This is a genomic window from Nocardioides mangrovi (genome assembly GCF_020073815.1).
GTDB lineage: Bacteria > Actinomycetota > Actinomycetes > Propionibacteriales > Nocardioidaceae > Nocardioides > Nocardioides mangrovi.
Map to the genome: position 1 here is coordinate 55,198 of NZ_JAIQZJ010000009.1, position 54,094 is coordinate 109,291.

Annotated in this window: 63 protein-coding genes (2 of these 63 running past the window's edge); 38 read left to right on the forward strand and 25 right to left on the reverse strand. The window is 71.3% G+C overall.

Features of this window, described 5'->3' with window-relative positions:
• From rplE to rplQ, 20 genes are all read left to right on the forward strand, one after another.
• Positions 1 to 384: the 3' portion of a 50S ribosomal protein L5 gene (rplE, locus tag K8U61_RS15785; protein ID WP_224124002.1), read on the forward strand. The gene continues 195 nt to the left of window position 1, outside the view; only the last 384 of its 579 coding nucleotides appear in the window; its start codon lies beyond the left edge, outside the window; the stop codon is at positions 382 to 384.
• 1 nt (position 385) lies between these two features.
• Positions 386 to 571 (forward strand): type Z 30S ribosomal protein S14, encoded by a 186-nt coding sequence (locus tag K8U61_RS15790; protein ID WP_011757321.1) that lies wholly within the window; start codon positions 386 to 388, stop codon positions 569 to 571.
• A 71-nt stretch (positions 572 to 642) separates the two neighbouring features.
• Positions 643 to 1,050, forward strand: a complete 408-nt coding sequence (gene rpsH, locus K8U61_RS15795; RefSeq protein WP_224124003.1) for a 30S ribosomal protein S8 — start codon at positions 643 to 645, stop codon at positions 1,048 to 1,050.
• A gap of 29 nt (positions 1,051 to 1,079) precedes the next feature.
• Complete coding sequence (gene rplF / locus K8U61_RS15800; protein WP_224124004.1) at positions 1,080 to 1,619, forward strand: 50S ribosomal protein L6; 540 nt, start codon at positions 1,080 to 1,082, stop codon at positions 1,617 to 1,619.
• Positions 1,620 to 1,621: 2 nt separating this feature from the next.
• Complete coding sequence (gene rplR / locus K8U61_RS15805; protein WP_224124005.1) at positions 1,622 to 2,005, forward strand: 50S ribosomal protein L18; 384 nt, start codon at positions 1,622 to 1,624, stop codon at positions 2,003 to 2,005.
• 34 nt (positions 2,006 to 2,039) lie between these two features.
• A complete protein-coding gene (gene rpsE, locus K8U61_RS15810; protein WP_224124006.1) occupies positions 2,040 to 2,657 on the forward strand; it encodes a 30S ribosomal protein S5 in 618 nt (205 codons plus the stop codon).
• Positions 2,657 to 2,839 (forward strand): 50S ribosomal protein L30, encoded by a 183-nt coding sequence (gene rpmD / locus K8U61_RS15815; protein ID WP_028636394.1) that lies wholly within the window; start codon positions 2,657 to 2,659, stop codon positions 2,837 to 2,839. The genes rpsE and rpmD overlap by 1 nt, the downstream gene beginning before the upstream one ends.
• Before the next feature lies 1 nt (position 2,840).
• Entirely contained in the window at positions 2,841 to 3,281 is a 441-nt protein-coding gene (gene rplO, locus K8U61_RS15820) for a 50S ribosomal protein L15 (protein WP_224124007.1), read from the forward strand.
• Between the two features lie 166 nt (positions 3,282 to 3,447).
• Positions 3,448 to 4,752, forward strand: coding sequence for a preprotein translocase subunit SecY (gene secY, locus K8U61_RS15825; RefSeq protein WP_224124008.1), 1,305 nt, complete (start codon positions 3,448 to 3,450; stop codon positions 4,750 to 4,752).
• 4 nt (positions 4,753 to 4,756) lie between these two features.
• Positions 4,757 to 5,332, forward strand: a complete 576-nt coding sequence (locus tag K8U61_RS15830) for an adenylate kinase (protein ID WP_224124009.1) — start codon at positions 4,757 to 4,759, stop codon at positions 5,330 to 5,332.
• Positions 5,333 to 5,445: 113 nt separating this feature from the next.
• The gene (gene map, locus K8U61_RS15835) at positions 5,446 to 6,264 is read left to right on the forward strand and encodes a type I methionyl aminopeptidase (RefSeq protein ID WP_224124010.1); all 819 of its coding nucleotides are present in this window, start codon (positions 5,446 to 5,448) and stop codon (positions 6,262 to 6,264) included.
• Between the two features lie 167 nt (positions 6,265 to 6,431).
• Entirely contained in the window at positions 6,432 to 7,430 is a 999-nt protein-coding gene (locus K8U61_RS15840) for a TerC family protein (RefSeq protein WP_224124011.1), read from the forward strand.
• A gap of 69 nt (positions 7,431 to 7,499) precedes the next feature.
• Complete coding sequence (locus tag K8U61_RS15845; RefSeq protein ID WP_224124012.1) at positions 7,500 to 8,546, forward strand: LLM class flavin-dependent oxidoreductase; 1,047 nt, start codon at positions 7,500 to 7,502, stop codon at positions 8,544 to 8,546.
• A 260-nt stretch (positions 8,547 to 8,806) separates the two neighbouring features.
• Positions 8,807 to 9,028, forward strand: coding sequence for a translation initiation factor IF-1 (gene infA, locus K8U61_RS15850; protein ID WP_011757309.1), 222 nt, complete (start codon positions 8,807 to 8,809; stop codon positions 9,026 to 9,028).
• A 61-nt stretch (positions 9,029 to 9,089) separates the two neighbouring features.
• The gene (gene rpmJ, locus K8U61_RS15855; protein ID WP_011757308.1) at positions 9,090 to 9,203 is read left to right on the forward strand and encodes a 50S ribosomal protein L36; all 114 of its coding nucleotides are present in this window, start codon (positions 9,090 to 9,092) and stop codon (positions 9,201 to 9,203) included.
• Between the two features lie 157 nt (positions 9,204 to 9,360).
• Entirely contained in the window at positions 9,361 to 9,735 is a 375-nt protein-coding gene (gene rpsM / locus K8U61_RS15860) for a 30S ribosomal protein S13 (protein WP_157341721.1), read from the forward strand.
• A gap of 68 nt (positions 9,736 to 9,803) precedes the next feature.
• A complete protein-coding gene (rpsK, locus tag K8U61_RS15865) occupies positions 9,804 to 10,211 on the forward strand; it encodes a 30S ribosomal protein S11 (RefSeq protein ID WP_028644819.1) in 408 nt (135 codons plus the stop codon).
• A gap of 32 nt (positions 10,212 to 10,243) precedes the next feature.
• A complete protein-coding gene (gene rpsD, locus K8U61_RS15870) occupies positions 10,244 to 10,852 on the forward strand; it encodes a 30S ribosomal protein S4 (protein ID WP_224124013.1) in 609 nt (202 codons plus the stop codon).
• Positions 10,853 to 10,959: 107 nt separating this feature from the next.
• Positions 10,960 to 11,976, forward strand: coding sequence for a DNA-directed RNA polymerase subunit alpha (locus K8U61_RS15875; protein WP_224124014.1), 1,017 nt, complete (start codon positions 10,960 to 10,962; stop codon positions 11,974 to 11,976).
• 260 nt (positions 11,977 to 12,236) lie between these two features.
• Positions 12,237 to 12,809, forward strand: a complete 573-nt coding sequence (gene rplQ, locus K8U61_RS15880) for a 50S ribosomal protein L17 (RefSeq protein ID WP_224124015.1) — start codon at positions 12,237 to 12,239, stop codon at positions 12,807 to 12,809.
• Positions 12,810 to 12,861: 52 nt separating this feature from the next.
• Here rplQ and K8U61_RS15885 read toward each other — a convergent pair whose 3' ends face one another.
• The gene (locus K8U61_RS15885) at positions 12,862 to 13,755 is read right to left on the reverse strand and encodes a ketopantoate reductase family protein (protein ID WP_224124016.1); all 894 of its coding nucleotides are present in this window, start codon (positions 13,753 to 13,755) and stop codon (positions 12,862 to 12,864) included.
• Entirely contained in the window at positions 13,752 to 14,099 is a 348-nt protein-coding gene (locus tag K8U61_RS15890) for a GntR family transcriptional regulator (protein WP_224124017.1), read from the reverse strand. The genes K8U61_RS15885 and K8U61_RS15890 overlap by 4 nt, the downstream gene beginning before the upstream one ends.
• 18 nt (positions 14,100 to 14,117) lie before the next feature.
• Between K8U61_RS15890 and K8U61_RS15895 the strand changes: the two genes are divergently transcribed.
• Positions 14,118 to 15,008 (forward strand): PfkB family carbohydrate kinase, encoded by an 891-nt coding sequence (locus K8U61_RS15895; protein ID WP_224124018.1) that lies wholly within the window; start codon positions 14,118 to 14,120, stop codon positions 15,006 to 15,008.
• Here K8U61_RS15895 and K8U61_RS15900 read toward each other — a convergent pair.
• Positions 15,005 to 16,684 carry an NAD(P)/FAD-dependent oxidoreductase gene (locus K8U61_RS15900; RefSeq protein WP_224124019.1) on the reverse strand — a complete coding sequence of 560 codons (1,680 nt, stop codon included), beginning with the start codon at positions 16,682 to 16,684 and terminating at the stop codon, positions 15,005 to 15,007. The genes K8U61_RS15895 and K8U61_RS15900 overlap by 4 nt on opposite strands.
• A gap of 39 nt (positions 16,685 to 16,723) precedes the next feature.
• Between K8U61_RS15900 and truA the strand changes: the two genes are divergently transcribed.
• Complete coding sequence (truA, locus tag K8U61_RS15905) at positions 16,724 to 17,533, forward strand: tRNA pseudouridine(38-40) synthase TruA (protein ID WP_224124020.1); 810 nt, start codon at positions 16,724 to 16,726, stop codon at positions 17,531 to 17,533.
• Positions 17,530 to 18,132, forward strand: coding sequence for a class I SAM-dependent methyltransferase (locus K8U61_RS15910; RefSeq protein ID WP_224124021.1), 603 nt, complete (start codon positions 17,530 to 17,532; stop codon positions 18,130 to 18,132). The genes truA and K8U61_RS15910 overlap by 4 nt, the downstream gene beginning before the upstream one ends.
• A 141-nt stretch (positions 18,133 to 18,273) precedes the next feature.
• On the opposite strand, the gene K8U61_RS15915 is transcribed toward K8U61_RS15910, so the two are convergent.
• Entirely contained in the window at positions 18,274 to 18,954 is a 681-nt protein-coding gene (locus K8U61_RS15915; RefSeq protein WP_224124022.1) for a maleylpyruvate isomerase family mycothiol-dependent enzyme, read from the reverse strand.
• Positions 18,955 to 19,025: 71 nt separating this feature from the next.
• Here K8U61_RS15915 and K8U61_RS15920 point away from each other — a divergent pair, with 71 nt between their 5' ends.
• Positions 19,026 to 19,586 (forward strand): TOPRIM nucleotidyl transferase/hydrolase domain-containing protein, encoded by a 561-nt coding sequence (locus tag K8U61_RS15920; RefSeq protein WP_224124023.1) that lies wholly within the window; start codon positions 19,026 to 19,028, stop codon positions 19,584 to 19,586.
• A 16-nt stretch (positions 19,587 to 19,602) separates the two neighbouring features.
• Here K8U61_RS15920 and K8U61_RS15925 read toward each other — a convergent pair whose 3' ends face one another.
• Complete coding sequence (locus K8U61_RS15925) at positions 19,603 to 20,181, reverse strand: TetR/AcrR family transcriptional regulator (RefSeq protein ID WP_224124024.1); 579 nt, start codon at positions 20,179 to 20,181, stop codon at positions 19,603 to 19,605.
• 83 nt (positions 20,182 to 20,264) lie between these two features.
• Between K8U61_RS15925 and K8U61_RS15930 the strand changes: the two genes are divergently transcribed.
• Complete coding sequence (locus tag K8U61_RS15930; RefSeq protein ID WP_224124025.1) at positions 20,265 to 21,146, forward strand: NAD-dependent epimerase/dehydratase family protein; 882 nt, start codon at positions 20,265 to 20,267, stop codon at positions 21,144 to 21,146.
• Between the two features lie 6 nt (positions 21,147 to 21,152).
• Here the strand turns inward: K8U61_RS15930 and K8U61_RS15935 are convergent, their stop codons facing one another.
• Together K8U61_RS15935 and K8U61_RS15940 are read right to left on the reverse strand one after the other, a co-directional pair.
• Complete coding sequence (locus K8U61_RS15935) at positions 21,153 to 22,286, reverse strand: RNA polymerase sigma factor (protein WP_224124157.1); 1,134 nt, start codon at positions 22,284 to 22,286, stop codon at positions 21,153 to 21,155.
• 5 nt (positions 22,287 to 22,291) lie between these two features.
• On the reverse strand, positions 22,292 to 22,696 hold the full coding sequence (locus K8U61_RS15940) for a YciI family protein (RefSeq protein WP_224124026.1): 405 nt from the start codon (positions 22,694 to 22,696) through the stop codon (positions 22,292 to 22,294).
• 121 nt (positions 22,697 to 22,817) lie between these two features.
• Here K8U61_RS15940 and K8U61_RS15945 point away from each other — a divergent pair, with 121 nt between their 5' ends.
• Complete coding sequence (locus K8U61_RS15945; RefSeq protein ID WP_224124027.1) at positions 22,818 to 22,955, forward strand: hypothetical protein; 138 nt, start codon at positions 22,818 to 22,820, stop codon at positions 22,953 to 22,955.
• A gap of 19 nt (positions 22,956 to 22,974) precedes the next feature.
• On the opposite strand, the gene K8U61_RS15950 is transcribed toward K8U61_RS15945, so the two are convergent.
• The 7 genes from K8U61_RS15950 to K8U61_RS15980 are packed head-to-tail and all read right to left on the reverse strand — an operon-like array spanning position 22,975 to position 30,198.
• On the reverse strand, positions 22,975 to 24,126 hold the full coding sequence (locus K8U61_RS15950; RefSeq protein ID WP_224124028.1) for an acyl-CoA dehydrogenase family protein: 1,152 nt from the start codon (positions 24,124 to 24,126) through the stop codon (positions 22,975 to 22,977).
• A gap of 3 nt (positions 24,127 to 24,129) precedes the next feature.
• Positions 24,130 to 25,182 (reverse strand): acyl-CoA dehydrogenase family protein, encoded by a 1,053-nt coding sequence (locus tag K8U61_RS15955; protein ID WP_224124029.1) that lies wholly within the window; start codon positions 25,180 to 25,182, stop codon positions 24,130 to 24,132.
• A complete protein-coding gene (locus K8U61_RS15960; protein WP_224124030.1) occupies positions 25,179 to 26,366 on the reverse strand; it encodes an acyl-CoA dehydrogenase family protein in 1,188 nt (395 codons plus the stop codon). Before K8U61_RS15960 ends, K8U61_RS15955 begins: the two co-directional genes overlap by 4 nt.
• Positions 26,359 to 27,588: an acyl-CoA dehydrogenase family protein gene (locus K8U61_RS15965; protein WP_224124031.1), complete on the reverse strand. Its 1,230-nt coding sequence runs from the start codon at positions 27,586 to 27,588 to the stop codon at positions 26,359 to 26,361. The genes K8U61_RS15960 and K8U61_RS15965 overlap by 8 nt, the downstream gene beginning before the upstream one ends.
• A gap of 8 nt (positions 27,589 to 27,596) precedes the next feature.
• Positions 27,597 to 28,643 (reverse strand): phosphotransferase family protein, encoded by a 1,047-nt coding sequence (locus K8U61_RS15970; protein WP_224124032.1) that lies wholly within the window; start codon positions 28,641 to 28,643, stop codon positions 27,597 to 27,599.
• A complete protein-coding gene (locus K8U61_RS15975; protein WP_224124033.1) occupies positions 28,640 to 29,449 on the reverse strand; it encodes an SDR family oxidoreductase in 810 nt (269 codons plus the stop codon). Before K8U61_RS15975 ends, K8U61_RS15970 begins: the two co-directional genes overlap by 4 nt.
• On the reverse strand, positions 29,449 to 30,198 hold the full coding sequence (locus K8U61_RS15980) for an SDR family oxidoreductase (protein WP_224124034.1): 750 nt from the start codon (positions 30,196 to 30,198) through the stop codon (positions 29,449 to 29,451). Before K8U61_RS15980 ends, K8U61_RS15975 begins: the two co-directional genes overlap by 1 nt.
• 58 nt (positions 30,199 to 30,256) lie before the next feature.
• Here K8U61_RS15980 and K8U61_RS15985 point away from each other — a divergent pair, with 58 nt between their 5' ends.
• Positions 30,257 to 30,844: a TetR/AcrR family transcriptional regulator gene (locus tag K8U61_RS15985; protein WP_224124035.1), complete on the forward strand. Its 588-nt coding sequence runs from the start codon at positions 30,257 to 30,259 to the stop codon at positions 30,842 to 30,844.
• A gap of 14 nt (positions 30,845 to 30,858) precedes the next feature.
• On the opposite strand, the gene K8U61_RS15990 is transcribed toward K8U61_RS15985, so the two are convergent.
• Genes K8U61_RS15990 through K8U61_RS16000 form a run of 3 tightly spaced genes read right to left on the reverse strand, consistent with a single transcriptional unit; the run spans position 30,859 to position 32,371 of the window.
• On the reverse strand, positions 30,859 to 31,143 hold the full coding sequence (locus tag K8U61_RS15990) for a hypothetical protein (RefSeq protein WP_224124036.1): 285 nt from the start codon (positions 31,141 to 31,143) through the stop codon (positions 30,859 to 30,861).
• 26 nt (positions 31,144 to 31,169) lie between these two features.
• Positions 31,170 to 31,670 carry an HNH endonuclease signature motif containing protein gene (locus K8U61_RS15995; protein WP_224124037.1) on the reverse strand — a complete coding sequence of 167 codons (501 nt, stop codon included), beginning with the start codon at positions 31,668 to 31,670 and terminating at the stop codon, positions 31,170 to 31,172.
• Positions 31,646 to 32,371, reverse strand: coding sequence for a DUF222 domain-containing protein (locus tag K8U61_RS16000; RefSeq protein ID WP_224124038.1), 726 nt, complete (start codon positions 32,369 to 32,371; stop codon positions 31,646 to 31,648). The genes K8U61_RS15995 and K8U61_RS16000 overlap by 25 nt, the downstream gene beginning before the upstream one ends.
• A 406-nt stretch (positions 32,372 to 32,777) precedes the next feature.
• Between K8U61_RS16000 and mgrA the strand changes: the two genes are divergently transcribed.
• The gene (gene mgrA, locus K8U61_RS16005; protein ID WP_224124039.1) at positions 32,778 to 33,836 is read left to right on the forward strand and encodes an L-glyceraldehyde 3-phosphate reductase; all 1,059 of its coding nucleotides are present in this window, start codon (positions 32,778 to 32,780) and stop codon (positions 33,834 to 33,836) included.
• Here the strand turns inward: mgrA and K8U61_RS16010 are convergent.
• From K8U61_RS16010 to K8U61_RS16020, 3 genes are all read right to left on the reverse strand, one after another.
• Positions 33,805 to 34,818, reverse strand: coding sequence for a phosphatase PAP2 family protein (locus K8U61_RS16010; protein WP_224124040.1), 1,014 nt, complete (start codon positions 34,816 to 34,818; stop codon positions 33,805 to 33,807). The genes mgrA and K8U61_RS16010 overlap by 32 nt on opposite strands.
• 38 nt (positions 34,819 to 34,856) lie before the next feature.
• On the reverse strand, positions 34,857 to 35,981 hold the full coding sequence (locus tag K8U61_RS16015) for an alpha/beta hydrolase family protein (protein WP_224124041.1): 1,125 nt from the start codon (positions 35,979 to 35,981) through the stop codon (positions 34,857 to 34,859).
• Between the two features lie 142 nt (positions 35,982 to 36,123).
• On the reverse strand, positions 36,124 to 36,552 hold the full coding sequence (locus K8U61_RS16020) for a hypothetical protein (protein WP_224124042.1): 429 nt from the start codon (positions 36,550 to 36,552) through the stop codon (positions 36,124 to 36,126).
• A gap of 142 nt (positions 36,553 to 36,694) precedes the next feature.
• Here K8U61_RS16020 and K8U61_RS16025 point away from each other — a divergent pair, with 142 nt between their 5' ends.
• The 3 genes from K8U61_RS16025 (at position 36,695) to K8U61_RS16035 (ending at position 40,667) form a co-directional block, all read left to right on the forward strand.
• The gene (locus K8U61_RS16025; protein ID WP_224124043.1) at positions 36,695 to 38,404 is read left to right on the forward strand and encodes an ABC-F family ATP-binding cassette domain-containing protein; all 1,710 of its coding nucleotides are present in this window, start codon (positions 36,695 to 36,697) and stop codon (positions 38,402 to 38,404) included.
• Positions 38,401 to 39,432 (forward strand): GNAT family N-acetyltransferase, encoded by a 1,032-nt coding sequence (locus tag K8U61_RS16030; RefSeq protein WP_224124044.1) that lies wholly within the window; start codon positions 38,401 to 38,403, stop codon positions 39,430 to 39,432. The genes K8U61_RS16025 and K8U61_RS16030 overlap by 4 nt, the downstream gene beginning before the upstream one ends.
• Positions 39,433 to 39,497: 65 nt before the next feature.
• Complete coding sequence (locus K8U61_RS16035; protein ID WP_224124045.1) at positions 39,498 to 40,667, forward strand: acyl-CoA dehydrogenase family protein; 1,170 nt, start codon at positions 39,498 to 39,500, stop codon at positions 40,665 to 40,667.
• 111 nt (positions 40,668 to 40,778) lie between these two features.
• On the opposite strand, the gene K8U61_RS16040 is transcribed toward K8U61_RS16035, so the two are convergent.
• A complete protein-coding gene (locus K8U61_RS16040; RefSeq protein WP_224124046.1) occupies positions 40,779 to 42,092 on the reverse strand; it encodes a S1C family serine protease in 1,314 nt (437 codons plus the stop codon).
• A gap of 76 nt (positions 42,093 to 42,168) precedes the next feature.
• Positions 42,169 to 42,681, reverse strand: a complete 513-nt coding sequence (locus K8U61_RS16045; protein WP_224124047.1) for a MarR family winged helix-turn-helix transcriptional regulator — start codon at positions 42,679 to 42,681, stop codon at positions 42,169 to 42,171.
• A 60-nt stretch (positions 42,682 to 42,741) separates the two neighbouring features.
• On the opposite strand from K8U61_RS16045, the gene K8U61_RS16050 reads away from it, so the two are divergent.
• On the forward strand, positions 42,742 to 43,974 hold the full coding sequence (locus K8U61_RS16050; RefSeq protein WP_224124048.1) for an MFS transporter: 1,233 nt from the start codon (positions 42,742 to 42,744) through the stop codon (positions 43,972 to 43,974).
• Between the two features lie 108 nt (positions 43,975 to 44,082).
• Complete coding sequence (locus tag K8U61_RS16055) at positions 44,083 to 46,572, forward strand: choice-of-anchor A family protein (protein ID WP_224124049.1); 2,490 nt, start codon at positions 44,083 to 44,085, stop codon at positions 46,570 to 46,572.
• Positions 46,573 to 46,585: 13 nt separating this feature from the next.
• On the opposite strand, the gene K8U61_RS16060 is transcribed toward K8U61_RS16055, so the two are convergent.
• Both K8U61_RS16060 and K8U61_RS16065 read right to left on the reverse strand, forming a co-directional pair.
• Positions 46,586 to 47,197 carry an HAD family hydrolase gene (locus K8U61_RS16060; protein ID WP_224124050.1) on the reverse strand — a complete coding sequence of 204 codons (612 nt, stop codon included), beginning with the start codon at positions 47,195 to 47,197 and terminating at the stop codon, positions 46,586 to 46,588.
• On the reverse strand, positions 47,194 to 48,483 hold the full coding sequence (locus tag K8U61_RS16065; protein WP_224124051.1) for a citrate synthase: 1,290 nt from the start codon (positions 48,481 to 48,483) through the stop codon (positions 47,194 to 47,196). The genes K8U61_RS16060 and K8U61_RS16065 overlap by 4 nt, the downstream gene beginning before the upstream one ends.
• 272 nt (positions 48,484 to 48,755) lie before the next feature.
• On the opposite strand from K8U61_RS16065, the gene rplM reads away from it, so the two are divergent.
• Genes rplM through K8U61_RS16085 form a run of 4 tightly spaced genes read left to right on the forward strand, consistent with a single transcriptional unit; the run spans position 48,756 to position 51,684 of the window.
• Entirely contained in the window at positions 48,756 to 49,199 is a 444-nt protein-coding gene (rplM, locus tag K8U61_RS16070) for a 50S ribosomal protein L13 (RefSeq protein WP_224124052.1), read from the forward strand.
• Between the two features lie 37 nt (positions 49,200 to 49,236).
• A complete protein-coding gene (gene rpsI, locus K8U61_RS16075; RefSeq protein WP_224124053.1) occupies positions 49,237 to 49,734 on the forward strand; it encodes a 30S ribosomal protein S9 in 498 nt (165 codons plus the stop codon).
• A gap of 11 nt (positions 49,735 to 49,745) precedes the next feature.
• Positions 49,746 to 51,092, forward strand: coding sequence for a phosphoglucosamine mutase (gene glmM / locus K8U61_RS16080; protein WP_224124054.1), 1,347 nt, complete (start codon positions 49,746 to 49,748; stop codon positions 51,090 to 51,092).
• Between the two features lie 7 nt (positions 51,093 to 51,099).
• Positions 51,100 to 51,684: a DUF8017 domain-containing protein gene (locus K8U61_RS16085; RefSeq protein ID WP_224124055.1), complete on the forward strand. Its 585-nt coding sequence runs from the start codon at positions 51,100 to 51,102 to the stop codon at positions 51,682 to 51,684.
• Here K8U61_RS16085 and coaA read toward each other — a convergent pair.
• Positions 51,652 to 52,635, reverse strand: a complete 984-nt coding sequence (coaA, locus tag K8U61_RS16090) for a type I pantothenate kinase (protein ID WP_224124056.1) — start codon at positions 52,633 to 52,635, stop codon at positions 51,652 to 51,654. The genes K8U61_RS16085 and coaA overlap by 33 nt on opposite strands.
• 205 nt (positions 52,636 to 52,840) lie before the next feature.
• Here coaA and glmS point away from each other — a divergent pair, with 205 nt between their 5' ends.
• A protein-coding gene (gene glmS, locus K8U61_RS16095) for a glutamine--fructose-6-phosphate transaminase (isomerizing) (RefSeq protein WP_224124057.1) crosses the window boundary here: on the forward strand, positions 52,841 to 54,094 show its 5' portion. The gene runs 591 nt beyond the window's last position; 1,254 of the gene's 1,845 nt are visible here — the first part of the coding sequence; the start codon lies at positions 52,841 to 52,843; its stop codon lies beyond the right edge, outside the window.

Sequence of the window (54,094 nt, forward strand, 5' to 3'; positions counted from 1 at the left end):
GTCAAGGACCTCACCGCGATCACCGGCCAGAAGCCGCTCGTGACCAAGGCCCGCAAGTCGATCGCGCAGTTCAAGCTGCGTGAGGGCATGCCGATCGGTGCGCACACCACGCTGCGCGGCGACCGGATGTGGGAGTTCCTCGACCGCCTGCTGTCGCTCGCGCTCCCGCGCATCCGCGACTTCCGCGGCCTGAACCCCAACCAGTTCGACGGCCGGGGCAACTACACCTTCGGTCTCACCGAGCAGGTCATGTTCCACGAGATCGACCAGGACCGGATCGACCGCTCCCGCGGCATGGACATCACGATCGTCACCACCGCCACCAACGACGAGCAGGGTCGCGCGCTGCTGAAGCAGCTCGGCTTCCCGTTCAAGGAGAACTGACATGGCGAAGACCGCCCTGAAGGTCAAGGCCGCTCGCAAGCCGAAGTTCGCCGTGCGCGGTTACACCCGCTGCCAGCGCTGCGGCCGGCCGAAGGCCGTCTACCGCAAGTTCGGCCTGTGCCGGATCTGCCTCCGGGAGATGGCCCACCGCGGCGAGCTCCCCGGCGTGACCAAGTCCTCCTGGTAACCACCTAACACGTTGAAGGTCGCCCAGGCCTCCGCTGCCGGCGCGAAACCACGACGAGAAAGAACCACATCATGACGATGACTGACCCGATCGCAGACATGCTCACCCGTCTGCGCAACGCCAACCAGGCGTACCACGACGCGGTGTCGATGCCCTACAGCAAGCTGAAGGCCGGCGTCGCGCAGATCCTCCAGCAGGAGGGCTACATCACGTCGTTCGACGTGAAGGAGCCGGCCGAGGGCGAGGTCGGCAAGACGCTGACCATCACGCTCAAGTACGGCCGCAACCGTGAGCGCTCCATCGCGGGCGTTCGCCGGATCAGCAAGCCCGGTCTCCGGGTCTACGCCAAGCACACGGGTCTCCCGAAGGTGCTCGGCGGCCTGGGCGTCGCGATCATCTCGACGAGCCAGGGCCTGCTGACCGACCGCCAGGCCAACCAGAAGGGCGTGGGTGGGGAAGTCCTCGCCTACGTCTGGTGACGACGAGAAACGCGAAGGAGTAGAAGAGCATGTCGCGCATTGGCAAGCTTCCGGTCGCGGTCCCGTCGGGCGTCGACGTCGCGATCGACGGCGCGCTGGTGACGGTCAAGGGCCCGAAGGGCACCCTGAGCCACACTGTCGCCGCGCCGATCACGGTCGAGAAGGGCGAGGGCGTCCTGGACGTCAAGCGTCCTGACGACGAGCGCCAGAGCAAGGCGCTCCACGGCCTGACCCGCACGCTGGTCAACAACATGGTCGTCGGTGTCACCGAGGGCTACGAGAAGAAGCTCGAGATCGTGGGCGTCGGTTACCGCGTCCTGTCGAAGGGCCCGACCCAGCTGGAGTTCCAGCTCGGGTACTCGCACCCGATCACGTTCAACGCCCCCGAGGGCATCACGTTCACGGTCGAGAACCCGACCAAGCTCGGTGTCCAGGGCATCGACAAGCAGCTCGTCGGTGAGGTCGCCGCCAACATCCGCAAGCTGCGCAAGCCCGAGCCGTACAAGGGCAAGGGCGTTCGCTACGCGGGTGAGCACATCCGCCGCAAGGTCGGAAAGGCTGGTAAGTGACCATGGCGATCTCGCTTTCGAACAACAAGCACACCGCTGCGCGCACCAAGTCGCGCCTGCGTCGTCAGGTCCGCGGTCGCAAGAAGATCGCCGGCACCGCCGAGCGTCCGCGCCTGGTGGTCACCCGTTCCTCGAAGCACATCACCGTCCAGGTCGTCGACGACCTCGTGGGCAAGACCCTCGCGTCTGCGTCCACCATGGAGGCGGACCTGCGTGGCTTCGACGGCGACAAGACCGCGAAGGCCAAGAAGGTCGGTGAGCTCGTCGCCGAGCGCGCCAAGACCGCGGGTGTCGAGGGCGTCGTCTTCGACCGCGCCGGCAACAAGTACCACGGCCGCATCGCGGCCCTCGCCGATGGCGCCCGTGCCGGCGGCCTGACCTTCTGATCGCGAAGACAGACAGAGAGAAGAGGAAAGTCTCATGAGCGGAGCCCAGCGCGGACAGCGCGGTGGCGAGCGCCGGGGCGGACGGGACGACCGTCGCGGCCAGGGCGCTGAGAAGACCGCCTACATCGAGCGCGTCGTCGCGATCAACCGTGTCGCCAAGGTCGTGAAGGGTGGTCGTCGCTTCAGCTTCACCGCCCTCGTGGTCGTCGGTGACGGTGAAGGTCTCGTCGGTGTCGGCTACGGCAAGGCCAAGGAGGTGCCCGCGGCGATCGCCAAGGGTGTCGAGGAGGCGAAGAAGCACTTCTTCCGCGTCCCCCGCATCCAGGGCACGATCCCTCACCCGGTCCAGGGTGAGAAGGCCGCCGGCGTCGTCATGCTGCGCCCGGCTGCGCCCGGTACCGGTGTCATCGCCGGTGGTCCGGTGCGCGCCGTGCTCGAGTGCGCCGGTATCCACGACATCCTGAGCAAGTCGCTCGGGTCGTCCAACCAGATCAACATCGTCCACGCGACGGTCGAGGCGCTCAAGATGCTCGAGCAGCCCGAGGCGGTTGCCGCGCGTCGTGGCCTCCCGGTCGAGGAGGTCGCCCCGGCGGCCCTCCTCAAGGCCCGTGTCGAGGTGCCGGCCGGTGTCTCGCAGGAGGTGTCTTCCTGATGGCGCAGCTCAAGGTCCGCCAGGACCGGGGCCTCGTCGGCCTCAAGAAGAACCAGCGCGAGACGCTGCGCACGCTCGGTCTCAAGCGGATCGGCGACGTGGTCGTCAAGGAGGACCGTCCGGAGATCCGGGGCATGGTCCAGACCGTCCGTCACCTCGTGACGGTCGAGGAGGTCGACTGACATGACGCTCAAGCTTCACCACCTGCGTCCGGCCCCCGGTGCCAAGACCGCAAAGACCCGCGTGGGTCGCGGTGAGGGCTCCAAGGGCAAGACCGCGGGCCGCGGTACCAAGGGCACCAAGGCTCGCTACCAGGTCCCGGCCGCCTTCGAGGGTGGCCAGATGCCGATCCACATGCGGCTCCCGAAGCTCAAGGGCTTCAAGAACCCGTTCAAGGTGGAGTTCCAGGTCGTGAACCTGGACCGCATCAACGACCTGTTCCCCGAGGGCGGCGCCATCACGGTCGACGACCTCGTCAAGAAGGGTGCCGTCCGCGACGGCCACCCGGTCAAGGTCCTCGGCCAGGGTGACCTGTCCGTCGCCGTCCAGGTGAGCGCCAACGCGTTCTCCGGCTCGGCGAAGGAGAAGATCGAGGCCGCGGGCGGAACCACCACCCTGGTGTGAGTCGTTTCCATCACGTACCAGTGCTGAGGGCGCGGATCGTCCTGTCCCTGACAGGAGGATCCGCGCCTGACGCGCATTCGGGGGGCTGTGTGCGGCCTGTTAGGCTTCCCCGGGTCCTTGCGAGTCCATCGCGAGGGCCGCTTCACGCTTGGAGAAAGAGGATCTCGTGCTGAGCGCGTTCGCGAACGCTTTCCGGACCCCGGACCTGCGGCGGAAGCTGCTGTTCGTCCTGCTGATCATCACGATCTTCCGGCTCGGATCGCAGATCCCGACCCCCGGTGTGGACGTCGGCAACGTCCGGGCCTGTGTGGACATCGCCAAGGAAGGCGACAGCGCCGGGCTCTACAACCTGGTCAACCTCTTCTCCGGCGGCGCACTCCTGCAGCTGACCATCTTCGCGCTCGGCATCATGCCGTACATCACCGCGAGCATCATCCTGCAGCTCCTCGTCGTCGTGATCCCGCGCCTGGAGGCCCTCAAGAAGGAGGGCCAGTCCGGGCAGACCAAGATCACCCAGTACACCCGCTACCTCACGCTGGGCCTGGCCGTGCTCCAGGCGACCGGCATCGTCGCGCTCGCCCGCTCGGGCAACCTGCTGCAGGGCTGTGACCAGAGCCTGCTCCACAGCAACGGCACCGAGACCTTCTTGACCATGGTGGTCGTGATGACCGCCGGCACCGCGGTGATCATGTGGCTCGGCGAGCTCATCACCGAGCGCGGCATCGGCAACGGCATGTCGCTGCTGATCTTCACCCAGGTCGTCTCCGGCTTCCCGTCCTCGCTGTGGACAGTCCAGCAGTCGAAGGGCTGGTGGGTCCTCGGCATCATCCTGGTCATCGGCCTGGTCGTCGTGGCCGCGGTCATCTTCGTCGAGCAGGCCCAGCGCCGGATCCCGGTCCAGTACGCGCGCCGCATGGTCGGTCGCAAGATGTTCGGCGGCAGCTCGACGTACATCCCGCTGAAGGTCAACCAGGCCGGTGTCATCCCGGTGATCTTCGCGTCGTCGCTGCTCTACCTGCCGGCGATGATCGTGCAGTTCAACCAGAACTCCAGCTCGACCGTGCTCACCTGGATCAACGAGCACCTCGTGCGCGGCGACCACCCGCTCTACATGCTCCTGTTCTTCCTCCTGATCGTCTTCTTCACCTACTTCTACGTCTCGATCACCTTCAACCCGCAAGAGGTGGCCGACAACATGAAGAAGTACGGCGGCTTCATCCCCGGGATCCGGGCGGGCAAGCCGACCGAGGAGTACCTCTCCTACGTCCTGTCCCGCATCACGCTGCCCGGTGCGCTCTACCTCGGCCTCATCGCGCTCATCCCACTCATCGCGTTCGCGGTCATCGGCGCCAACCAGAACTTCCCGTTCGGTGGCACCAGCATCCTGATCATGGTCGGTGTCGCGCTCGACACCGTGAAGCAGATCGAGAGCCAGCTGCAGCAGCGCAACTACGAAGGGTTCCTGCGGTAATCCGATGCGTCTGATCATCATGGGCCCGCCCGGCGCCGGTAAGGGCACTCAGGCCAAGTTCATCGCCGAGCACTTCAAGATCCCCGCGATCTCGACCGGCGACATCTTCCGGGCCAACGTCTCCGAGGGCACGCCGCTGGGCCTCGAGGCCAAGCGCTACATGGATGCGGGGGAGTACGTCCCCGACGAGGTCACCAACCTCATGGTCCGCAACCGCATCGACGAGCCCGACGCGGTCTCCGGCTTCCTCCTCGACGGCTACCCGCGCACCCTCGCGCAGGTCGAGGAGCTCGACGGGATGATCAACTTCACCGGTCACCGCCTCGACGCCGTCGTCTGCCTCACCGTCGACCAGGACGAGATCGTGGGCCGGCTGCTGCAGCGTGCCCAGGTCGAGGGTCGCGCCGACGACACCGAGGACGTCATCCGGCGGCGGCAGGAGGTCTACCTCGAGCAGACCGAGCCGCTGATCGAGGTCTACAAGCAGCGCGGCATCGTCGTCGAGATCGACGGCATGGGCGAGGTCTCCGACGTCACCTCCCGCATCTTCGAAGCCCTGGATCAGACACCCGAGTCCTGAACCGTCATGACGCACGCTGCCTTCGTTGTCGTCGCTCGACGGCCCGCTCCGCTTGAAGGCCGCCTTCGCTCCTCCGCCTTGGCATCGCACGCCCTGACGGTCCAGGGGACCTGATGGGATTTCTCGACCGCGGCGTCGAGATCAAGACGCCCGCACAGATCGACGGGATGCGGAAGGCCGGCCTGGTGGTCGGCCGCACCCTCGAGCTGCTGCGCGGCAGCGTGCGTGCCGGCATCTCGACCGGTGAGCTCGACGCGATCGCCGAGGACAGCATCCGCTCGTCGGGCGCGACCCCGTCGTTCCTGGGCTACCAGGGCTTCCCCGCCTCGATCTGCGCGTCGGTCAACGACGAGGTCGTCCACGGGATCCCCGGCGGCCGGGTGCTCGCAGACGGTGACCTCGTCTCGATCGACTGCGGCGCGATCGTCGACGGGTGGCACGGCGACGCCGCGATCACCGTCGCCGTCGGCGCCGTGCCCGGCGAGCTGACCGAGCTGATGCGGGTCACCGAGGAGGCGATGTGGCGTGGCATCGCCGCCGCCCGCATCGGCGGCCGGGTCACCGACATCTCGTACGCCGTCGAGCAGCACGTCCGCGGGCAGGGCCGCTACGGCATCGTCGAGGACTACACCGGGCACGGCATCGGCTCGGCGATGCACCAGCCGCCGGACGTCCCCAACTACGGCAAGCCCGGCAAGGGCCCGCGGATCGTCGAGGGCCTCGCGCTCGCGGTCGAGCCGATGATCACCCTCGGCACCAAGGACACCGACGTGCTCGACGACGACTGGACGGTGATCACCACCGACGGCAGCCGGGCCGCCCACTTCGAGCACACCTTCACCGTGACCCCCACCGGTCACTGGGTGCTCACCGCGGTCGACGGCGGCGAGGAGCAGCTGACCGCGCTCGGCGTCGCCTTCGGGGGACGCTGACCCATGTGACAGGATGGGCACCGCAGAGGGGAGTACTCCTTCGCCGCGGGCTCGTCAGCACGTGCGCCTCCGGGCGCTCCGGTCCCGTGGGTCGCCGTACCTCGCGTCACGGTGGCGGAAGAGACCTCTGACGGTCCGCCGTCCCCCCTCGCAAGGAGCTGAAGCCCGTGGAGATCTCCACCCTGGAATGGGCAGTCACGATCGCCGTCACCTGTGCCGTGCTGCTCTTCGACGTCATCGTCATCGCCCGCCACCCGCACGAACCGTCGTTCAAGGAGTGCGCGGTCGCGCTGACCGTCTACATCGGCGCCGCCGTCCTCTTCGGCGCGTGGATCTGGTTCGACCACGGCCACGACATGGGCATCCAGTTCTACACGGGCTGGCTGACGGAGTACTCCCTGTCGATCGACAACCTCTTCGTCTTCATCATCCTGATGGCGGCGCTGCGGGTCCCCCGGGAGTACCAGCAGGAGGCCCTCATGGTGGGCATCATCCTGGCGCTCGTCTTCCGCGGCATCTTCATCGCGCTGGGCTACCAGCTGATCAACAACTTCAGCTGGGTCTTCTACCTCTTCGGCGCGTTCCTCGTGTACACGGCGTACACGCTGGTGAAGAGCTACCGGGCCCACGAGGACGAGCACCCGGAGGAGAACCGGGTGGTGAAGTTCGCGCAGAGCCACCTCAACGTCGGCGAGGAGTACCACGGCCTCAAGCTCTGGTACCGCCAGAACGGCGCCCGCTTCGTCTCGCCGATGCTGATCGTGATCATCGCGCTCGGCACCACCGACCTGCTCTTCGCGCTCGACTCGATCCCGGCGATCTTCGGCATCACCCAGGAGCCCTACCTGGTCTTCACCGCCAACGTCTTCGCGCTGATGGGTCTGCGGCAGCTCTACTTCCTGCTCGGTGGGCTGCTCAAGCGGCTGGTCTACCTCTCGCTGGGACTGGCGTTCATCCTCGCCTTCATCGGGGTGAAGCTGGTGCTGCACGCGCTCCACGAGAACGAGGTGCCCTTCATCAACGGCGGCGACCACGTGTCCGTCCCCGACATCTCGTCCCTGCTCAGCCTCGCCGTCATCATCGTGACCCTCGTCGTCACCGGCGTCGCGAGCATCGTCGCGTCGCGGCGGATGACCGACGACGAGATCGAGGAACGCACGATCTGAGCGCCGGCGTCTCGAGACCGACCGTCCACGGCTCGGAATAGTCGCCGGCGTCCGGGCCGTTGACCCGGGGTGAGTGATCGCGAGCTGTCCCTGTCCGTGCTCGACCTGGTGCCGGTGCGCACCGACCAGGCGACGCCGGACGCGGTGGCCGCGACGCTCGCCCTGGCCCGCACCGCCGACGAGCGCGGGTACACCCGCTACTGGCTCGCCGAGCACCACAACATGCCGGCCGTCGCGGCCACCAACCCGCCGGTGCTCATCGGCCTCGTGGCCGGGGCGACCGAGCGGATCCGGGTCGGCTCCGGCGGGGTGATGCTGCCCAACCACGCCCCGCTCGTGGTCGCCGAGCAGTTCGCGCTGCTCGAGGCCGCGTTCCCCGGACGGATCGACCTCGGCATCGGCCGGGCCCCGGGCAGCGACCCGGTCACGTCGTACGCCCTGCGCCACGGCGCCGGTGGCGTGAGCGACGAGGCCGTCACCCACTTCCCCGAGTACGTCGACAACGTGCTCGCGATGATGTCGCCCGAGGGCGTCGGCCTGGGGATCCAGGGCCGGACCTACCCGCTGCGGGCGACGCCGCAGGCCGAGTCGGTGCCGACCATCTGGCTGCTCGGCTCCTCCGAGTACTCCGCCCGGCTGGCCGCGGAGAAGGGCATGCCCTACGTGTTCGCCCACCACTTCTCCGGCAACGGCACCGCCGAGGCGCTCGCGCTCTACCGGCAGGCCTTCCGGCCCTCGCCCGAGCAGGACGCGCCGCGGACCTTCCTGACCGTGAACGTCGTGGTCGCCGAGACCACCGAGGAGGCGCGCCGGCTGGCGCTGCCGCAGCTCCAGGCCATGCTCGCCCTGCGCACGGGCGGCGACCTCCAGCCCCAGCGGCTGGTCGAGGAGGCCGAGAAGGTCGAGCTCCCGCAGGCGCACCTCGACCTCATGGACGCGATGGCGCAGCGCTGGGTGATCGGCGACCCGGCGAGCGCCCGTGCCCGGCTCGAGGAGCTGGCGGCGACGTACGACGTCGACGAGGTGATGGTCCACCCGGTCGCGGGTGCCTGGACCGGCACCGAGGCGGGCCGCAGCCCCGCCCGCGAGGAGACCCTGCGCCTGCTGGCGCCCTGATCGGGCGGTCACCGGAGGGCGGCTCCGGGCAATTCGTGTTTCCGCGCCGTTTCCGACTAGACTGGCGTGTCGGCCCAACGTGGGTCTGCTCCGTGGTGCCTCGCGGCTGCCCGAGCACGGGATGAATCACTCTCGAGTGGCTCGCTCACGTGCGCGGGAAATGAGGTCCACCGAGCGGCTCTACGAGGTCCACCGCCCCAAACCCGGGGCGGGCGGTTCCCGGGTCACGGTAGACAAACGATCAACAGATTGTGGAGGACATGCCGAAGAAAGAAGGCGTGATCGAGATCGAGGGCACCGTCGTGGAGGCCCTTCCCAACGCGATGTTCCGCGTGGAGCTCAGCAACGGCCACAAGGTTCTCGCCCACATCAGCGGCAAGATGCGACAGCACTACATCCGGATCCTCCCCGAGGACCGCGTGGTGGTCGAGCTCTCGCCGTACGACCTCACCCGAGGTCGGATCGTCTACCGCTACAAGTGAGCGAGCTCGCGAGCTCACCGTTCGATACGACAGCCAGCCGAGTAGCGAAGGAACAGACCTGATGAAGGTCAAGCCCAGCGTCAAGCCCATCTGTGACAAGTGCAAGGTGATCCGTCGCCACGGCCGCGTCATGGTGATCTGCGAGAACCCGCGCCACAAGCAGCGCCAGGGTTGAGCAGCAGCAACAACTGAAGAACACCACAACGTGATCGCTTAGCCACGTCGTACGACGGGGCGAACCACCTCCGGAGCAGCAGGCCGGAGCCCACCTCACGAGGCCGGGGATGCGACACGACCGAAACCGCTGCGAACGAACCAGAAGGACAAGCCACATGGCACGCCTCGTTGGTGTGGACCTCCCGCGCGACAAGCGCATCGAGGTCGCACTCACCTACATCTACGGCATCGGCCGTACCCGCGCCCAGCAGCTCCTGGCCGCCACCGGGGTCAACCCCGACCTGCGCGTCCACCAGCTGGGTGACGAGGAGCTGGTCAAGCTCCGCGATGAGATCGAAGCCAACTTCAAGATCGAGGGTGACCTCCGTCGCGAGGTCCAGGCCGACATCCGTCGCAAGATCGAGATCGGCAGCTACCAGGGTCGCCGTCACCGCCAGGGCCTCCCGGTCCGCGGTCAGCGCACCAAGACCAACGCCCGCACCCGCAAGGGTCCGAAGCGCACGGTTGCCGGCAAGAAGAAGGCGAAGTGATCCAGCGCTGACGCGCTGATCCTCGTCACACTCAGAGCTTTCAGACCAGATACCTCAGGAGTTACTGCATGCCTCCCAAGAGCCGCACCGCGGCTGGCGCCAAGAAGGTGCGCCGCAAGGAGAAGAAGAACGTCGCCGTGGGCGAGGCCCACATCAAGAGCACGTTCAACAACACGATCGTCACGATCACCGACCCGACCGGTGCGGTGATCTCGTGGGCCTCGGCCGGCACCGTCGGCTTCAAGGGCTCCCGCAAGTCCACCCCGTTCGCTGCGCAGATGGCCGCGGAGGCCGCCGGCCGCCGGGCGATGGAGCACGGCATGAAGAAGATCGACGTCTTCGTGAAGGGCCCGGGCTCGGGCCGCGAGACCGCGATCCGCTCCCTGGGTGCCATCGGCCTCGAGGTCGGCACCATCCAGGACGTCACGCCCACGCCGCACAACGGCTGCCGCCCGCCCAAGCGTCGCCGCGTCTGACCCAGCGACCGAGAACAGGAGACTTGTAGAAAATGGCCCGTTACACCGGTCCCATGACCCGGAAGTCGCGCCGTCTCGGCGTCGACCTCGTCGGCGGTGACGCTGCGTTCGAGAAGCGTCCCTACCCGCCCGGCCAGCACGGCCGTGCGCGCATCAAGGAGAGCGAGTACCGCTCGCAGCTGCAGGAGAAGCAGAAGGCCCGCTTCACCTACGGCGTGATGGAGCGTCAGTTCCACAACTACTACGTCGAGGCCTCGCGTCGCTCCGGCAAGACCGGCGACAACCTGCTCCAGCTCCTGGAGTGCCGCCTCGACAACGTGGTCTACCGTGCCGGCTTCGCCCGCACCCGCCGCCACGCCCGCCAGCTGGTCGTCCACGGCCACTTCAAGGTCAACGGCAAGAAGGTCGACATCCCGTCGTTCCAGGTGTCGGCCCACGACGTCATCGACGTCCGCGAGAAGTCGCTCGAGACGACCCCGTTCATCGTCGCCCGTGAGACCCACGGCGAGCGCGTCGTCCCCGCCTGGCTCGAGGCCATCCCGTCGCGGATGCGCGTCCTCGTCCACCAGGTCCCGGTCCGGGCCCAGATCGACATCCCGGTCCAGGAGCAGCTCATCGTCGAGTACTACTCGAAGAAGTGACACCGGCGGGTGTCCCGCCTCCGGGCGGGGCACCCACCACCCACCTTCCGTCACCCAGCACATTCGGGCCCGTCAAATAGCGGGTGGGCCCGGAAAGGAAAGAACAAGTGCTCATCGCACAGCGCCCCACCCTGTCGGAAGAGACCGTCGACGAGTTCCGGTCGCGGTTCGTCATCGAGCCGCTGGAGCCCGGCTTCGGCTACACGCTCGGCAACTCGCTGCGTCGTACGCTGCTCAGCTCGATCCCCGGTGCCTCGATCACGAGCATCAAGGTCGACAGCGTCCTCCACGAGTTCTCGACCATCGAGGGGGTCAAGGAGGACGTCACCGAGGTCATCCTCAACCTCAAGGGCCTGGTCGTCTCCTCGGAGCACGACGAGCCGGTCACCATGTACCTCCGCAAGTCGGGCGCCGGTGACGTCACCGCCGCCGACATCGCGCCGCCGGCCGGTGTCGAGGTGCACAACCCGGACCTGAAGATCGCCACCCTGTCCGACAAGGGCAAGCTGGAGATGGAGCTGGTCGTCGAGCGCGGCCGCGGCTACGTCTCGTCGGTCCTCAACAAGGGCGCCGACAACGAGATCGGCCGGATCCCGGTCGACTCGATCTACAGCCCGGTCCTCAAGGTGACCTACAAGGTCGAGGCCACCCGTGTCGAGCAGCGCACCGACTTCGACAAGCTCGTCATCGACGTCGAGACCAAGCCGTCGATCCGTCCCCGCGACGCGATCGCCTCGGCCGGCAAGACGCTGGTCGAGCTCTTCGGCCTGGCCCGCGAGCTGAACGTCGAGGCCGAGGGCATCGACATCGGCCCGTCGCCCGTCGACGAGCAGCTGGCTGCGGACCTCGCCCTCCCGGTCGAGGACCTGCAGCTCACCGTCCGCTCCTACAACTGCCTCAAGCGCGAGGGCATCCACACCGTGGGTGAGCTCATCAGCCGCTCGGAGCAGGACCTCCTCGACATCCGCAACTTCGGCGCGAAGTCGATCGACGAGGTCAAGGCCAAGCTGGTCGAGATGGGCCTGTCCCTCAAGGACAGCGCGCCCGGCTTCGACCCGCACGCCGCCCTCGCGGCGTACGGCGACGACGACGACGACGCCTTCGTCGAGGACGAGCAGTACTGAGTTGGATTGCTCGGGATCCGCAATCGGGCTTCGCCCGATGCCGCTTCGCGGCGGCGGACCCGAGCCGCGGTTGACGTAGCTTCGGGTGGAGGTCCGTCGGCGTCTGGCGGACCGAAACCTGGGGTGGAGGTCCGTCGGCGTCTGGCGGACCGAAACCTGGGTTGCGGTCACCTCAGCAGCACCACACCTGAAAATCGATCCGGCAGCCTGCCGGTCGTCTACCCCGGTACCTCGTACGGCCGGAGAGAAAAGAGAGACACATGCCCAAGCCCACCAAGGGTGCCCGCCTCGGCGGCAGCCCGGCCCACCAGCGCCTGATCCTCTCGAACCTGGCCACCCAGCTGTTCGAGCACGGTCGGATCACCACCACCGAGGCCAAGGCGCGCACGCTGCGCCCGGTCGCGGAGAAGCTGATCACCAAGGCGAAGAAGGGCGACCTGCACAACCGTCGCGAGGTCCTCAAGACCATCCGCGACAAGTCGGTCGTGCACGAGCTGTTCACCGAGATCGCGCCGCGCTTCGCGGAGCGTCCGGGCGGCTACACCCGCATCACCAAGGTCGGCCCCCGCAAGGGTGACAACGCGCCGATGGCGGTCATCGAGCTCGTGACCGAGCCCTACAGCCCGAAGCCCGCCGCCTCGAAGGCCACGAAGGCCGCCGCCCCGGCGCCGGCCCCGGTCGAGGAGGCTCCGGCCGAGGAGACCGTCGCCGAGGAGGCTCCGGTCGAGGAGACCGCCACCGAGGAGACGGTCGCCGAGGAGACCGCGGTCGAGGAGACCGAGGCCCCCGAGGCTGCCGCCGAGGAGAGCACCGAGGAGGACGAGAAGGCCTGAGCCTGATCGCCTCGCGCACCGACCCGTCAGAGCACGCTCTGGCGGGTCGGTGTCATTTCAGCTCGCGGAGGACGCGCTCGGAGGCGGGCGTCGCAACGCCGTGCAGCCGGCCGAGCAGCACGATCTCGCCGACCCGGTAGTCGATCTCGGTGGGCAGCCCGCGGGTGATGCTCTGGGCGAGCGAGTTGCCACGGAAGTCGGCGATGTCGACGCGGGGGCGCAGCACGTCGCCGCGGCGGACGTCGTCCTGCTCGGCCGTGACGACCGGGATGCCGGCGGCGGCCAGCGCGGCCTCGCCCTCGGCGAGCACCGCCGCCGCGAGCTGGTCGGCCTCCGGGCCGGTGGGCAGCAGCGTGGACACGTCGCCGACGGCGTTGACTAGGAGCTTGCGGTGCTTCCACGCCATGATGTCGGGCCGCGCGACGGACTCGAAGCCGGCGGTGCGCAGGTCGGCCGCGACCCGGTCGGCGACGTCGTCGGAGCCGCTCGGGAAGCGCCCGACGTCGAGGATGCCCGGGGTCGGCCAGCACTTCTGCACGACCACACCCGGCTCGAGGTGCAGCGCGGGGAGCATGACGCAGACGGCGTACGTGCGGGCGAAGCGGCGCAGCACCGCGGCCTCGTTGGCGACGCCGTTCTGGGCGACCACGACGACGGCGCCGGGCGGGGCGTGGGCGACGAGGTCGTCGAGTGCCGCGTCGGTCTGGTGGGACTTCACGGTCAGCAGCACGACGGTGTCGTCGGTCCACGCGACGTCCGCGGCGCCGGCGGCGGCCGGGACGGCGACCGCACGGCGGCCGTCGTCGGTGTCGAGGACGAGACCGTCGGCGCGGACCCGGTCGAGGTGCGCGCCGCGCGCGACCAACGTGGTCGGCAGGCCGACGAGGTGCAGGTGGGCGCCGATGACGCCGCCGACGGCACCGGCGCCGTAGACGACGTACCTCACCGGGGCCACGACTCCTCGACGAGCCGGAGCGCCTCGGGGAGGGTGAGGTCCAGCCGGTGCGCGGTCGCGACGAACGCGGCCGCCGCGTCGCGGGCGCCGGAGCTCGCGCCGGACACGCGGGTGCCGCGCCGCCCCTCGGTGACGACCACGCCGGCCTCCTCGAGCGCCCGGTAGGCCTTCGCGACGGTGTTGGGGGCCAGGCCCAGGTCGGCCGCGAGCGCGCGGACGGTGGGCAGCCGGGTGCCCGTCGGCAGGTCGCCGGACGCCGCCCGTGCGGCCACCTGCGCCCGCAGCTGCTCGTACGGCGGGATGTCCGAGGTCGCGTCGAGGGGGAACACCTCCATGCTCCGCATGGTAGAGACATGCCCATGGATCCTGACGTGCTCGTGGTGGGCGAGGCGCTCGTCGACATCGTCCACGCCGCCGACGGCACGACCGTCGAGCATCCCGGCGGGAGCGCCGCGAACGTCGCCGTGGCGCTGAGCCGGCTGGGCCGGCCGGTGCGCTTCGCGACGGCGTGGGCGGACGACGAGCGCGGAGCCGTCCTCGCCGCCCACCTCGCTCGCGCCGGCGTCACGCTGGCCGGCGACCCGCACGTGCTGACCCGCACCGCGACGGCGGCCGCGACGCTCGGTGCGGACGGAGGCGCGTCGTACGTGTTCGACCTGGAGTGGCGCCTAGGTGGGGTGGAGGTCGGCGAGCCCGCGTTCGTGCACCTCTGCTCGCTCGGTGCGGTGCTGGAGCCCGGCGCCGACCAGGTGCTCGAGCTGGTGGCCGGGCTGCGGGGGAGCGCGACGGTCACCTACGACGTCAACGCCCGCCCGGCGATCACCGGCACCGGCCCGGAGGTGGTGGCCCTCGTCGAGCGGGCGGCCGCGGTGGCCGACCTGGTCAAGGCCTCCGACGAGGACCTCGAGGCGCTCTACCCGCACCTCGACCTGGCCGCCGCGGCCGCGCACCTACGCACCCTGGGGCCGGCCGCCGTCGTGGTCACCCGTGGCGGCGCGGGCGCGACGTGGTTCGGGGCGGGCGCGCCGGTCGAGGTCGCGTCGCGACCGGTCACGGTCGCCGACACCATCGGCGCCGGCGACACCTTCGGTGCGGCCGTCGTCGACGCGCTCTGGGACCGCGGACCGATCGCCGCCCTGGGCGCGGACGACATCGCGCAGGTCCTCACCCATGCCGCCCGGGCCGCGGCGGTCACCGTGTCGCGGCCGGGCGCGGACCCGCCGTACCGCTCGGAGCTCTCCTAGCCGACGGGCGCCGGGTCGGGTGCCGGCGCGAGGAAGTCGTGCACCAGCGGCACCACCGAGGCGCCCTCGCCGCTGGCCGACGCGACCCGCTTCATCGACCCGGCGCGCACGTCGCCGGCCGCGAAGATGCCGGGCACCGTCGTCGCGAGGTTCTCCGGCGGCAGCCCGTCGGCCCAGAGGTGCTTGGGCACGTCACGGCCGGTGAGCACGTAGCCGCGCTCGTCCCGAGCGATCTCCCGCGGGATCCAGTCGCAGTGCGGCTCGGCGCCCAGCAGCAGGAAGAGGCCGTAGGCGTCGACCCGGTCCTGGGTGCCGTCGTCGACGTCCTCGAGCGTCAGCCACTCCAGCCGACCGTCGCCGCCGCCGTCGACGACCCGGCAGCAGGTGCGGACGTGGATGCGCGAGTTGTACTCGATCTCGCCGATCAGGTACGACGACATCGTCTCGGCCAGGTCGGGCCGGCGGACCAGGATGGTGACCGATCGGGCGAACCGCGCCAGGTGCACGGCCGCCTGGCCGGCGGAGTTGCCGCCACCGACGACGTAGACGTCCTGGCCCTCCATCTCGCGGGCGGCGGTCATGGCGGCGCCGTAGTAGACGCCGTTGCCGACCAGCTCCTCGATCGGATCGACCCGCAGCTTGCGGTAGGCGATGCCGCTGGAGATCACGACCGACCGCGCCCGCACCTCGCCGCTGTCGGTGCACAGCACGTGCGGGTCGCCGTCGAACCCGGGGCGCAGCTCGTCGACGACCTGACCGGTGTAGAACTGCGCCCCGAAGCGCAGCGCCTGGTTGCGGGCGCGCTGGGCGAGGCGCATGCCGGAGATGCCGCGCGGGAAGCCGAGGTAGTTGCGGATCATCGAGCTGGTGCCGGCCTGGCCGCCGATCGCCTCGGCCTCGAGGATGACCGTCGCGAGGCCCTCCGACGCCGCGTACACGGCGGCCGCGAGGCCGGCGGGACCGCCGCCGACCACGGCGACGTCCACGACGTGCTCGAGGTCGATCTCGGTGGGCGCGCCGTAGATCGCGAGGGCGACGTCGCGGACGCTGGTGGCGTGCATGACGTCGCCGTGGCCGCGGCACACGAGGGGGTAGACCGGCTCGCCGTCCCACAGGTCGAGGACGTAGCGGCCGCCGTCCGAGTCGGGCTCGTAGACCCGGCTCGGCATGCCCATCCGGTCGAGGAAGTCGCGGATCTGGAGGGTCAGGCCGTCGCGCACCGGCGTCACGATCTTGACCGCGACCACCTCCGGGTCGGCCACCGTCGAGCCCCAGTCGGAGAGCAGGTCGGTGATGGCGTTGTGGAACTCCTCGTCGCGGGTGCCGCGCGGCATCAGCAGGAAGGCGTCGTACTTGCCCTTGGCCATGCCGGCCCGCAGCGCGGGCGCGTCGGTGAGGAAGCGGTCCCAGTGGGCGGCGATGAGGCGGCGCGCGGTCGGGACCTTCTCCCGGAGCTTGTGGAAGCAGTGCAGGACGTCGGCGTCGGGCAGCACCGACTCGGCGGAGAACATCGCGACGGTGCCGCCCTCGGCGACGATGTCGTGGGTGACCTGCAGCGCCTCGTGGCAGCTGCGGGCGAGCCGGACGTCGTACTCCTCGACGTAGCGGGCGAAGCCGGCACGCATCTCGTCGGGGTGGTCCGGGGCGATGAGGACGATGGCGGGGGAGGCGCTCACATGACCAGCCTAGGAAGGGTGGCAATAGCATTGCCTGTCGTGCGCATCCGGCTCGACCTGTCCTACGACGGCACCGACTTCCACGGCTGGGCCGGGCAGCCCGGGCTGCGGACGGTGCAGGGCGAGCTGACCTCCGCGCTGGCGACCGTGCTGCGGGTGCCGTCGGTCGGCGTCGTGTGCGCCGGGCGCACCGACGCGGGCGTGCACGCCCGCGGCCAGGTCGTGCACATGGACGTGGCGGACCCGGGTCCGGTCGACCAGCTCGTCCGCCGGCTGAACGGCGTCCTCGCGCCCGACGTGCGGGTACGCCGCGGGGTGGAGGCGCCCCCGCACTTCGACGCGCGCTTCGGCGCGCTGTGGCGCCGCTACGCCTACCGGATCGCCGACACTCCCGCGGCGGTCGACCCCCTCGTCCGCTCCCACGTGCTGACGCGGCCGCGACCGCTCGACGAGCGGGCCATGAACGCTGCGGCGCTGCTGCTGGTCGGGCGCCACGACTTCGCGGCGTTCTGCAAGCAGCGCGAGGGGGCGACGACGATCCGCACCCTGGAGCAGCTGTCCTGGGCTCGCGACGACCGCGGCGTGCTGGTGGGGACGGTCGTCGCCGACGCGTTCTGCCACAGCATGGTGCGGGCGCTGGTCGGCTGCCTGGTCACGATCGGCGAGGGACGGCGGCCGGCCGACTGGGCCGACGAGATCCTGCGGGCCGCCGTACGCGACCCGGCCGTACCGGTCGTCCATGCGCACGGGCTGACCCTCGAGGAGGTCGCCTACCCGCCCGACGACGAGCTCGAGGCGCGGCTGACGCAGACGATGGCGCGCCGCAGCGCCGACGAGGTGAGCACGTGAGCGACGAGCACTACTTCAGCGCCGACCCGGCGGTGCCCTTCGAGCGCGAGACCTTCACCTGCGAGGTCTGGGACCGGTCGCTCACGCTCGTCAGCGGGTCGGGCGTCTTCAGTCGCGGCCACCTCGACCACGCGACCGCGCTGCTCTTCCGCGAGACCGAGCCGCCGGTGCAGGGCCGCTTCCTCGACCTCGGGTGCGGCTACGGCGTCATCGGCCTGGCGATCACCGCCGCGGTGCCGCTCGCCACGGTCACCGCGGTCGACGTCAACGACCGCGCGATCGCGCTCGCCAACGAGAACGCCCGCGCGATGGGCGTCGAGGGCCGCTTCGTCGCGTGCCGGCCCGAGCAGGTGCCGACCGGTGACGTGTACGACGAGATCTGGTCCAACCCGCCGATCCGGATCGGCAAGGCCGCCCTCCACGAGCTGCTGCTCACCTGGCTGCCGCGCCTGGCACCCGGCGGCCGCGCGGTGATGGTGGTCGGCAAGAACCTCGGCGCCGACTCGCTCCAGCGCTGGCTCGGCGAGCAGGGGTGGCCGACGTCCCGGCTCGCGAGTGCGAAGGGCTTCCGGGTGCTGGAGGTGCGGCGGGAGGACTGAGGTTTCTGGGGTTGATGGGACTGGTGGGAATGCGGCATTCACCGGTTCACCGGTGAATGCCGCACTTCTCAGGGGTCGCAACGCCTGAGAAGTGACGGAGTCCCCTGAGAAGTGGCGTCAGGCCCTAGGGCGGTGTCCTGTTCAGGGCGTGACCGGGAGGGCCAGGAGCGCGGCGGCCGCGGGGTCCTCCGCCGTACGGCGCTTCCAGACCATGAGCAGCACCTCGGCCGCCGGGGCCGCGAGCTCGACCTCCGGGGTGGCGTCGCCGAGGACGACCGGGTCGATCGCCAGGTCCGTCGCGACCAGGCGAAGGGTGCCGGGGAGCGGCTCGGTGCGGCCGAGGCGGACCTGGCGCGGGTAGAACTCCGTCGCGACCTCGCGGACACCGTCCCAGGCGAGGCCGGGGTCGAGGATCCACTCGTCGACGCGGCCGGCGGCGTCGAGCAGGTCGCGGGTGTGCATGGTCGTCTCGTGGACCTGGCGGCGCAGCCACCAGCCAGCGGTCTGCTCGGTACCGAACGTCCAGGCGGACGCGGTCGGGTCGCCCGCGAGGGCATCGCGCAGGGCGCCCGCGTGGCCGGCGTACCAGCTCGCGAGGGCGGCCGCGTCGGCGCCGAGGGACGGGGACTCCGCCTGCCCGTCCGGGGTGCCCGCGACGATCGCGTGCCGCGCCCACTGGTGCACGCCGCCGACGTGGTCGACGAGGTCGGCGACGGTCCAGCCCGGGCAGGACGCCACCGGCGCCGTGGGATCGGCCTCGGCGGTGAGGCGCGCGAAGCGGTCGGTGGCCGTGGCGAGCAGGGCGGTCCAGTCGTGGGTCACGGGCCGATTCTCCCGGATCCGAGCCGCGGAAGTCGGTTGACCGGAGCAGCGTGAGACCGGTCAATGGTGGCGTGGTCGCGCTCCGGGTCGTCGTGCTGGTCGAGGGCCACAGCGACCGTGTCGCCGTGCAGACGCTGGCCCGCCGGCTCGGCCGCGACCTGGCTGCGGAGGGCGCCGAGATCGTGCCGATGGACGGCGTGACCAACATCCGCGCCTTCGCCGCCCGCTACGGCCCGCCGGGCCTCGACCTGCCGATGCGGGGTCTCTACGACGCCCCGCAGGAGGGCTACGTACGGCGCGGCCTGGCCGCCGCCGGGCTGGACGTGGCCCTGGAGCCGGACGGGCTGACGGCGCTCGGGTTCTTCGGCTGCTCCGCGGACCTCGAGGACGAGCTGATGCGCGCCCTGGGGACGGACGCCGTCGAGGAGGTCATCGAGGCGGCCGGCGAGGGCCGGTCGCGTCGGCTGCTGGCGGGCATGCCGGCCCAGCGGGACTGGACCCGTGAGGAGGTGTTGCGGCGCTTCGTCGGGTCGCAGTCGGGCCGCAAGGCGCGGTACGCCGAGCTCCTCGTCGACGCCCTGCCGGTCGCCGACGTCCCGCTGCCGCTGCTCTCGGTGCTCGCGCGGGTCTGAGGCGGGTCCGGGCGCGTCAGCCGAGCGACGCGCTCGCCGCCCGCAGGTCGTCGAGCGCCGCGAGGGCGTACGGCGCGAGGTCGCCCGCGGTCTCGCTGTCGGCCTCGGACCACGCGGAGTAACCGCGCTTGAAGGCCAGTACCCCCAGCTCGGCCGCCAGGTGCGCGGTCGCCTCGGGGACGCCGCGCGCCGCGAGGGCCTCGGTCATCGCGACCGCGAGCCCGACCTGCTTGAGCGCGTCACGCTCCTGGAGCTCGGCGTTGGCCGCGACCGCTGCCTTCATCCGCGGTCCGAGCTCGCGGTTCATCGGGCCCATCTCCTCCGAGGCCCGGGCGAGCCCGGCGGCGACCGCCTGGAGGGGCGTCGCGTCGTCGGGCGCCGCGGCGATGCCGTCGGCCAGCAGCCGGCTCAGCGTCTCCTGGCCGGCGACCAGCAGCTCGCGCTTGTCGGAGAAGTGCCGGAAGAAGGTGCTCTTGGTGACCCCGGCGCGCTCGGCGATCTGGGCGACCGTGGTGGCGTCGTACCCCTGCTCGGTGAAGAGGTCGACCGCGGCGAGGACGAGGCGCTCGCGCGCGCCGGGTTCCCATCGAGCCATGGCTCCATCCTAGTGATGGGACACGTGTCCCGTCACGGGTGTACGGTGATGAGACAAAGGTCCCATCACTTCCAGGAGAACCCATGCACGTCTTCGTCACCGGCGGCACCGGTCTGATCGGCACCGCCGTCGTCGCCGAGCTGCTCGCCCACGACCACACCGTCTCGGTGCTCGCCCGCTCGGAGTCGTCCGCCGCCGCGATCCGCGCGGCCGGCGCCGAGCCGGTCCCCGGCGACCTCGCCGACCTGGCCGCGCTGCGCGCGGCGGCGTCGCGGGCCGGCGGCGTCATCCACCTGGCCTTCGCCAACGACTTCAGCTCGCCCGAGGCGCTGGCGGCGGCCGTCGCCGAGGAGTCCGCCGCGCTGGCCGCGCTGGGCGAGGAGCTGGTCGGCAGCGACCGCCCGCTCGTCACGGTCTCGGGCACGCCGTGGATCGCGGGCCGGGTCGCGACCGAGGAGGACCCGCTGCCGCTGGACGGACCGGTCGGCGGCCGCGGCCGCTCGGTCATGGCGGCACTCGGCCTCGCTCAGCGCGGGGTCCGCAGCTCCGCGATTCGGCTGCCCCGCACGGTCCACCGGGACGGCGCCGGCGGCTTCGCCGGTCTCCTGACGACCATCGCGCGCCAGTCGGGCGTCTCCGGGTACGCCGGCGACGGCACCCAGCGCTGGCCGGCCGTGCACGCGCTGGACGCGGCCGTCCTCTTCCGGCTCGCGCTCGAGGGCGCGGCCGCCGGCAGCGCCTGGCACGCGGTCGCCGACGAGGGCGACGCGGTGCGGGACATCGCCGCCGTCATCGGCCGCCGGCTCGGCCTGCCGGTCGAGTCCGTGCCGCCGGAGACCTACGGGCCGCTCGGCCCGATCTTCGCGGCCGACCAGCCGGCGTCGGGCGCCCACACGCAAGCAGCCCTGGGCTGGACGCCGATCCACCCGTCCCTGCTCGAGGACCTGGAGCTGATCGAGTCCTGAAACCCGTCACGAGTGCCGCAGCCGGGCCGCCTGCCTCGTGAGGTGGTCCCGCTCGGCGGCACTGGTCGCGACGGCGGCCGCGTCCGCGTAGAGCTCGGCCGCGCGGCCGGCCTCGCCGGCGCGCTCGTGGAGCCACGCCTCGACGGCGGTACGCCGTGGGACCTCCGGCGGGACGGCGTCGAGGGCACGGAGGGCGACGTACGGGCCGTCGACCTCGCCGAGCGCGACCACCCGGTTGAGCGCGACGACGGGGGAGTCGGTGCGGGCGACGAGCTCGTCGTACCACTCGAGGATCTGCGGCCAGTCGGTCTCCTCGGCCGTCTGTGCGTCGCAGTGGAGGGCGGCGATCGCGGCCTGGGCCTGGTACTCACCGAGCCGGTCGCGGCGCAGCGCGGCCTGGAGGATCTCGACGCCCTCGGCGACGGCGTCGGTGTCCCAGCGGGTGCGGTCCTGCTCGGCGAGCGGCACCAGCTCGCCGGACGCCGACCAACGTGCGGCGCGACGGGCGTGGTGGAGCAGCATCAGCGCGAGCAGTCCGGCGACCTCCGGCTCGTCGCTTGCCCGGTCGAGCATCCGGGTCAGCCGGATCGCCTCGGCGGCCAGGTCCACGTCGCCGGAGTAGCCCTCGTTGAAGACCAGGTAGAGCACGGTCAGCACCCGGTACAGGTCGCCCGGGGCGCCGACACCCTGCTCCGCGACCGTACGCTTCGCACGGCTGATCCGCTGCGCCATCGTGGCCTCGGGGACCAGGTAGGCCTCGGCGATCTGCCGGGTGGTGAGGCCGCCGACGGCGCGCAGCGTCAGCGCCACGGCAGACGCGGGCGTCAGCGCGGGGTGGCAGCAGAGGAAGAGGAGCAGGAGCGTGTCGTCCTGGTCCTCGGACGGTCCCGGCGCGGGCTCGTCGTGCACCCGTTCCTCCCGTGCCCGCCGCGCGCTCGCGGAGCGGCCGGCGTCGACGACCTTGCGCCAGGCGACCGTCACCAGCCACGCCTTGGGGTCGTCCGGGGCCGCGTCCGGCCAGCGGCGTACCGCCTCGACGAGCGCCTCCTGCACGGCGTCCTCGGCCGCCGCGAAGTCGGCCCCGCGGCGGACGAGGATGCCGAGGACCTGGGGCGTCAGGTCCCGGACGAGCTGCTCCATCACCGTCACTCGGTGATCGTCGGGGGCTCCTCCATGAAGGGCCGCACCTCGATCCACTCGCGGATCGGCACGCCGCCCGGGCCGGGGGCTGAGGAGAGGTACGCCGCGGCCTCGTGGGCGCGCTCGACCGAGTCGACGTCGATGACCATCCAGCCGGCGATCAGGTCCTTGGTCTCCGCGAACGGTCCGTCGGTCACCGGCGGCCGGCCCTCGCCGTCGAACCGCACGAACGTCCCCTCGGGGGACAGCCCCTGCGCGTCGACGAACTCACCGCGCTCCCGGAGGTCGTCGGCGACCTTGCCCATGAAGGCGATGTGGTCCGACACCTCCTGCGGGGTCCACTGGTCCATCGGGGCGCAGTCGATCGGCTTCGCGCCGCGGTAGTGCTTGAGCAGCAGGTACTTCGCCATCGTGATCTCTCCTCGGGTTCCGTGCCGCCATTGTGGTGGCACATCCCTGGGACGGAGTCGTCCGACGGTCCTCGACATCCGGGCGCGGGCGATCCAGCATTTTCTCGAGGAGGTGGTCGCCATGACCGATCCGAGGTTCCGGCAGCTGCCCGAGCCGGTGCGGCTCGAGGACACCGTCGTGAGCGTCGACCCCGAGCCCCCGCTGGATCCCGAGGGTGGCCGCGACACCGACACGGAGTTCGTCCTCCGCTACAACTGAGCGACCCGGGCCGCCGCGGTCACACGAAGGCGTTGACGCCGGTCTCGGCCCGGCCGATGAGCAGCTTCTGGATCTGGCTGGTGCCTTCGTAGAGGGTCATCACGCGCGCGTCGCGGAGGTACTTCTGGGCGGGGTACTCGTCAACGTAGCCGGCGCCGCCGTAGACCTGGATGGCGTTGTTGGCGGCCCGGACGGCGGCCTCGGACGCGAACAGCTTGGCCTTGGAGGCGGCGGTGCCGAAGGGCTCGCCGCGGTCGATCAGGTCGGCACAGCGCCAGACCAGGAGGCGGGCCGCGTCGGCGTCGACGGACATGTCGGAGATCAGCTCCTGGACGAGCTGGAAGCCCGCGAGCGGCTTGCCGAACTGCCGGCGCGACGTCGCGTAGGAGACCGACTCCTCCAGGCAGCCCTGGACGATGCCGACGCAGCCGGCGGCGACCGAGACGCGGCCCTTGTCGAGCGTGGTCATCGCGATCTTGAAGCCCTGGCCCTCGTCGCCGAGGCGCGCCGAGGCGGGCACCCGGACGTCCGAGAGGAAGAGCTCCGCGGTCGCCTGGCCCCGCAGGCCGAGCTTGCCCTTCACCTCGCGGGCCTCGAAGCCGGGGGTGTCGGTGGGGACCAGGAACGCCGTGACGCCGCGCGGGCCGTCGTCGCTGGTCCGGGCGAAGACGAGCGCGACCTTGGCCCAGGTGCCGTTGGTGATGAAGAGCTTCTGGCCGTTGAGGACGTAGTCGTCGCCGTCGCGGCGCGCTCGCGAGGTCAGGTTGCCCGCGTCGGAGCCGGTGTCGGGCTCCGTCAACCCGAAGCACCCGAGCACCGACCCGCTGGCGATCTGCGGGAGCCACTCCTGCTTCTGCTCCTCGGTGCCGAAGCCCAGCACCGACTTGCCGAAGAGGCCGTTGGAGACCGACACGATCCCGCGCAGCGCGGAGTCGGCGCGGCCGAGCTCCTCCATCCCGAGCACGTAGGTCAGGTAGTCGCCGCCCAGCCCGCCGTACTCCTCGGGGATGGTGAGGCCGAAGAAGCCGATCTCGGCCATCTTCGGCACGATCTCGAGGTCGACCTGCTCGTCGCGGTCCCACTGGGTGCGGTGCGGCACCGCCTCGCGGTCCAGGAAGTCGCGGGCCAGGTCGCGGAACGCCTGCTGCTCGTCGTTGAGGGTCAGGTCCATGGCTCAGACCCTAGGACCCGGCAGGTCCACGAGTGCGGCGAGTACGGCGCGGTGCGCCTCGGGCGACCCGAGCAGCAGCTCGTCGGACTTGGCCCTCTTGAGGTGCAGGTGCGCCGGGTGCTCCCAGGTCATGCCGAGGCCACCGTGCAGCTGCACGGCCTCCTCGGTCGCGTGCACCGCGGTCTCCCCGCAGAAGGACGCCGCGACCGCCACCGCGAGCGGGGCGTCGGGGTCGTCGGCGGCGATCGTGGCGGCGGCGTAGCGGGCGGCCGCGTCGGCCTGCTCGACCTGGGCGTAGAGGTCGGCGAGCCGGTGCTTGAGCGCCTGGTAGCCGCCGACGACCCGGCCGAACTGCCGCCGCTCCTTGAGGTAGGCCACCGTCGCCTCGAGCGCCCAGCGCGCGACGCCGACCTGCTCGGCGGCGAGCAGCCCGGCGCCGACCATCAGCCCGCGGTCGATGGCGGCCGAGGCGTCGGAGGAGAGCAGCACCCGCTCGGCGCCGTCGAGGTCGACGTCGGCGAGCGGGCGGGTCATGTCGAGCGACGGGACGACCGTCGCGGTCGCGCCGCGGACGGCGTAGAGGGCGTCGCCCTCGGGCACCAGCAGCACGTCGGCGGGTGCGCCCACGATCGTCGTCGCCGCCGGGCCGTGCCGGAGCGCGGTCGGGCGTACGGCGACCGCGGCGGTCAGCTCGCCGGCGGCGAGGCCGGGCAGCACGGTCTCGTCGCCGAGGGCGACCAGCACGGTCGTCGCCACGACCGACGAAGTGAGGTAGGACGAGGGCGCGGCCGCCCGGCCGAGCTCCTCGAGCACCGCGGCGGCCTCGACCGCTGTCGCCCCGGCGCCGCCCAGGTCCTCGGGCACGAGCAGGCCGGGCAGGCCGAGCTCGACGAAGGCCGACCAGAGGGGCGCGGTGACGTCGTCGGTGCCGTCGTAGAGGCCGTTGACCCGCTCGGCGGGGGCGTGCTTGTCGATCGCCTTGCGCACCGAGGCGCGCAGGTCGGTCTCGACGTCGTCGGCGAGCAGCCGGACGTCGGCAGGAGCGGTGGCGGTCATCGAGGCAGGTCCTTCCAGGCCACGTCCTTGTCGACGCGGTGCTCGGTGGGCAGGCCGAGGATCCGCTCGGCGACGACGTTGCGGAGGATCTCCGAGGTGCCGCCCTCGATCGAGTTGCCCTTGGCGCGCAGGTAGCGGTAGCCCGCGTCCCGGCCGGTGAAGTCGACGTGGGTCGGGCGGCGCATCTCCCAGCTCTCGTAGCGCAGCCCGTCGTCGGCGAGCACGTCGAGCTCGAGGCTCGAGAGCTCCTGGTTGATCCGGGCGAAGGAGAGCTTCATCGCCGAGCCCTCGGGGCCGGGTACGCCGGCGGCGAGCTTCTGCCGCAGCCGGTTGGCGGTGATCCGGGCGACCTCGGTGTCGACCCAGCCGCGCAGCAGTCGCTCGTGGGTCTCCGGGGTGCGGAGCCCGGGTCGCGAGCGCCAGGTCTCGGCGACCTTGCCGATCATCCCGAACTCGCGTGGGAAGGCGCCGCCACCGATCGCGACCCGCTCGCTGGAGAGCGTCGCGTTGGCGACCTTCCAGCCCTCGCCGACCTCGCCGAGACGGTCGGCGTCGGGGATCCGGACGTCGGTCAGGAAGACCTCGTTGAACTCCGCCTCGCCGGTGATCTGGCGCAGCGGCCGGACGTCGACGCCGGGGTCGTGCATGTCGACCACGAAGTAGGAGAGGCCGGCGTGCTTCGGCTGATCGGGGTCGGTGCGGGCGACCAGGATGGCGCGGTCGGCGATGTGGGCCGAGGAGGTCCACACCTTCTGGCCGTTGACGATCCAGGTGTCGCCGTCGAGCACCGCGCGGGTGGCGAGGCCTGCGAGGTCGGAGCCGGCGCCCGGCTCGGAGAAGAGCTGGCACCAGACCTCCTCGCCGCACCAGAGCGGCCGCAGGTAGCGCTGCTTCTGCTCGTCGGTGCCGAAGGCGAGGATCGTGGGCGCGGCCATGCCGAGGCCGATGCCGTTGCGGCGCGGGTCGTTGTCCGGCGCACCGGCGCGGTAGAGCGCCTTCTCGACGACCGGCTGCATCGAGCGCGGCAGCCCGAGACCGCCCAGGCCCTCGGGGAAGTGCACCCACGCCAGGCCGGCGTCGAAGCGCGCGTGCAGGAAGTCGAGCCGGTCCGTGGTCTCGGGCGGGTACGCCGCGAGCAGCTCCTCGACCCGCCGCGCCAGCGCCTTCTCGTCCAGGTCAGGCATCGGTGGTGTGCCTCGCGATCTCGTTCTTGGCCAGGGAGTTCTTGTGCACCTCGTCCGGCCCGTCGGCGAAGCGGAGCGTGCGGATCGCGGCGTACAGGTTGGCGAGCGGGAAGTCCTGCGAGAGCCCGCCCGCGCCGTGGGTCTGGATCGCCTTGTCGAGGATCCACTGCACGGTCTGCGGGGTCGCGATCTTGATCGCCTGGATCTCCGTGTGGGCGCCGCGGTTGCCGACGGTGTCCATCAGCCAGGCGGTCTTGAGCACCAGCAGCCGCAGCTGCTCGATGCGCACGCGGGACTCGGCGATCCAGTCACGGACCACGCCCTGGTTGGCGATCGGGCGGCCGAAGGCGACCCGCTCGGACGCGCGCTTGCACATCAGCTCGATGGCCAGCTCGGCCACGCCGATCGCGCGCATGCAGTGGTGGATGCGCCCCGGGCCCAGACGGGCCTGGGCGATCGCGAAGCCGTGGCCCTCCTCGCCGATCAGGTTGGTGGCGGGTACGCGGACGTCGGTGAAGCGCAGCTCGGCGTGGCCGCCGTGCTCGTGGTCGTCGTACCCGAAGACCTCCATGCCCCGGACGATCTCCAGGCCGGGGGTGTCGCGCGGGACCAGGATCATCGACTGCTGGCGGTGCCGCGACGCCGACGGGTCGGTCTTGCCCATCACGATGAGGATCTCCGCGTGCGGGTTCATCGCGCCGGTGATCCACCACTTGCGGCCGTTGAGCACGTAGGAGTCGCCGTCGCGCTCGATCCGGGTGGCGATGTTCGTCGCGTCGGAGGAGGCGACGTCCGGCTCGGTCATCGCGAACGCCGAGCGGATCTCCGCGCGCAGCAACGGCTGCAGCCAGCGCTCCTGCTGCTCCGGAGTACCGAAGAGCGAGAGCACCTCCATGTTGCCGGTGTCGGGCGCCGCACAGTTGAGCGCGGCCGGCGCGAGGTGGCCGCTGCGGCCGGTGATCTCGGCGAGCGGGGCGTACTGGAGGTTGGTGAGGCCGGGGGAGTCGGCGTGCTCCTGGGGGAGGAAGAGGTTCCAGAGGCCCTGGTCCCGGGCCTCGGCCTGGAGCTCCTTGAGGACCGGTGTCGCCGACCACGCCCAGCGATCGTCGAGCTCGCCGAGCTGGTCGTGGAAGGTGGCCTCGGACGGCAGGATCCGCTCGGCCATGAAGGTCTCGAGCTGCTCGATCAGCCCGGAGGTCTTGTCGTCGTGTGCGAAGTGCATGGTGTGTCTCAGTCCTTTCCGAGGGCGTCGAGCCCGGCGGCGATGAGGGGGTCGAAGCCGGCGCCGATCTGGTCGAAGCCCTCCCCGACGGTCTTGCCCTGCTGGAAGCGGAAGTTGATGCCCTCGAGGATCACCGCGAGCTTGAAGTAGGCCAGCCCGAGGTGGAAGCCCATGTCGCCGAGGTCGCGGCCGACCGCCGCGGCGTACCGGCTCAGGAGCTCGTCGGTGCCGGGGTAGCCGGGGGCGGTGCTGACGTCGGAGACCAGGCCGGCCGAGGGCAGCGAGGCGAGGGTGTCGTAGACGAGCATCAGCGCGACGTCGGTGCGGGTGTCACCGAGGGTCGCCATCTCCCAGTCGACGACGGCCTTGATCTGGTCGTCGGCGCCGGTGAGCACGTTGTCGAGCCGGTAGTCGCCGTGGACGATCCCGTCGTACCGACGTGCGTCGGCGTCGTCGCCGGCGGGCACGCGGGCGGTGAGCCGTCGGTGCAGCTCGTCGGCGTCGGGGTTCTCGCGGGTCTTCGATCCCTCCAGCTGCTGGCCCCAGCGCCGCACCTGGCGCTCGAGGAAGCCCTCGGCCCGCCCGAGCTCACCGAGGCCGACCGCCGCCGGGTCGACCTGGTGGAGGGTCGCGAGCACGTCGACCAGCCGGCCGCCGATGGCGGCGGTGCGCTCGGGGCCGAGCGCCGCGAGCTGCTTCGCGCGGCGGTAGGCCGTGCCCTCGACCCGCTCCATCACGTAGAAGGGCGCGCCCAGCACGTCGGGGTCGTCGCAGTGCGCGTACGTCGTCGGCACGGGCACATCGGTCGGGACCAGGGCGCTCATCGCGGTGTACTCGCGGCCCATGTCGTGCGCGGTCGCCTGCACGTGGCCGAGCGGCGGACGCCGGACGATCCACCAGCGCTCCCCGTCGGTCACCTCGTAGGTCAGGTTGGAGCGGCCGCCGGCGATCACCGACGCGCGCAGCTCGCCGCCGATCTCGCCGGGTCGCTCGGCGTCGTACCAGCGCCGGAAGACGGCGAGGTCGAGCCCCGGGGTCTCGGACTGCTCGGTCATGCCAGGCCTCCTGCCTCGTCGACCTTCTGCTGCAGCCGGCGCATGCCGCCGAGCCACCGGTCGGTGTCGGCCGCGCGCGCGGCGTAGTAACCGGCCACCTCGGGGTGGGGGAGGACCAGGAAGCGGCCCTCCTCGATCGCCGCGACCGCGGCGTCGGCGACCTCCTCGGGCTCGAGCGCGGAGTCGCGGGAGAGCAGCTCCTGCAGGGGTCCTGCGTCCTCGAGCATCTTCGTGCGCACGCCCTGCGGGCAGATCGCGTGGACGTCGATGCCGCGGGCGCCGTACGTCACCGACAGCCACTCGGCGAAGCCGACGGCGGCGTGCTTGGTGACGGAGTAGGGCGCGCTGCCGATCATCGTCAGCAGGCCGGCCGCCGACGCGGTGACGACGAACCGGCCGCCCTGCCCGTCCTCGAGCCAGCGCGGCACGATGGTCCGCGCCGCGCGGACGTGGGCCATCACGTTCACGTCGACGATGCGGTCCCAGACGTCGTCGGGGGTCTGCAGGCTGTCGACGCCGCCCGCGCCGTCGATGCCCGCGTTGGCGAAGAAGACGTCGATCCGGCCGAGTGTCTCCGTGGCCGCGTCGACGAGTGCCACGACCCCGTCGGCGGAGGCCGCGTCGCCCGGGTGCGCCGTACCGCCGATCTCGGCCGCGACAGCTGCCGCGTTGTCGGCGTCGAGGTCGTTGACGACCACGCGCGCCCCCTCCGCGGCGGCCTTCAGGGCGAGGGCGCGGCCGATGCCGCGGCCGGCGCCGGTGACGACGACGCCCTTGCCGCTGAGCTTGTCCTGGGGCGCGCCCATCAGTGGCTCGCCAGGTCCACGCCGCCGTCGATGACCAGCGTCTGTCCGGTCACCCACGAGGCGTCGTCGGAGAGCAGGTAGGCGACCGCGCCGGCGACGTCGGCGGGGACGCCGAGCCGCTTGAGCGGGTACGCCGCGGCGACCTCCTCCTCGCGGCCCTCGAAGAGCAGCGAGGCGAAGTCGGTCTTGACCACGGCCGGGGCGACCGCGTTGACCCGGATGGTCGGGCCGAGCTCGGCGGCCAGCGACTCCGTGAGGCTGATCAGCATCGCCTTGGACGCGCCGTACATCGCGATGCCGGGCGCCGACCGCACGCCGGAGAGCGAGGAGATGTTGACGACGGCCCCACCGTGCTCGCCCATCCAGGCCGCGTGGGCGGCCTGCAGCCAGGCGAGCGGGCCGAGCGCGTTGACCTCGACGGTCTTGCGGGCGGCGCCGAGGTCGGTGGCGATCAGCGGGCCGGCGACCGGGTTGATGCCGGCGTTGTTGACCAGGAGGTCGAGGCTGCCGAACGCCTCGACGGTCCGTCGTACGGCGTCGGCGCGGTGCTCGGGGTCGTCGGCCTTGCCGGCCACGGCGATCGCGTGCTCGGGCCCGCCGAGGGCGGCGACCGCCTCCTCGAGTGCCTCGGGCTTGCGCGCGGTCACGCAGACCTTGGCCCCCTCGTCGACGAGGCGCTGAGCGATGCCCAGGCCGATCCCGCGGCTGGCTCCGGTCACGAGCGCGACCTTGCCGGCGAGTCCCTTCACGCGTGCCTCCTGCGTTGCTGCTTGCTGACTGACTAAGCGCTTGCTTACCATGCTCCCGATGAGTGCGTCCACCCCTCAGGAGCCCGACGCCCGGACCAGGCTGGCCCGGGCGGCGATCGACGCGTTCGCGACCCGGGGCTTCCACGGCACCACCACCCGGGACATCTCGACCGCGGCCGGGATGAGCCCCGCGGCGCTCTACGTGCACCACCGCTCCAAGGAGGAGCTGCTCTTCGGGCTCGCCCACACCGGCCACGCCCGGGTGCTCGAGCTGGTCCGCGCGTCGGTCGCGCGGTCGGACGACCCGGTCACCCAGCTCGGCGACCTCGTCGAGGACTTCGTCCGCGACCACGCCGTCGCCCACACGGGCGCCCGGGTGATCAACTACGAGCTCGCCGCCCTCAGCGAGGAGCACCGCGCCGACATCCTCGCGATCCGGCACGACATCGACCTCGTCGTCCGCGACGTCGTCGACCGGGGCGTCGCGTCCGGTGCGTTCGCCACTCCGGACGCGCACATGACCTCGCTCGCCCTGCTCTCCCTCGGCATCGACGTCGCCCGCTGGTACCGCGACGACGGCCGCTGGACCCCCGACGAGGTCGCCGCCCACTACCGGCTGCTCGCTCTGCGGATGGTTGGGGCGTAGTCAGGCTCGGGACGTCACCGGTCGTCCCGGTTCTCTCCCCATCCGAACCGGCTTTCGGCCACGAAGTCGACCAGGTGCGAGCGCAGGTTCTCGCTCCACTCCTCGACGCTCATGCCTGCCACGCTCCCCTGGACAACCAGGTAGGTGAAGGTCTCACCCCGAGCGGTCAGGGAGAGCGCGACCGAGCCTTCGAGCTCGTCGGTGACGCTCAGCTCGAGCGCGGAGACCTCGCCGGCCCTGAACACGGCGCTGACGGCCGGCGCCACGACCTGGCTGGCGACGTCGACGATCTCCATCACGTGTCGCACGATAGACGACAGGCCCGCTACTGGCGTCGGTGGAAGGTGACGGCGCCGTTGGGGTGGTGGGTCATGTCGTAGCCGGTGTCGTGGGCCTTCATGTGGTGCCAGTGGCAGAGCCCGATGGCGTTGGCCAGGTCGGTGCGGCCACCCTTGGCCCAAGGGGTGGCGTGGTGGGCGTGGAGGCCGGTCGTCCGGTCGCAGCCCTCGGCCGCGCACTGACCCTGCTGCTTGATGGCGATGGCGATCCGCTGTGCCTGGGAGTGCAGCCGCTGCTCACGACCCAGGTCCAGGACCTCGGACTCGCCGCCGAGGACGACGGGCAGGACCCCTGCCTCGCAGGCCAGCTGCCGGGCGAGGGCGGGCGAGATGCGGTCGCTGGTGTCGAGGATGGTCCCGGCCTGCTCGAGCCGCCCCATCAGGGAGTCTTCGGTGATGGTGACGAGGAGGGTGGCGTTGAGGCCGCCGGTCTTGGGGAGCTTGTCCTTCGGGTAGCGCATGATCAGCTCGCTGAACGCCTGTCCCATCTCCTCGGTCCGGTCCCGGAGCCCTTCACCGCGTTCTGGTGCTTGGCAGCCATGGTCGCGAGGACCATCTTCTTGAGCGCCGCCCCTTCGAGGGTGGGCATCACGCCTTGGTAGTGGGTCTTCCCGTGCCCGTCGTCCCAGATCCGCAGGTAGGTCGCCCGCACCGCGGCTTGTTCTTGGCGTTCGAGGATCTCGGCCTCGCGGGCGTCGGCGCCGTCGGGGTCGATGACCTCCCACAACCGCCGCCCGAGCCGGTCCAAGGCCGTGGCGTCGTGGTCGGCGGCGAGGTCGAGGAGGTGCTGCTCGGCCGTGGTCTTCTGCTCGGTGCTGGTCTCGTCGGGGAGGGTGTCGACCCAGCGGAGGATCACGCGGGCCTGGTCGCGACCGATCACCCCGGCAGCCAAGGCGGCTCGGGTGAACGGGTGGGCGTGCAGGTCTTTGCCGAGCTTCACGATCGCGTGGGCTGCGGCGCGGGTGGTCCGGGTCTGGTTGGCCAGCCACACCGCGGTCGAGGACGCGCCGCGGTCCTGCCCGACGTGTTGGTCGTCGGCGTGCCGCGTGACCCGGGCTTCGAGCTCGGCGACCTGGGCCTTCAGTGACTGAAGCTCGACGAGTGCCTCGGCGGCTTCGGTGTCGGTCATCGACCATGCGGCGGCGTCGGCGACGGAGGTCAGATCAGCACTGGCGTGCGCGATCGCCACCGACACTCGGTGGGTGGGAGTCGCGTTCGTTGCCATACGTCCACTCAAGCACTGGCCGCCGACACTGAGAGGCTCAGATCCGTTGTTTTGACCGGGATGTGGACAACTTTCGAGAATTCTTTGCGGCCAATTTCGGGTGCTCCGCGCGGTGGTGGTTTCGAGGCTCGTCGCTGGCGCTCCTCGCACCTCAACCACCGTGTGCCGACCGCCTACCCGGCGTCGTCCCGATAGGCGAAGACTGGCACCGGCGGGAGGACACCGACAGTCGATGGCCGGCTCATCGCCCTAGGCAGGATCTCGTGCACCCGCACCTCAACCACCGGCGACGCTCGCCTCGCCGGGGTCGACGCTCAGGCGTCGAACGCCTCCGTACCTCGACCAGCAGGCACCTGGCAGGATCGGGCGTATGAGCTGGACTCCTGCCGACGATCGTTACGACACCACTGCCACCGGGATGAGCTACCGGTTCACGGGCCGCAGCGGGCTCCAGCTCCCGCTGATCTCGCTCGGCCTGTGGCAGAACTTCGGCACCGACCGGCCGGAGGAGACCCAGCGGGCGATCCTGCGGCGCGCCTTCGACCGCGGCGTGACCCACTTCGACCTGGCCAACAACTACGGCCCGCCGTACGGCCGCGCGGAGGAGAACTTCGGCCGCTACCTGCGCGACGACTTCAAGCACCTGCGCGACGAGCTGGTCATCTCGACCAAGGCCGGCTACGACATGTGGCCCGGCCCCTACGGCCAGGGTGGCGGCTCGCGGAAGTACGTCCTCTCCTCGCTCGACCAGTCGCTGGGCCGGATGGGCCTGGAGTACGTCGACATCTTCTACAGCCACCGCTTCGACCCCGACACCCCGGTCGAGGAGACGATGATGGCGCTGGACCAGGCGGTCCGGCAGGGCAAGGCGCTGTACGCCGGCATCTCGTCCTACTCCGCCGCCAAGACCCAGGAGGCCGCGTCGATCGCCCGCGAGCTCGGCACCCCGCTGCTCATCCACCAGCCGTCCTACTCCATGCTCAACCGCTGGATCGAGGACCCGGACGGTGGGCGGAGCCTGCTCGACGAGCTCGAGCAGCAGGGCATGGGCTGCATCGTCTTCAGCCCGCTCGCCCAGGGGCTCCTGACCGACCGCTACCTCGACGGCGTCCCGTCGGACTCCCGCGCCGCCCGGGACGGCTCGAGCCTCGGTGAGGACCACCTCGAGGAGTCGCGGCTGCGGCACGTGCGGGCGCTCAACGAGATCGCCCAGCAGCGCGGCCAGAAGCTGGCCCAGCTCGCGCTCCAGTGGGCGGTCCGCGACCCGCGCGTCACCTCCGCGCTGATCGGTGCGAGCTCGGTCGAGCAGCTCGACACCAATCTCGACGCGCTCACCTTCCCGCCGCTCACCGACGACGAGCTGCGCGCCATCGACGAGGACGCGGTCGAGGCGGGCATCAACCTCTGGGCGAAGTCGACCGCCGAGTAGTCCGGTCCTGGTTGTTCTCCCAGAGCTGGCAGCCGACCAGCACGAGGGTGGCGAGCAGCCCGCCGGCGAGCACGTCGATGACGTAGTGCTCGCCGTTGTAGACCAGCGCCGTGCACATCGCCGCGGGGTAGAGCGCGAGCAGCCAGCGCCACCGAGAGCTCAGCCGCTGGATGCCGTAGCCGGCGATCAGGAAGGTGATGCCGGCGTGCAGCGACGGCATCGCCGCGACCGGGTTGCCGACGCCGTGCAGGATCAGGTCGACCCGGTCGAGGCCGACGTCGGACCAGCCGCGGGCGGTGATCCGGGTGACCATGCCGTCGAGGCGGCCCTCCTCCGAGGCCATCCACGGCGGTGCCATCGGGTAGAGGATGTAGACGGCGAGCGCGCCGAAGTTGATCACCAGGTAGCGCCGCATCCACTTCACCCACTCGGGCCGGCTGCGCACCCACAGCACCGCGGCGATGGTGAGGCCGGCCAGGAAGTGCGTGGCGTAGACGGTGGTGAAGAAGAAGTCGTACCACCGCGGCTCGGTGGTCTTCAGGCACGGATCGCCGCACAGCGCGTGCTGGAGCCGCTCGGTCGGGATCTCGCCGCGCCCGATCCACTCGTCGACGTGGATCGGCATCATCACGTGCACCGGCAGTCCGAGCTCGTCGGTGAGGCCGCGGCTGTAGAAGTAGACGACCAGGCCGACGACCGGCAGCCACCAGTCCTTGAGGAAGTTCAGGTGGTACGACGGGCGCGCCTCGATGTTCCACGCGATGGTGCCGACCCACAGCCACAGGAAGACCTGCACCGTGTCGTTGGGGATCCCGAGCACGTCGGACCAGACGACGAGGGCGGCGGCGTACCCGAGCATCGCGACCGCGCGGACCGTGCGGCGGGTGCGGGGGTACGGCGTGGGCCGATCGCGCAGCGCTCGCGGCACGTGCTCGGTGTCGGTGGCCGAGGTCTCGATCTCCTCCTCGGCACCCCGTGTCATGCCCGAAGTCTAGGGTTCACCTGTGCGCCGGGTGCGGTTCACCCCACCCGGCTGTCCGAGATGATCCCCGGGTAGGCCTCGGTCAGCCCGGCGAGCCCGGCGTCGGTGGGGTCGACCCCGAGCTGGTGGCGCAGCTGCGCGACCACCACCTGCTGGATCGCCGGCCAGGCCAGGGTCGGCTCGAGCGCCGTGTCCTGGCAGCCGTCGGTGGCGAGCGGCCGGAGCGCGTCGGGGATGGTGATGCCGAGCAGCTCGCCGATCGCGAGCAGCCCGCCCTGGGACTCGCCGATCTCGCAGAGGTCGCTGAAGACGAGGTGGCCGGCGTTGTCGACGAGCACGATGCGCTTGTCGCCGCCCATCGCGGCGTACGCCGACTCGACCTGGTCGACCGGGATGATCCCGTCGGCCGTGCCGGTGATGATCAGGCGCGGCTTGTCCGTGTCGCCGGTGAGCGTGTCGGCCGAGGCGGGCGCCATGCCGATGAAGGTGTCGACCCGCTTGTCGACGGCCGCGAGCTGCTCGACCGCGCGGCCGCCGGCGGAGTGCCCGAGGGCGCCGATCCGCCGCATGTCGACCCGGTGGCGCAGCCAGCCCTTCTTCGCGTCGGTCTTCTTGCCGATCAGGGTGATCGTCTGCCGCAGGTCCTGCACGTCGGTCGTGGTGCCCGCCGGACCGAGGAGCACCTTGGTCAGGTCGCGGCTCGGGTGGTCGGGCGCGGCGACCACGAAGCCCCAGGACGCGATCGCCGAGGTGAGCGCGCTCGACTGGTCGCGGAAGCCGGCGTAGCCGTGGCTGAAGACGACCAGCGGGTACTTCCCCGTGCGGACCGGCACCCCGCGGACGCCGCCGCTCGGGTAGGTCACCGACTGGCCCTCGGGGACCAGTGACTTGAGGAAGTCCGGCAGCCAGTCGACCACGTCGTACGACGCCTCGGGCTTGCCCTGCACGGCCTTCTTCGTGGCCGGGTACCAGACCTCGACCTCGACGCCGGAGGCCAGCGTCAGCGTCCGCTCGCCCACGGCGTACGGGCCGGGTCCGGAGAACGACGTCGGGCCGATCTCGGCCGGCACGGGCGCGGCTGAGGCGGGCGCCACGAGCGCGAGGGACGAGAGGGCGAGGGCGGCGACGCAGGCGCGTCGGCAGAGCCGGGTGATGGCGGTCACAGGCGCAACCTAGACGCCTGTCCAGGGTCGCGGGGGCAAAACGGGGTGCCCGATCGGTCTGGAGTGCGGCGAATCGTTCCAGGTGGAAGGAGGCAAGGCTCCGCACCCGCGGCGGCTGTCGCGGTGCCTGAGGCGAGATGGCCTACTCCGGCCTGAAGTCGACCCACGACTTCGATGGGCAGCTCGAGGGGATCGGCAGGTCGGGCTTCGACGAGTCGATGTCGGAGCCCGACGCCGTCGAGTGCGATCCGCCAGCGCCTTGCACGGTGTCGCCGACGGAAATCTCGCCTTCCCCGGGGACGTCTATGGTCAACGGATCCTCCGAGACGACCTTCGTCCCCTTCGGCCAGAACGCGACGGCATTTCCGATGCCTAGGCAGTCGCCGACCAGCTGAACCGTGCCGCCAACTCCGACGTCAGCTCCACCCTGGTCTCCGGAGGAGGCAGATACGAGGATGCGGACGTTGCCTGCCTTCAGTTCCTCGGCCCCGCCGCCGCACGCAGATAGTGCGAGCAGAAGCGAAGAACACACGACGCACGCGGCTTTGAGGCGCATCTTCGTTGTGCCCATTGCGTCCTCGGATCACGGGAACGAACTCCGGATGTTGACATCCTGGAGGAGGGTGATCCTGGCGGCAACCTAGACGCCTGTCCAGGGTCGCGGGGGCAAAACGGGGTGCCGGATCGGCCGCGAACGCGGAGAATCGTCCGACGTGGGACACGTGGACGTGGCCGGGGTGCGGTACGAGCTCCCCGACGGGAGAGTGCTGCTGGACGACGTGTCGTTCCGGGTCGGCGAGGGCGCCAAGGTCGCGCTCGTGGGAGCGAACGGCGCGGGCAAGACGACGCTGCTGCGGATCATCACCGGCGACCTGGTCCCGCACGCCGGCGCCGTGACCCGCTCCGGCGGGCTGGGCGTGATGCGCCAGATGGTGGGCGCCGGGCTCGGCGAGGAGCCGACGTTGGCCGACCTGCTGCTCAGTGTCGCGCCGGCGCGGGTCCGCGCGGCCGCGACCGAGGTCGACGCCTGCGAGCGCCTGCTCATGGACCACGACGACGAGAAGACCCAGATGCGCTACGCCGAGGCGCTGGGCGAGTACGCCGACGCCGGTGGCTACGACCTCGAGGTCACCTGGGACGTGTGCACGATGGCCGGGCTCGCGGTGCCCTACGACCGGGCGAAGTACCGCGAGCTGCGCACCCTCTCCGGCGGCGAGCAGAAGCGCCTGGTGCTGGAGTACCTCCTCCGCGGTCCCGACGAGGTGCTCCTCCTCGACGAGCCGGACAACTTCCTCGACGTGCCCGGCAAGATCTGGCTCGAGGGCCGGATCCGCGAGTCCGACAAGACGATCCTGATGATCAGCCACGACCGCGAGCTGCTGAACAACACCGCGACGCGCGTGGTGACCGTCGAGCTCGGCCACGCGGGCAACACCGTGTGGACGCACCCGGGCGGCTTCGCGTCGTACCACGAGGCGCGCCGCGACCGGTTCCTCCGCTTCGAGGAGATGCGCAAACGCTGGGACGAGGAGCACGCGAAGCTCAAGCAGCTGGTGCTGCACTACAAGATCAAGTCCGAGTACAACGACGGCATGGCCTCGCAGTACCGCGCGGCCCAGACGCGCCTGCGCAAGTTCGAGGAGGCCGGCCCGCCGACCGAGCAGCCGCGCGAGCAGCAGGTGACGATGCGGCTCAAGGGCGGCCGCACCGGCAAGCGCGCCGTGGTCTGCGAGCAGCTCGAGCTCCTCACTGAATCCGGGGGAGGGCTGATGAAGCCCTTCGACCTCGAGGTCTGGTACGGCGAGCGCGTGGCCGTGCTCGGCTCCAACGGGTCGGGCAAGTCGCACTTCCTGCGACTGCTGGCCGCCGGCGGCAGCGACCCCGACGTCGAGCACCGCCCGGTGGGCGAGGTCGAGATCAAGCCCGTGCTCCACGCCGGCAAGGCCAAGCTCGGTGCGCGCGTGCGGCCGGGCTGGTTCGTCCAGACCCACGAGCATCCCGAGCTGATCGGTCGCACGCTGCTCGAGATCCTGCACCGCGGCGACGGCTCGCCGAACGGTCGCGCGGGCATGGGCCGCGAGCAGGCCGCCCGGGTGCTCGACCGCTACGAGCTGGCGCACGCGGGCGAGCAGCGGTTCGAGTCGCTCAGCGGCGGCCAGCAGGCGCGCTTCCAGATCCTGCTGCTCGAGCTGTCCGGGGCGACGCTGCTGCTGCTCGACGAGCCGACCGACAACCTCGACGTGCAGTCCGCGGAGGCGCTCGAGGAGGGCCTCGCGGCCTTCGAGGGCACGGTGCTCGCGGTGACCCACGACCGGTGGTTCGCCCGCGGCTTCGACCGCTTCCTCGTGTACGGCGCGGACGGCGCGGTCTACGAGTCCGACGGCCCGGTCTGGGACGAGACCCGGGTGGTCCGGGCCCGGTGAGCGACCCGACCGACCTGCAGGTGGTCGAGCTCGACCACCGCGACGACGACCAGGTCGACGCCTGGTACTCCGTCTACGCCGCCGCCGAGGGCGCGCTGCCGCCGGGGGTCGCCTCGACCTGGCAGCTCGAGGAGGTCCGAGCGACCGCCCAGGAGGGCGGCAGCGCGCGCTGGCGCCAGGGCTACCTCGGCCGGCTCGGCGACCGCGTCGTCGCCGCCGGTTGGATCGAGTTCCCGCTGCGCGACAACACCGAGCGTGCCGAGCTGATGGTGCACGTCCACCCCGACCACCAGCGGCGCGGGCACGGCTCGGCCGTGCTCGCCCGCCTCGAGCAGGTCGCCCGGGAGCGCGGCCGCACCGTGCTGGCCGGGGAGGCGCCCTGGGCCTACGACGCCGGGCCCGAGGGGATCGGCGAGCCGGCGGCGGAGTTCGCCCGCCGGCACGGCTACACCCTGGCGCTGGGTGACGTGAAGCGCCGGCTCGACCTGCCCGTCGCCGCCGACGTCCTCGACGCGCTGGCCGCCGAGGCGGCACCGCACCACCCGTCGTACGAGCTGCGCTCCTGGGGCGGCCCGGTGCCCGAGGAGCTCGTCGACGGCTGGGCGCGACTGGTCGCGACGCTCAACGTCGAGGCCCCGCAGGGCGATCTCGAGATCGAGGCCGAGAGCCTCGACCCGGCCCAGGTGCGGGAGAACGAGGAGCTGCTGGTCCGACAGGGCCGGGTCAAGTACAACACCGTCGCCCTCGACGCGTCCGGCGAGCTGGTGGGCTACACCGACATCGCCACGACGGTGCACGAGCCGGGCCGGTCCTACCAGTGGGGGACGCTCGTGCGACCCGATCACCGCGGTCACCGGCTCGGGTTGGCGCTCAAGGTCGCCAACCTGCGGCTGCTGCAGCGCGAGCGGCCCGACATCGTCGAGGTGACGACGTACAACGCCGAGGTCAACGCCCCCATGGTCGGCGTCAACGACCGGCTCGGCTTCCGCAAGGTCGCCCGGCTCGGCGAGCTCCAGAAGCTCGTCTGAGGGCGGCCCTCGGCGGTACCGATCGTGAACTAGTGGCGGCCGTTGCGCCCGAGGACCCTCGAGGCATGACAACGACAGCACAGCTCCCGACGGAGCAGAAGCCCATCCACCACCCCACCAACGACTCCCTGCTCACCCGAGCCAGAGCGATCGGTCCGGTGCTCGCCGAGCACGCCGCCCGGCACGACGCCGACGGCACTTTCGTGTCCGAGGCCTACGACGCGCTGCGCTCGGCCGGCCTGCTGCGGGCCGCCGTCCCGGTCGAGCTCGGCGGCGACGGCGCCACGATCGCCGAGCTCACGGCGCTGCAGCGCGAGCTCGCCCACCACTGCGGCTCGACCGCGCTCGCGAGCTCGATGCACCAGCACGTGGTCGCCTTCACGGCGTGGCGCTACCGCCGCGGGCTGCCGGGCGCCGAGGCCACGCTGCGCCGGGTCGCCGAGGACGACCTCCTGCTGGTCTCCACGGGCGGTGGCGACTACACGCACCCGCGCGGCGAGGCCGTCCGCGTCGACGGCGGCTACCGCGTCAGCGGCCACAAGCGGTTCGCCAGCCAGTCGTCGCACGGCGGTGTCATGTCGACGATGTTCACCTTCGAGGACCCCGAGCAGGGCACCCGGGTGCTCAACATGGCCGTGCCGCTGGTCGGGGAGGGCGTCACCGTCGCCGACAACTGGAACACCCTCGGCATGCGCGGCACCGCGAGCCACGACGTCGTCGTCGAGGACGTCTTCGTCCCCGACGAGCGGGTGCTCGCCAACCGTCCGTACGGCGTGGTCGACGGCCCGCTGCAGGTGATCTCGGTCATCGGGTTCACGATCGTCAGCGGCGCCTACCTCGGCGTCGCCGAGTCGGCCTACCGGGCGGCGAAGGAGGCCGCGTCGCACAAGGCCGGCAACGTCCTGGTGCAGCGCCAGCTGGGCGTGATGCGGCACAAGCTGGACGTCGCCTCATGGGCGCTCGACGGCGCCCTCGCGGCCGTCGGCGAGGACCCGGTGCCGTCCCACGACGCCTACCTCGCCGTGATGATCGCGAAGGCCGAGATCGCCCAGGCCGGCGTCGAGGTCTGCGACCTCGCGATGGACGTCGCCGGCGGCCCGGCCTTCTTCCGTGGCTCGGTGATCGAGCGTGCCTACCGCGACATCCGGGCGGCGAAGTTCCACCCGCTGACCCCGGACGCGACCCACGTGCTCGCGGGCCAGCAGGAGCTCGGCGTACCCGGGCTGCTGCAGTAGCGGCGACCGGTGTCGACGCAAGAAGAGGGCCCCGCCGGCTGACGGGAGACGGACCTGCTGCCGGCGGGGCCCTCGTGCCCCTCCCGAGTTCTCGGGGCTGTGGAGGGGCGGTCAGGAGTTGGACGTCTGGGCGTCCGAGTCGAGCGTGAGCGTGGTGGTCTTGGTGTCGCCGTCCCGGGTGTAGGTCACGGTGACCTCGTCGCCCGGCCGGTAGGACCGGATGGTGGCGACCAGGGAGTCGGCGCTGGTGATCAGCTCGTCGTCGACCTTGGTGATCACGTCGCCCTTGGCGAGGCCGGCGTTGTCGGCGGTCGAGTTCGCGGTGACGTTGACGACCTGGGCGCCCTGCTCGACCTCGGCGCCGTTCTGCGTGGGCAGGTCACCCACCGAGATGCCGAGGCGCGCGTGGGTGGGGGTCTCGCCCTTGCGCAGCTGGTCGATGATCGGCATGACCTCGTCCATCGGGATGGCGAAGCCGAGGCCGATCGAGCCGGACTCGCTCTCCGAGGAGTCGCTGGCGGTGCGGATCGAGGAGTTGATGCCGACGACGTTGCCGTTCATGTCGACGAGCGCGCCGCCGCTGTTGCCGGGGTTGATCGCGGCGTCGGTCTGGATGGCGGGGTACGTCGTGCTGTTGCCGGATCCGTCGGAGCCGACGTCGACCGGACGGTTGAGGGCGCTCACGATGCCGCTGGTCACCGTCGAGTCGAGGCCGAAGGGTGACCCGATCGCGACGACGCTCTCGCCGACCTTGAGGCCGGACGACTTGCCGATGGTCGCCGGGGTGAGGTCCGAGACGCCCTCGGCCTTCACGACGGCGGTGTCCGTGAGCGGGTCGGTGCCCACGATCGTCGCCTTGGCCGACGAGCCGTCGTTGAAGAAGACGGTCATCGAGCCGCCGTTGCCGGCGACCTCGGCGACGTGGTTGTTGGTGAGGATCTCGCCGTCGGAGCTGAGGATGATGCCCGACCCGGAGCCCGCGCCCTGGTTGCCGCTCACGTCGATCTTCACGACCGAGGGCAGCACCTTCGCGGCGACCTGCTCGACGGAGCCGTCGGCCGCCGGCTGGTCCGGGGTGTCGACGACCTGGGAGGTCGACGGGGCGCCGGAGGGGCTGGCGCTCGAGTCGCTGTCGTCGAGAGCGTTCCAGGCGGCGGCCCCACCGACGCCGGCTCCGGCGCCGACGACGAGGGCGGTGGCGACCACGGCGGCCGCGAGGCCGGCGCGGCGCGGACGCCGCGGCTCGGGGCCGGACTCGGACTGGAGGAAGACGGTGTCCTGCGGCGGTCCCTGCGGCGGTCCCTGCGGCGGGCCCTGCGGCGGGCCCTGCGGCGGCGGCCCCTGGGGAGCGGAGAAGTAGGGGTTCTGCGGCTGCTGCGGGCCGGGCTGCGATCCCGGCAGCGGCGTGGTCGGCTCGTCGTCCATGCCCTCACTGTGTGGGCGGAGGCTGTGACGAGCCTGAGATGGCGCTGGACGACCGAGAAGAAGTGCCCGGCGTCGCTCAGGAATCCTCGGTGGCGAGGGTGAGCTTCTTCAGGAGCGCCGCGAGGGTGGTCCGCTCGTCGGGGGTGAGAGCGGCGGCCAGGTCGTCCTCGGCACGTCCGCGCAATGCCATCGCCCGGCGCCAGACCTCGATGCCGGCCTTCGTCACCTCCACGTCGACCCGGCGCCGGTCGTCGGCCGAGGCCCGGCGCTGGATCCAGCCGGCCTTCTCGAGGGTGTCGAGCCGTCCGGTCATGCCGGCCCCGCTGATCCCGAGGTCGGCGGCCAGCGCCGAGGGGCTCGCCTGTCCCGGGGTGTCCCGGATCATCAGGTGGTGGAGGGTGTCGTACTCGAAGTCCTGGAGACCGACCTGCTCGAGCGCGACCCGCTTGGTGCTGCGGAGGTACTCCCTGAGGCGGCCGATCCGGACCACGATCGCCTCGACGTCGTCGTCGAAGCTGACGTCGATCCAGTGGTCGCGCCAGCGCGCGACGTGCCGGTCCGCCCAGTCCTCGGGACCCTCCTCCGCCATGGGGCGATCCTAGTGGGAGCTTCGTTGACGAATAATTCGCTGGCGAATTACATTCTGCCCGTGACCACTCCCGTCGACGTCGACACCGTCCGGGACCGCCTCGGCCCGCTGCGGTACCCCGACTTCCGCTGGCTGGTCACCGGCACCGCCACGAGCGGGCTCGGCAACGCGATCGCGCCGGTGGCGCTCGCCTTCGCGGTCCTCGATCTCGGCGGCTCGGCCTCGGACCTCGGGCTCGTGGTCGCGGCGTACGCGCTCGCCGAGGTCGTCACGATCCTCTTCGGCGGCGTGCTCGGCGACCGGGTGCCGCGCCAGCTGATGATGGAGTGGTCGGCCACCGCCTGCGCGGCCAGCCAGGGCGTGCTCGCCGTCCTCCTCCTCGGCGGGTGGGCGACGCTGCCGGCGATCGGGCTGATCGGCGTGGCGACCGGCTGCCTCGGCGCCCTCAGCAGTCCCTCCGCCAACGCGATGACCCGGCTGACGGTGCCGCGGGACGTGCTCGGGTCGGCGGTCGCCGTCCGGTCGCTGCTGCAGACCGGTGCCGCCGTCGTCGGCTACTGCGTCGGGGGCGTCCTCGTGGCCGCCACCGGCTCCGGCTGGGCGATCGCCGTCGACGCGGCGACCTTCGTCGTCGCGGCCCTCTTCTTCTCCCGCCTCCGCGTCCCGCACACCCGCCCCGACGCCGGGTCCACCGGCTTCCTCGGCGACCTCGGCGAGGGCCTGCGCGAGGTGCTCCGGCACACGTGGCTGTGGCTCCTCATCGGCCAGGCGCTGCTCTACCACCTCTGCTACGGCGGCGCGCAGAGCGTGCTCGGTCCGATCGTGGTCGGCGACGGCTTCGGCCGCTCCGCCTGGGGCCTGGCGCTCGGCACGCTGATGGCCGGCTTCGTGGCCGGCGGCCTCCTCTGCCTGCGGTGGCGGCCCCGGCACGGGCTCTACGTCGGGACCGCGATGCTCAGCCTGACCGCGGCGTTCCCGGTCGCCATGGCGCTGAGCGACCACCTGCTCCCGATCCTGGTCGGCGCGTTCCTGCACGGACTCGGGCTCCAGGTCTTCAGCGTGCAGTGGGACGTCTCGATCCAGCAGAACATCCGCGAGGAGATGCTCTCCCGCGTCTACTCCTTCGACATGGTCGGATCCTTCGTCGCTCGCCCGCTCGGGCTCGTCCTGACCGGGCCGGTGGCCGGCCTGGTCGGCTACCAGGACTGGCTGCTGCTGGTCGGCCTCGTGATGGCCGCGTCGTCGTTCGGGGCCCTGCTCTCGACCGACGTACGCCGCCTGCAGCGCAGCTGAGCCCTGCTCCTGGTCCAGTCAGATTGCTCTCGTTTTCCCCGATCCGGTCGCTGACCCTCGCCCTCATCTGTCAGGGTGTCGACAATCGACCTAACTGGGGGGTTTGTCGTGGGGGGCTTGTCCGCGCTGCTGCGCGCCAACACGCTGCGTGTTCCTGTGCTCGTCTCGGTGATCGCCGCCGCCGGCCTCGTGGCCGTCGTGGCGCCGCTCGACGGGCCTGCCGACGCCACGTCGCCGACGTGCTCGTCCGGCACGGCCACGTCCAACGCGTTCGGTCCGGCCACCGGCTGGACCGAGTTCGTGGAGACCGACGGCACCCGGGGCGCGGAGTCCGAGGGCGCCATCGCGTACGGCGGCAACCATGCCGCGAGCGGCTTCCCCGTCGGCACCCGGCTGCCGTCCGGCTTCGCGGCCACCTCGCCCGCGCTGGTGATCGCCGGCACGCACGGCACCTACAACCTCCAGAAGGGCAGTGCCTACGTCACGCCCGCCTCGGGGGTGAACTTCAACGGCGGCAGCGGCACCGGCCACCTGGCGACCATCCCGATCAACTTCACCAGCGCCTTCAGCGACCTGCGGACGCTGTCGACCTCGTGGGGCGCCGCCGCGGCGACCGGCACCGTCACCTCCGGGACCGCGGGCGGCAACGCGGCGCTGGTCTTCACCGGCACCAGCACCAGCCTCAACGTCTTCGCGCCCTCGGTGGCCCAGATGGCGCTCCTCGCCTCGGGCACCCACATCTCGCTCGTCGTGCCCGCCGGCGCGACGACGATCATCAACGTGCCCGGCACGTCGGCCACCTTCGGCGGTCAGATGTGGGTCAACGGCAACCAGGCCAACGACAGCGTGATGGCGTCGTACCCGGGCGTCGTCTGGAACTTCCCCGACGCCACCAGCGTGACCCTCAACTTCGGGTCGGCATGGGGCGGTCACATCCTCGCGCCCAAGGCCGCCGTCACGGTCAACCAGGTCGGCCACACCATCGGCCAGGTCATCGCCAAGAGCTTCACCTCGAACTTCGAGACCCACCAGAACCTCTTCCCGTCCGACGCCTGCGTCCCCGGCACCCCGCCCAGCACGCCGGGCACCTCGGACGTGACCATCACCAAGTCGGCCTCGACCGCGTCGCCCATGGGCGGCTCGACCTTCAGCTACACCCTGACCGCCTCCAACGTCGGCAACGCCGACGCCACCGGCGTCGTCATCCGCGACGCGCTGCCCGCCGGCGTCACCTTCGTCTCCGCCACGTCCCCGTGCACCCAGGCGGCCGGCGTCGTCACCTGCAACGTCGGCACCATCGCCCAGGGCGCCTCGACCTCGGTCACGATCACGGTCACGGCCGACCCGATCGCGGGTGCCGGCCCGGTCGACGACTCGGGCGGCAACCACTGGATGACGCCGTACCACCCCGAGGCGCAGGTCGACCTCGAGGCCGGGCAGCAGCGCAGCGTCACGCTCGGCTGCAATGCCGGTGACATCCTCAGCGACGGCGACTTCCGGGTCGACCACGTCGACCAGGGCACCGGCGCCTTCTCCGACGTGAAGGTCCTCAGCTCGCAGAGCACCGCGGTCGACACCTGGAAGGGCGTGATCCGCAACGACACGACGGGCCGGGTCCAGGCCAAGGCGTTCATCGTCTGCCTGCCGGGCCAGACCGAGGGCGGCGCCGACGGCCACCGCCACAACCTGCTCGCCGACAACGCGCTCGTCACCGGCACGCAGTCGCTGCCGGTCGGGCACACCGAGACGACGCTGACCTGCCGCGCCGGCACCGTGCCGATCGCGCCGGGCTACGACCTGTCCGCGGCGGGTCCGGTCCTCTCCGGCTCCGAGGCCGACTACACCGCCCGGACGTGGACCTTCTCCTTCGACGCCACCGCGCCCGTGACGGTGACCACCAGCGTGCGCTGCCTCTCGACCACGACCAGTGCGGTCGCCGGCCACACGCACCAGCTCCGCTTCACCCACGTGGTCAACCATGTGAGCGTCCCGGGCAGCACCCCGGCCGAGGGCACCGAGTACAAGGTCACCTGCCCCGACGACGCCAAGGGCGTGGTCGGCACCTTCGACCTGCCGCCCACCGTGCGGTCGTGGGGCAACGACCCGCGCCTGAAGGAGCGCGCCTTCCGCCTCTTCAACCAGTCCGGTACGGCGCAGGACGCGACCATCGACCTGCTCTGCCTGAGCGACCGGGTCGGCACCGGCATGGGCACCACGGTGCCCGTGTCGATCGTGAACACCGCGACGGTCACGTCGACCTCGACGGACGCCAACAGCGCGAACAACTCGGCCTCGGCGACCGTCGCCGTCCAGCCCGGCAGCACGACCGCGACGCCCTCGGGCCGGGTCGCGGTCTCCGGGTCGACCGCCGCGATGCGGGTGCTGTCCTCGATGCCGGGCACCGGCACCGTCAGGGTCACCTCGGCCGGCACCGTCCTCGCGAAGGGGACCGTGCGGCTCGCCGCGGGGTCCGCGACCACCGCGAGGGTGAGGCTCACGAAGGCCGGCAAGGCCAGGATCGGCACGCTCTCGACGGTCCGGGTGAAGGTGGACCCGAGCCGCGGCAAGGCGGTCACGCGGACCGTCGCCGTCGGCTGACCGTCGACCGGCCTCAGATCGGCAGGCTGCGGCTGCGCAGCTCGGTGCGCAGCTCGGCCGCACCGGTGAAGAGGATGCCGTCCATCCCGAGCGCGGCCGCGGCGTCGACGTTGAGCTGCTTGTCGTCGACGAAGGCCAGGCGGTCGAACGGTAGGCCGGCCCGATCGGCGGCGATCTCGTAGGCCCGTGGGTCCGGCTTGGCCGCCTTGACCTCGCCCGAGACGACGACGTCGTCGAGCAGCCGGAGCACCTCGAAGTGCGGGGCCGCGTGGGGGTAGTAGAGCTCGTCGGACCAGTTGGTCAGCCCCACCAGCCGGATGCCGGCGCCGTGCAGGTCGCGGACGACCTCGAGCGAGCCCGGCACCTCGCTGAGCGAGGCGGGGAAGTGGTCGAGGTAGGCCCGCGCGTGGGGGAGCCAGTGCGGGTGGCTGCGGCGTACCTCGTCGACGCCGTCGGCCCACGACCGCCCCGAGTCCTGCTCGTGGTTCCAGGCCATGAAGTCGAAGTCGTCGGCCGTGAGGAACTTCTCCGCCTCAACGGAACCGACCCCCGCCGCGATGGCGAGGGCCGGTTGCCAGTCGATGAGGACGTTCCCCAGGTCGAGGACGACGCCCGCAGGGGTCACGCCCAGCGCTGCGCGGCGGGCACGAAGTCCAGCCCGCGGTCGCCGGTGTAGATCTGCTTCGGGCGGGCGATCTTCTGCTCCTTGTCCTGCACCAGCTCGGACCACTGGGCCAGCCAGCCCGGGGTGCGGCCGATGGCGAACAGGACGGTGAACATCTCCGGCGGGAACTGGAAGGCCTCGTAGATCAGGCCGGAGTAGAAGTCCACGTTGGGGTAGAGCTTGCGCTTGACGAAGTACTCGTCCTCGAGCGCGATCTTCTCCAGCTCCTGGGCGATCTCGAGGAGCGGGTTGACCCCGGTGACCTCGAAGACGTCGTCGCAGGCCTTCTTGATGATCTTCGCGCGCGGGTCGTAGTTCTTGTAGACCCGGTGGCCGAAGCCCATGAGGCGCTCGTTGCCGTCCTTCACACCCTGGATGAAGTCGGGGATGTTCTCCTTGCTGCCAATGCGCTTGAGCATCCGCAGCACCGCCTCGTTGGCGCCGCCGTGCAGCGGGCCGTAGAGGGCGCCGACGCCGGCGGCCACGGCCGAGTAGGGGTCGACCTGGCTCGAGCCGACGGAGCGGACCGCGTTGGTCGAGCAGTTCTGCTCGTGGTCGGCGTGCAGGATGAAGAGGACGTCGAGGGCCTTGACGAGGCGCTCGTCGGCCTCGAACTTCGACTCGCTCATCTTGAAGAGCATCGAGAGGAAGTTGGCGGTGTAGCTCAGGTCGTTGTCCGGGTAGACGTACGGCTTGCCCTGCGCGTGGCGGAAGGACCAGGCACCCAGCGTCGGCATCTTCGCGATCATCCGGACGATCTGGATGTGGCGGTTCTCGGCGTCGCTGATGTTGCGCGCGTCGGGGTAGAACGTCGAGAGGGCCCCCACCGACGCCATCAGCATCCCCATCGGGTGCGCGTCGTAGCGGAAGCCCTGCATGAACGACTTGACGTTCTCGTGCACGAACGTGTGGAAGGTGATCTCGTGCACCCACGCCTCGTACTCCGCCTTGGTGGGGAGGGCGCCGTGGATGAGGAGGTAGGCCACCTCGAGGAAGCTCGACTTCTCGGCCAGCTGCTCGATCGGGTAGCCCCGGTACTCGAGGATCCCCTTCTCGCCGTCGATGTAGGTGACGGAGGAGCGGCACGATGCCGTGTTGACGAAGCCCGGGTCGTAGACGGCCAGCCCGGGCTCGTCGTCGGACGACTTGATCTTGCCCAGATCCGCGGCCTTGATGGTGCCGTCGAGGATCGGGACGTCGTACTCCTGCCCGGTACGGTTGTCGCGGACGGTGAGAGATTCAGTCACCCGCCCAACCTACTTGGCACCGGGTGACCGTGCGAACCCGGTGTCCGCGGAACGACGTGTGACAAATCCGGCTCCGCCGATTCGACACCCGCGGAGGCCCCCCGTAGTCTTGTCAGTCGCGCCTCCTTCCGCGCCCTGACCCTGCCACGGGATCGGGACGCAGATCCGGACCTCACCGAGTGAGCAGCCGGGCCGTGTTCGTGAGAAGGCGTGGCACCACCACCCGCGGGGCACAGGGTCCCGCGGGCCCTACGAACGAAGGACATTCCTCCGTGCGCACCTACAGCCCGAAGCCCGGCGACATCACGCGAGAGTGGCTCGTCATCGACGCCACCGACGTGGTCCTCGGCCGGCTCGCCGTCCAGACCGCCAACCTCCTGCGCGGCAAGCACAAGGCGATCTTCGCCCCGCACATGGACACCGGTGACTTCGTCATCATCGTCAACGCGGAGAAGGTCGCCCTCTCCGGCGACAAGAAGACCACCAAGCTGGCCTACCGCCACTCCGGCTACCCGGGCGGTCTCTCCGCCACGCCGATCGGTGAGGTCCTCGAGAAGGACGCCCGCAAGGCCATCGAGAAGGCTGTCTGGGGCATGCTCCCCAAGAACAAGCTCGGCCGTCAGATGCTGAAGAAGCTCAAGGTCTACTCCGGCCCGAACCACCCCCACGCGGCCCAGAAGGCCACGCCGTTCGAGATCAAGCAGATCTCCCAGTAATCGTCTGACCGTCGAGAAAGACTGAGTGAGGAACATCGTGGCTGACACCACCGAGGTCGAGGAGACCTACGAGACCGACGAGCAGGGCATCGCCTACAGCTCGGAGAGCGCCCCGTCCGCGGACGCGCCCGCCCGCCCCGCGACCATCGCCCCCGCCGCGGCCACCGGCCGCCGCAAGGAGGCCGTCGCCCGCGTCCGCATCGTCCCCGGCACCGGCCAGTGGACCATCAACGGCCGCACGCTGGACTCCTACTTCCCGAACAAGCTGCACCAGCAGGTCGCGAACGAGCCGTTCGCCGCGCTGCAGCTCGAGGGTCGTTTCGACGTCATCGCCCGCATCCACGGCGGTGGCATCACCGGTCAGGCCGGCGCCCTGCGCCTCGGCGTGGCCCGCTGCCTGAACGCCATCGACGTCGAGGCCAACCGCCCGTCGCTCAAGAAGGCCGGGCTGCTCACGCGTGACGCCCGCGTCATCGAGCGCAAGAAGGCGGGTCTCAAGAAGGCCCGTAAGGCTCCGCAGTTCAGCAAGCGCTGATCCAGCTGCGCATGCCGCGCATCTTCGGCACGGACGGGGTCCGGGGCCTGGCCAACGGTGATGTCACCGCTGAGCTGGCCCTGGACCTTTCCGTTGCCGCCGCCCGTGTCCTGGCCGACCGGGGCGAGTTCGAGGGCCACCGCCCGCTCGCCGTGGTGGGTCGGGACACGCGCATCTCGGGCCAGTTCCTCGAGCACGCCGTCGTCGCGGGTCTCGCGTCCGCCGGGGTCGACGTGCTCCGCCTCCGGGTGCTGCCGACCCCGGGCGTCGCCCACCTCACCGAGACCCTGGGCGCCGACCTCGGCGTGGTCATCAGTGCCTCGCACAACGCGATGCCGGACAACGGCATCAAGTTCCTGGCCCGCGGCGGGCTGAAGCTCGACGACGCCGTCGAGCGCGAGATCGAGGACCGCCTCGAGCAGCCGTGGGAGCGCCCGACCGGCAGCGCGGTCGGCCGGGTCCGGCCGCACGCCACCCCGGTCGAGGAGTACGTCGAGCACCTCGTCGGCACCCTCGCCCGCCCGCTCGGCGGGCTTCGCGTCGTGCTCGACTGCGCCAACGGCGCGGCGTTCGAGGCCGGCCCGGCCGCGCTGCGCGCCGCCGGCGCCGAGGTCATCGCGATCGGCATCGACCCCGACGGCCTCAACATCAACGACCGCTGCGGCTCCACCCACCTCGCCCCGCTCCAGGCGGCCGTGGTGGCCTACGGCGCCGACGTGGGCTTCGCCCTGGACGGCGACGCCGACCGGTGCCTCGCCGTCGACCACGAGGGCACCGTCGTCGACGGCGACCAGATCCTGGCGATCCTCGCGATCGCGATGGCCGAGGGCGGCCACCTCGCCGAGGACACCGTGGTCGCGACCGTGATGAGCAACCTCGGCTTCGTGCAGGCGATGCGCGCCGCCGGGCTGCGCGTCGTCCAGACCAAGGTCGGCGACCGCTACGTGCTCGAGGAGATGCGCGCCGAGGGCTACACCCTGGGTGGCGAGCAGTCCGGTCACGTGATCATGAGCGAGTACGCCACCACCGGCGACGGCATGCTCACCGCGCTGCACGTCCTCGAGCGGATGGCGGCGACCGGGCGCGGCCTGCAGGAGCTGGCCTCCGTGGTGATCCGGCTGCCTCAGGTGCTGGTCAACGTCCCGGACGTCGACAAGGACCGCGCCGACAGCGACGAGGTGCTGGCCGCGGCCGTGGCCGAGGAGGAGGCCGCGCTGGGCGACACCGGCCGGATCCTGCTGCGGCCCTCCGGCACGGAGCCGCTCGTGCGGGTGATGGTCGAGGCCGCGACCGAGACCGAGGCCCGCTCCGTCGCCGAGCGCCTCGCCGACGTGGTCAAGCGCCAGCTGACCCTCTGAGCCGACCGTGACCCGGGCCCGCACCGCCGTCGTGCTCGCGGTGCTGGCGGTCATCGCGGTCGGGGCGACCGTCGGGGTCGCCGTGGCGACCCGCGAACCCGAGACGGAGACGTCCGGGCACCTCCCGCCGGCTGCGGTGCAGTCCGTGGTGGACGCAGCGTCGGGGGCACGCCTCGACGTCCCCGCGGACGACTGGACGGTCCGTGGCCAGCGGGCCCGGATCTACTACGCCGACGCGCACGGCCGGCCCGCCGTCGTGGTGCGCGGTCCGGCGGTCCTCCGGGCCGGCTACTGCGGCGCGCAGCCGCATGGGTCCTACCGGGCCTTCGCCGGCTTCACCCGGCAGCCGTTCGACGCCTGGGTGACCGCGATCGGGGGACCGGCGGAGCGGTCGACGGACGGCGAGATCCAGCGGGCCACGCTGCAGCCTGACGCGTCCGGGCCGTGTGCCGCGGCCGAGGTGGAGCTCGCGATGCGCAGCACCGGCGGTGTGCACGTCGTCGTGGTCGCCGACGCGGGCGCGCTGGACGACGACGAGGTCGACGCGGTGCTGGCGAGCCTAGAGCTTGCGGAGCCGGACGTAGCGCACTGAGTGGTCCCAGTCCTTGCGGAGCACGAGGGTGGCGCGGGAGCGGGTCGGGAGGACGTTCTCGACGAGGTTGGGACCGTTGATGGTGTCCCAGATCCGCTCGGCCTCGTGGACGGCCTCCTCACGGGTGAGCGCGGCGTACTTGGAGAAGTAGGAGTCGGGGTCGCGGAAGGCCGTCTCGCGCAGGCGCAGGAACCGCTCGACGTACCAGGAGCGGATCTTGTCGCGCCCGGCGTCGACGTAGATGGAGAAGTCGAAGAAGTCGCTCAGCGTCAGGCCGCTGCGGCCGTCGTCGCGGGTGCGGGCCGGCTGGAGGACGTTGAGACCCTCGATGATGACGATGTCGGGGCGCTTGACCACGACCTTCTCGTCGGGCAGCACGTCGTAGCTGAGGTGGGAGTAGACCGGCGCCTCGACCTCGTCCTTGCCGGACTTGATGTCGACGACGAAGCGGAGCAGCGCGCGGCGGTCGTAGGACTCCGGGAAGCCCTTGCGCTGGAGGAGGCCGCGGCGCTGGAGCTCGGCGTTGGGGTAGAGGAAGCCGTCGGTGGTGACCAGCGCGACGTTGGGGTGCTCGGGCCAGTGGGCGAGCATCTGCTGGAGCACGCGGGCGGTGGTCGACTTGCCGACCGCCACCGAGCCCGCGAGGCCGATCACGAACGGCGTGCGCGGCGGGTGGACCTGGTGCAGGAACTCCTCCTGCTGGCGGTAGAGCCGCCCCGCGGACTCGACGTACAGGCTGAGCAGGCGCGAGAGCGGGAGGTAGACCTCCTCGATCTCCTGGAGATCGAGCTGGTCGCCCAGGCCGCGCAACCGGTGGATCTCCTCGGCCGTCAGCGGCGACTCCATCTCGGGCGCGAGGGCCGACCAGGCGGAGCGGTCGAGCTCGAGGTACGGCGACGGCTCGCTGTGCACGCCGGCCGCACCGGGCGCGTGCCCGCCGTGGGAAGACATGGGCGCGATCGTTCCACACGGCCGTCGCAAGTGCTGCCACGGATGGGGCAATGCCTACGGGCCGCCGCCCCGGCACGCACCTGAGCACCTTCTCCTCAGTCGCCGTGCCTCCGGCACGGCTCCCTCGTCGGCGGCACTCATGCACGCACCGGAACGACGCCCCGCGACGGCAGCCCCCATCCGTGGCATCACTACAGTGGAGCCCATGTGCGGGATCGTCGGTTACGTGGGTCACAGGCAGGCCCAGGACGTCGTGATCGAGGGGCTCCGCCGGCTGGAGTACCGCGGCTACGACTCGGCCGGGATCGCCCTGGTCGCCGACGGCGCCCTGGCGACGCAGAAGCGGGCCGGCAAGCTCGCCAACCTCGAGAAGGCGATCGCCGACCACCCGCTCCCGGCCTCCGACATCGGCATCGGCCACACCCGCTGGGCCACCCACGGCGCGCCCAACGACGTCAACGCCCACCCGCACACCGGCGGCTCCCGCCGGGTGGCGCTCGTGCACAACGGGATCATCGAGAACTTCGCCGAGCTGCGCGCCCGGATCGAGGCCGACGACCACGTCATGCTCTCCGAGACCGACACCGAGGTCGCCGCCCAGCTGCTCGAGCTGCAGGTGGAGTCCGGGATCGACCTCGCGACCGCGATGCTGCGCGTCGTCCGCCAGCTGGAGGGCGCGTTCACCCTGGTCGCCGTCGACGCGGACGACCCGACGCGGGTCGTGGCCGCGCGGCGCAACTCGCCGCTCGTCGTCGGGATCGGCGAGGGCGAGAACTTCCTCGGCTCGGACGTCGCGGCCTTCATCGAGCACACCCGCGAGGCGATGGAGCTCGACCAGGACCAGGTCGTCACGATCACCCCGGAGGGGGTGTCGGTCCTCAACTTCGACGGCACGCCCGCGGAGGGTCGGCGCTACCACGTCGACTGGGACCTGTCGGCCGCCGAGAAGGACGGCCACGACTGGTTCATGCGCAAGGAGATCCACGAGCAGCCGCGGGCCGTGGCCGACTCGCTGCTCGGTCGTCGTACGGCGGAGGGCCACCTGCACCTCGACGAGATGCGGCTGTCGGACCAGGAGCTGCGCGACGTCGACAAGATCATCATCATCGCGGCCGGCACGTCGTTCTACGCCGGGATGGTCGCGAAGTACGCCATCGAGCACTGGTGCCGGATCCCGGTCGAGGTCGAGCTGTCCTCGGAGTTCCGCTACCGCGACCCGATCCTCGACTACTCCACGCTCGTCGTCGCGATCTCGCAGTCGGGCGAGACCGCCGACACGCTCCAGGCGATCCGGCACGCGCGGACCCAGCGGTCCAAGGTGCTCGCGATCTGCAACACCAACGGCTCGACGATCCCGCGCGAGTCCGACGCGGTCATCTACACCCACGCCGGCCCGGAGATCGGGGTCGCGTCGACCAAGGGCTTCCTGACCCAGCTGGTCGCCTGCTACCTGCTCGCG

Excerpts from the sequence above, each read along its gene's own strand:
- K8U61_RS15790 (WP_011757321.1), top strand. The coding sequence starts at position 386 with ATGGCGAAGACCGCCCTGAAGGTCAAGGCCGCTCGCAAGCCGAAGTTC.
- rpsH (WP_224124003.1), top strand. The coding sequence starts at position 643 with ATGACGATGACTGACCCGATCGCAGACATGCTCACCCGTCTGCGCAAC.
- rplF (WP_224124004.1), top strand. The coding sequence starts at position 1,080 with ATGTCGCGCATTGGCAAGCTTCCGGTCGCGGTCCCGTCGGGCGTCGAC.
- rplR (WP_224124005.1), top strand. The coding sequence starts at position 1,622 with ATGGCGATCTCGCTTTCGAACAACAAGCACACCGCTGCGCGCACCAAG.
- rpsE (WP_224124006.1), top strand. The coding sequence starts at position 2,040 with ATGAGCGGAGCCCAGCGCGGACAGCGCGGTGGCGAGCGCCGGGGCGGA.
- rpmD (WP_028636394.1), top strand. The coding sequence starts at position 2,657 with ATGGCGCAGCTCAAGGTCCGCCAGGACCGGGGCCTCGTCGGCCTCAAG.
- rplO (WP_224124007.1), top strand. The coding sequence starts at position 2,841 with ATGACGCTCAAGCTTCACCACCTGCGTCCGGCCCCCGGTGCCAAGACC.
- K8U61_RS15830 (WP_224124009.1), top strand. The coding sequence starts at position 4,757 with ATGCGTCTGATCATCATGGGCCCGCCCGGCGCCGGTAAGGGCACTCAG.
- map (WP_224124010.1), top strand. The coding sequence starts at position 5,446 with ATGGGATTTCTCGACCGCGGCGTCGAGATCAAGACGCCCGCACAGATC.
- infA (WP_011757309.1), top strand. The coding sequence starts at position 8,807 with ATGCCGAAGAAAGAAGGCGTGATCGAGATCGAGGGCACCGTCGTGGAG.
- rpmJ (WP_011757308.1), top strand. The coding sequence starts at position 9,090 with ATGAAGGTCAAGCCCAGCGTCAAGCCCATCTGTGACAAGTGCAAGGTG.
- rpsM (WP_157341721.1), top strand. The coding sequence starts at position 9,361 with ATGGCACGCCTCGTTGGTGTGGACCTCCCGCGCGACAAGCGCATCGAG.
- rpsK (WP_028644819.1), top strand. The coding sequence starts at position 9,804 with ATGCCTCCCAAGAGCCGCACCGCGGCTGGCGCCAAGAAGGTGCGCCGC.
- rpsD (WP_224124013.1), top strand. The coding sequence starts at position 10,244 with ATGGCCCGTTACACCGGTCCCATGACCCGGAAGTCGCGCCGTCTCGGC.
- rplQ (WP_224124015.1), top strand. The coding sequence starts at position 12,237 with ATGCCCAAGCCCACCAAGGGTGCCCGCCTCGGCGGCAGCCCGGCCCAC.
- K8U61_RS15890 (WP_224124017.1), bottom strand. The coding sequence starts at position 14,099 with ATGGAGGTGTTCCCCCTCGACGCGACCTCGGACATCCCGCCGTACGAG.
- K8U61_RS15895 (WP_224124018.1), top strand. The coding sequence starts at position 14,118 with ATGCCCATGGATCCTGACGTGCTCGTGGTGGGCGAGGCGCTCGTCGAC.
- K8U61_RS15925 (WP_224124024.1), bottom strand. The coding sequence starts at position 20,181 with ATGGCTCGATGGGAACCCGGCGCGCGCGAGCGCCTCGTCCTCGCCGCG.
- K8U61_RS15930 (WP_224124025.1), top strand. The coding sequence starts at position 20,265 with ATGCACGTCTTCGTCACCGGCGGCACCGGTCTGATCGGCACCGCCGTC.
- K8U61_RS15935 (WP_224124157.1), bottom strand. The coding sequence starts at position 22,286 with ATGGAGCAGCTCGTCCGGGACCTGACGCCCCAGGTCCTCGGCATCCTC.
- K8U61_RS15940 (WP_224124026.1), bottom strand. The coding sequence starts at position 22,696 with ATGGCGAAGTACCTGCTGCTCAAGCACTACCGCGGCGCGAAGCCGATC.
- K8U61_RS15945 (WP_224124027.1), top strand. The coding sequence starts at position 22,818 with ATGACCGATCCGAGGTTCCGGCAGCTGCCCGAGCCGGTGCGGCTCGAG.
- K8U61_RS15950 (WP_224124028.1), bottom strand. The coding sequence starts at position 24,126 with ATGGACCTGACCCTCAACGACGAGCAGCAGGCGTTCCGCGACCTGGCC.
- K8U61_RS15955 (WP_224124029.1), bottom strand. The coding sequence starts at position 25,182 with ATGACCGCCACCGCTCCTGCCGACGTCCGGCTGCTCGCCGACGACGTC.
- K8U61_RS15960 (WP_224124030.1), bottom strand. The coding sequence starts at position 26,366 with ATGCCTGACCTGGACGAGAAGGCGCTGGCGCGGCGGGTCGAGGAGCTG.
- K8U61_RS15965 (WP_224124031.1), bottom strand. The coding sequence starts at position 27,588 with ATGCACTTCGCACACGACGACAAGACCTCCGGGCTGATCGAGCAGCTC.
- K8U61_RS15970 (WP_224124032.1), bottom strand. The coding sequence starts at position 28,643 with ATGACCGAGCAGTCCGAGACCCCGGGGCTCGACCTCGCCGTCTTCCGG.
- K8U61_RS15975 (WP_224124033.1), bottom strand. The coding sequence starts at position 29,449 with ATGGGCGCGCCCCAGGACAAGCTCAGCGGCAAGGGCGTCGTCGTCACC.
- K8U61_RS15985 (WP_224124035.1), top strand. The coding sequence starts at position 30,257 with ATGAGTGCGTCCACCCCTCAGGAGCCCGACGCCCGGACCAGGCTGGCC.
- K8U61_RS15995 (WP_224124037.1), bottom strand. The coding sequence starts at position 31,670 with ATGGGACAGGCGTTCAGCGAGCTGATCATGCGCTACCCGAAGGACAAG.
- mgrA (WP_224124039.1), top strand. The coding sequence starts at position 32,778 with ATGAGCTGGACTCCTGCCGACGATCGTTACGACACCACTGCCACCGGG.
- K8U61_RS16010 (WP_224124040.1), bottom strand. The coding sequence starts at position 34,818 with ATGACACGGGGTGCCGAGGAGGAGATCGAGACCTCGGCCACCGACACC.
- K8U61_RS16020 (WP_224124042.1), bottom strand. The coding sequence starts at position 36,552 with ATGGGCACAACGAAGATGCGCCTCAAAGCCGCGTGCGTCGTGTGTTCT.
- K8U61_RS16035 (WP_224124045.1), top strand. The coding sequence starts at position 39,498 with ATGACAACGACAGCACAGCTCCCGACGGAGCAGAAGCCCATCCACCAC.
- K8U61_RS16040 (WP_224124046.1), bottom strand. The coding sequence starts at position 42,092 with ATGGACGACGAGCCGACCACGCCGCTGCCGGGATCGCAGCCCGGCCCG.
- K8U61_RS16045 (WP_224124047.1), bottom strand. The coding sequence starts at position 42,681 with ATGGCGGAGGAGGGTCCCGAGGACTGGGCGGACCGGCACGTCGCGCGC.
- glmM (WP_224124054.1), top strand. The coding sequence starts at position 49,746 with ATGCCGCGCATCTTCGGCACGGACGGGGTCCGGGGCCTGGCCAACGGT.
- coaA (WP_224124056.1), bottom strand. The coding sequence starts at position 52,635 with ATGTCTTCCCACGGCGGGCACGCGCCCGGTGCGGCCGGCGTGCACAGC.